This is a genomic window from Gemmatimonadales bacterium, assembly GCA_036265815.1.
In the GTDB taxonomy this organism is placed as follows: domain Bacteria; phylum Gemmatimonadota; class Gemmatimonadetes; order Gemmatimonadales; family GWC2-71-9; genus CAVVWJ01.
The window spans coordinates 171065-228379 of record DATAOI010000044.1 but is presented as its reverse complement, the minus strand read 5'-3'; the positions used below and the strand labels follow the sequence as shown (position 1 = coordinate 228379).

General features: G+C 69.6%; 50 protein-coding genes (2 of these 50 only partly in view). 28 read left to right on the top strand and 22 right to left on the bottom strand.

Annotated features, from left to right (window positions below):
* Nucleotides 1-828: the 3' portion of a serine/threonine-protein kinase gene (locus VHR41_09225; GenBank protein ID HEX3234369.1), read on the top strand. The gene continues 777 nt to the left of window position 1, outside the view; the window shows 828 of its 1605 coding nt (coding positions 778-1605); its start codon lies off the left edge, out of view; its stop codon occupies nucleotides 826-828.
* A gap of 1 nt (nucleotide 829) precedes the next feature.
* Nucleotides 830-2428, top strand: a complete 1599-nt coding sequence (locus VHR41_09220; protein HEX3234368.1) for a serine/threonine-protein kinase — start codon at nucleotides 830-832, stop codon at nucleotides 2426-2428.
* Between the two features lies 1 nt (nucleotide 2429).
* On the opposite strand, the gene VHR41_09215 is transcribed toward VHR41_09220, so the two are convergent.
* Nucleotides 2430-4052, bottom strand: a complete 1623-nt coding sequence (locus VHR41_09215) for a serine/threonine-protein kinase (protein HEX3234367.1) — start codon at nucleotides 4050-4052, stop codon at nucleotides 2430-2432.
* 125 nt (nucleotides 4053-4177) lie between these two features.
* On the opposite strand from VHR41_09215, the gene VHR41_09210 reads away from it, so the two are divergent.
* The 9 genes from VHR41_09210 (at nucleotide 4178) to bioD (ending at nucleotide 16511) form a co-directional block, all read left to right on the top strand.
* Nucleotides 4178-5245 carry a DUF4956 domain-containing protein gene (locus tag VHR41_09210; protein ID HEX3234366.1) on the top strand — a complete coding sequence of 356 codons (1068 nt, stop codon included), beginning with the start codon at nucleotides 4178-4180 and terminating at the stop codon, nucleotides 5243-5245.
* A gap of 7 nt (nucleotides 5246-5252) precedes the next feature.
* Nucleotides 5253-6269 carry a serine/threonine-protein kinase gene (locus VHR41_09205; GenBank protein ID HEX3234365.1) on the top strand — a complete coding sequence of 339 codons (1017 nt, stop codon included), beginning with the start codon at nucleotides 5253-5255 and terminating at the stop codon, nucleotides 6267-6269.
* A 5-nt stretch (nucleotides 6270-6274) separates the two neighbouring features.
* Entirely contained in the window at nucleotides 6275-9373 is a 3099-nt protein-coding gene (gene ppk1, locus VHR41_09200) for a polyphosphate kinase 1 (protein ID HEX3234364.1), read from the top strand.
* A 14-nt stretch (nucleotides 9374-9387) separates the two neighbouring features.
* Entirely contained in the window at nucleotides 9388-11949 is a 2562-nt protein-coding gene (locus VHR41_09195) for a hypothetical protein (protein HEX3234363.1), read from the top strand.
* A 17-nt stretch (nucleotides 11950-11966) separates the two neighbouring features.
* On the top strand, nucleotides 11967-12857 hold the full coding sequence (locus tag VHR41_09190; GenBank protein ID HEX3234362.1) for a hypothetical protein: 891 nt from the start codon (nucleotides 11967-11969) through the stop codon (nucleotides 12855-12857).
* On the top strand, nucleotides 12854-14164 hold the full coding sequence (locus tag VHR41_09185; GenBank protein ID HEX3234361.1) for a metallophosphoesterase: 1311 nt from the start codon (nucleotides 12854-12856) through the stop codon (nucleotides 14162-14164). Before VHR41_09190 ends, VHR41_09185 begins: the two co-directional genes overlap by 4 nt.
* Before the next feature lie 87 nt (nucleotides 14165-14251).
* Entirely contained in the window at nucleotides 14252-14635 is a 384-nt protein-coding gene (locus tag VHR41_09180) for a hypothetical protein (GenBank protein ID HEX3234360.1), read from the top strand.
* Nucleotides 14636-14652: 17 nt separating this feature from the next.
* Entirely contained in the window at nucleotides 14653-15849 is a 1197-nt protein-coding gene (locus VHR41_09175; protein HEX3234359.1) for a vanadium-dependent haloperoxidase, read from the top strand.
* Nucleotides 15846-16511 (top strand): dethiobiotin synthase, encoded by a 666-nt coding sequence (gene bioD, locus VHR41_09170; protein ID HEX3234358.1) that lies wholly within the window; start codon nucleotides 15846-15848, stop codon nucleotides 16509-16511. Before VHR41_09175 ends, bioD begins: the two co-directional genes overlap by 4 nt.
* Here bioD and VHR41_09165 read toward each other — a convergent pair.
* Nucleotides 16480-18903, bottom strand: a complete 2424-nt coding sequence (locus VHR41_09165) for a M1 family aminopeptidase (GenBank protein ID HEX3234357.1) — start codon at nucleotides 18901-18903, stop codon at nucleotides 16480-16482. The genes bioD and VHR41_09165 overlap by 32 nt on opposite strands.
* Before the next feature lie 158 nt (nucleotides 18904-19061).
* Between VHR41_09165 and VHR41_09160 the strand changes: the two genes are divergently transcribed.
* Nucleotides 19062-20246, top strand: coding sequence for a beta-ketoacyl synthase N-terminal-like domain-containing protein (locus VHR41_09160; GenBank protein HEX3234356.1), 1185 nt, complete (start codon nucleotides 19062-19064; stop codon nucleotides 20244-20246).
* A gap of 2 nt (nucleotides 20247-20248) precedes the next feature.
* On the opposite strand, the gene VHR41_09155 is transcribed toward VHR41_09160, so the two are convergent.
* The 6 genes from VHR41_09155 to ffh form a co-directional block, all read right to left on the bottom strand.
* Entirely contained in the window at nucleotides 20249-20884 is a 636-nt protein-coding gene (locus VHR41_09155; GenBank protein HEX3234355.1) for a ribonuclease HII, read from the bottom strand.
* 4 nt (nucleotides 20885-20888) lie between these two features.
* Nucleotides 20889-21236 carry a 50S ribosomal protein L19 gene (gene rplS, locus VHR41_09150; GenBank protein HEX3234354.1) on the bottom strand — a complete coding sequence of 116 codons (348 nt, stop codon included), beginning with the start codon at nucleotides 21234-21236 and terminating at the stop codon, nucleotides 20889-20891.
* Between the two features lie 55 nt (nucleotides 21237-21291).
* The gene (trmD, locus tag VHR41_09145) at nucleotides 21292-21990 is read right to left on the bottom strand and encodes a tRNA (guanosine(37)-N1)-methyltransferase TrmD (GenBank protein HEX3234353.1); all 699 of its coding nucleotides are present in this window, start codon (nucleotides 21988-21990) and stop codon (nucleotides 21292-21294) included.
* 120 nt (nucleotides 21991-22110) lie between these two features.
* Nucleotides 22111-22644 (bottom strand): ribosome maturation factor RimM, encoded by a 534-nt coding sequence (rimM, locus tag VHR41_09140; GenBank protein HEX3234352.1) that lies wholly within the window; start codon nucleotides 22642-22644, stop codon nucleotides 22111-22113.
* On the bottom strand, nucleotides 22644-22907 hold the full coding sequence (gene rpsP, locus VHR41_09135) for a 30S ribosomal protein S16 (protein ID HEX3234351.1): 264 nt from the start codon (nucleotides 22905-22907) through the stop codon (nucleotides 22644-22646). The genes rimM and rpsP overlap by 1 nt, the downstream gene beginning before the upstream one ends.
* 22 nt (nucleotides 22908-22929) lie before the next feature.
* On the bottom strand, nucleotides 22930-24273 hold the full coding sequence (gene ffh / locus VHR41_09130) for a signal recognition particle protein (GenBank protein HEX3234350.1): 1344 nt from the start codon (nucleotides 24271-24273) through the stop codon (nucleotides 22930-22932).
* Between the two features lie 592 nt (nucleotides 24274-24865).
* On the opposite strand from ffh, the gene VHR41_09125 reads away from it, so the two are divergent.
* On the top strand, nucleotides 24866-26143 hold the full coding sequence (locus VHR41_09125; GenBank protein ID HEX3234349.1) for a DUF445 domain-containing protein: 1278 nt from the start codon (nucleotides 24866-24868) through the stop codon (nucleotides 26141-26143).
* A 5-nt stretch (nucleotides 26144-26148) separates the two neighbouring features.
* Here VHR41_09125 and VHR41_09120 read toward each other — a convergent pair whose 3' ends face one another.
* From VHR41_09120 to VHR41_09110, 3 genes are read right to left on the bottom strand one after another with little or no spacing between them, the layout of a single operon-like run.
* Nucleotides 26149-27357, bottom strand: coding sequence for a hypothetical protein (locus VHR41_09120; protein HEX3234348.1), 1209 nt, complete (start codon nucleotides 27355-27357; stop codon nucleotides 26149-26151).
* Nucleotide 27358: 1 nt separating this feature from the next.
* The gene (locus VHR41_09115; protein ID HEX3234347.1) at nucleotides 27359-28306 is read right to left on the bottom strand and encodes a prepilin peptidase; all 948 of its coding nucleotides are present in this window, start codon (nucleotides 28304-28306) and stop codon (nucleotides 27359-27361) included.
* Nucleotides 28296-29072 carry an RNA methyltransferase gene (locus tag VHR41_09110; protein HEX3234346.1) on the bottom strand — a complete coding sequence of 259 codons (777 nt, stop codon included), beginning with the start codon at nucleotides 29070-29072 and terminating at the stop codon, nucleotides 28296-28298. The genes VHR41_09115 and VHR41_09110 overlap by 11 nt, the downstream gene beginning before the upstream one ends.
* 15 nt (nucleotides 29073-29087) lie before the next feature.
* On the opposite strand from VHR41_09110, the gene thiD reads away from it, so the two are divergent.
* The gene (thiD, locus tag VHR41_09105) at nucleotides 29088-29888 is read left to right on the top strand and encodes a bifunctional hydroxymethylpyrimidine kinase/phosphomethylpyrimidine kinase (protein HEX3234345.1); all 801 of its coding nucleotides are present in this window, start codon (nucleotides 29088-29090) and stop codon (nucleotides 29886-29888) included.
* Here thiD and VHR41_09100 read toward each other — a convergent pair.
* The 5 genes from VHR41_09100 to VHR41_09080 are packed head-to-tail and all read right to left on the bottom strand — an operon-like array spanning nucleotide 29860 to nucleotide 36519.
* Entirely contained in the window at nucleotides 29860-30696 is an 837-nt protein-coding gene (locus tag VHR41_09100) for a purine-nucleoside phosphorylase (protein ID HEX3234344.1), read from the bottom strand. The two genes, thiD and VHR41_09100, sit on opposite strands and share 29 nt — an antisense overlap.
* A complete protein-coding gene (locus tag VHR41_09095) occupies nucleotides 30693-32150 on the bottom strand; it encodes a nucleoside transporter C-terminal domain-containing protein (GenBank protein HEX3234343.1) in 1458 nt (485 codons plus the stop codon). The genes VHR41_09100 and VHR41_09095 overlap by 4 nt, the downstream gene beginning before the upstream one ends.
* 42 nt (nucleotides 32151-32192) lie before the next feature.
* Nucleotides 32193-33218, bottom strand: a complete 1026-nt coding sequence (add, locus tag VHR41_09090) for an adenosine deaminase (protein HEX3234342.1) — start codon at nucleotides 33216-33218, stop codon at nucleotides 32193-32195.
* Nucleotides 33205-33435 carry a hypothetical protein gene (locus VHR41_09085; GenBank protein ID HEX3234341.1) on the bottom strand — a complete coding sequence of 77 codons (231 nt, stop codon included), beginning with the start codon at nucleotides 33433-33435 and terminating at the stop codon, nucleotides 33205-33207. The genes add and VHR41_09085 overlap by 14 nt, the downstream gene beginning before the upstream one ends.
* 9 nt (nucleotides 33436-33444) lie before the next feature.
* The gene (locus VHR41_09080; GenBank protein ID HEX3234340.1) at nucleotides 33445-36519 is read right to left on the bottom strand and encodes a 5'-nucleotidase C-terminal domain-containing protein; all 3075 of its coding nucleotides are present in this window, start codon (nucleotides 36517-36519) and stop codon (nucleotides 33445-33447) included.
* A gap of 84 nt (nucleotides 36520-36603) precedes the next feature.
* Here VHR41_09080 and VHR41_09075 point away from each other — a divergent pair, with 84 nt between their 5' ends.
* From VHR41_09075 to VHR41_09065, 3 genes are read left to right on the top strand one after another with little or no spacing between them, the layout of a single operon-like run.
* The gene (locus VHR41_09075; GenBank protein HEX3234339.1) at nucleotides 36604-36996 is read left to right on the top strand and encodes a metalloregulator ArsR/SmtB family transcription factor; all 393 of its coding nucleotides are present in this window, start codon (nucleotides 36604-36606) and stop codon (nucleotides 36994-36996) included.
* Nucleotides 36996-37703, top strand: a complete 708-nt coding sequence (locus VHR41_09070) for a response regulator (protein HEX3234338.1) — start codon at nucleotides 36996-36998, stop codon at nucleotides 37701-37703. The genes VHR41_09075 and VHR41_09070 overlap by 1 nt, the downstream gene beginning before the upstream one ends.
* Nucleotides 37700-39442, top strand: coding sequence for an ATP-binding protein (locus VHR41_09065; protein ID HEX3234337.1), 1743 nt, complete (start codon nucleotides 37700-37702; stop codon nucleotides 39440-39442). Before VHR41_09070 ends, VHR41_09065 begins: the two co-directional genes overlap by 4 nt.
* A gap of 106 nt (nucleotides 39443-39548) precedes the next feature.
* On the opposite strand, the gene VHR41_09060 is transcribed toward VHR41_09065, so the two are convergent.
* Nucleotides 39549-40571, bottom strand: coding sequence for a glycosyltransferase family 1 protein (locus tag VHR41_09060; protein ID HEX3234336.1), 1023 nt, complete (start codon nucleotides 40569-40571; stop codon nucleotides 39549-39551).
* Between the two features lie 160 nt (nucleotides 40572-40731).
* Between VHR41_09060 and VHR41_09055 the strand changes: the two genes are divergently transcribed.
* The 10 genes from VHR41_09055 (at nucleotide 40732) to VHR41_09010 (ending at nucleotide 50663) form a co-directional block, all read left to right on the top strand.
* Complete coding sequence (locus VHR41_09055; GenBank protein ID HEX3234335.1) at nucleotides 40732-41256, top strand: phosphatase PAP2 family protein; 525 nt, start codon at nucleotides 40732-40734, stop codon at nucleotides 41254-41256.
* A 118-nt stretch (nucleotides 41257-41374) separates the two neighbouring features.
* Entirely contained in the window at nucleotides 41375-42559 is a 1185-nt protein-coding gene (locus VHR41_09050) for a porin (protein HEX3234334.1), read from the top strand.
* A 32-nt stretch (nucleotides 42560-42591) separates the two neighbouring features.
* The gene (gene pstS / locus VHR41_09045) at nucleotides 42592-43632 is read left to right on the top strand and encodes a phosphate ABC transporter substrate-binding protein PstS (GenBank protein ID HEX3234333.1); all 1041 of its coding nucleotides are present in this window, start codon (nucleotides 42592-42594) and stop codon (nucleotides 43630-43632) included.
* A 135-nt stretch (nucleotides 43633-43767) separates the two neighbouring features.
* Nucleotides 43768-44835, top strand: a complete 1068-nt coding sequence (gene pstS / locus VHR41_09040; protein HEX3234332.1) for a phosphate ABC transporter substrate-binding protein PstS — start codon at nucleotides 43768-43770, stop codon at nucleotides 44833-44835.
* A 56-nt stretch (nucleotides 44836-44891) separates the two neighbouring features.
* The gene (gene pstC, locus VHR41_09035) at nucleotides 44892-45881 is read left to right on the top strand and encodes a phosphate ABC transporter permease subunit PstC (GenBank protein HEX3234331.1); all 990 of its coding nucleotides are present in this window, start codon (nucleotides 44892-44894) and stop codon (nucleotides 45879-45881) included.
* Complete coding sequence (pstA, locus tag VHR41_09030; protein ID HEX3234330.1) at nucleotides 45878-46723, top strand: phosphate ABC transporter permease PstA; 846 nt, start codon at nucleotides 45878-45880, stop codon at nucleotides 46721-46723. Before pstC ends, pstA begins: the two co-directional genes overlap by 4 nt.
* A complete protein-coding gene (pstB, locus tag VHR41_09025) occupies nucleotides 46716-47525 on the top strand; it encodes a phosphate ABC transporter ATP-binding protein PstB (protein ID HEX3234329.1) in 810 nt (269 codons plus the stop codon). Before pstA ends, pstB (VHR41_09025) begins: the two co-directional genes overlap by 8 nt.
* Nucleotides 47522-48370: a phosphate ABC transporter ATP-binding protein PstB gene (gene pstB, locus VHR41_09020; GenBank protein HEX3234328.1), complete on the top strand. Its 849-nt coding sequence runs from the start codon at nucleotides 47522-47524 to the stop codon at nucleotides 48368-48370. Before pstB (VHR41_09025) ends, pstB (VHR41_09020) begins: the two co-directional genes overlap by 4 nt.
* A complete protein-coding gene (gene phoU, locus VHR41_09015; GenBank protein ID HEX3234327.1) occupies nucleotides 48367-49086 on the top strand; it encodes a phosphate signaling complex protein PhoU in 720 nt (239 codons plus the stop codon). Before pstB (VHR41_09020) ends, phoU begins: the two co-directional genes overlap by 4 nt.
* A complete protein-coding gene (locus tag VHR41_09010; protein ID HEX3234326.1) occupies nucleotides 49083-50663 on the top strand; it encodes a Ppx/GppA phosphatase family protein in 1581 nt (526 codons plus the stop codon). The genes phoU and VHR41_09010 overlap by 4 nt, the downstream gene beginning before the upstream one ends.
* Before the next feature lie 140 nt (nucleotides 50664-50803).
* Here the strand turns inward: VHR41_09010 and VHR41_09005 are convergent, their stop codons facing one another.
* From VHR41_09005 to VHR41_08985, 5 genes are all read right to left on the bottom strand, one after another.
* The gene (locus VHR41_09005) at nucleotides 50804-53245 is read right to left on the bottom strand and encodes an aldehyde dehydrogenase family protein (protein HEX3234325.1); all 2442 of its coding nucleotides are present in this window, start codon (nucleotides 53243-53245) and stop codon (nucleotides 50804-50806) included.
* A 25-nt stretch (nucleotides 53246-53270) separates the two neighbouring features.
* Nucleotides 53271-54221 carry a deoxyribose-phosphate aldolase gene (deoC, locus tag VHR41_09000; protein HEX3234324.1) on the bottom strand — a complete coding sequence of 317 codons (951 nt, stop codon included), beginning with the start codon at nucleotides 54219-54221 and terminating at the stop codon, nucleotides 53271-53273.
* Nucleotides 54222-54342: 121 nt separating this feature from the next.
* Nucleotides 54343-55077, bottom strand: coding sequence for a rhomboid family intramembrane serine protease (locus VHR41_08995; GenBank protein HEX3234323.1), 735 nt, complete (start codon nucleotides 55075-55077; stop codon nucleotides 54343-54345).
* Nucleotides 55078-55116: 39 nt separating this feature from the next.
* Nucleotides 55117-56013, bottom strand: a complete 897-nt coding sequence (ligD, locus tag VHR41_08990; GenBank protein ID HEX3234322.1) for a non-homologous end-joining DNA ligase — start codon at nucleotides 56011-56013, stop codon at nucleotides 55117-55119.
* Nucleotides 56014-56053: 40 nt separating this feature from the next.
* The gene (locus VHR41_08985; protein HEX3234321.1) at nucleotides 56054-56203 is read right to left on the bottom strand and encodes a lmo0937 family membrane protein; all 150 of its coding nucleotides are present in this window, start codon (nucleotides 56201-56203) and stop codon (nucleotides 56054-56056) included.
* 223 nt (nucleotides 56204-56426) lie between these two features.
* Here VHR41_08985 and dnaK point away from each other — a divergent pair, with 223 nt between their 5' ends.
* Nucleotides 56427-57315 carry the start of a molecular chaperone DnaK gene (gene dnaK, locus VHR41_08980; GenBank protein HEX3234320.1) on the top strand. 1028 nt of this gene lie beyond the right edge of the window, so the window shows 889 of its 1917 coding nt (coding positions 1-889); the start codon lies at nucleotides 56427-56429; its stop codon lies beyond the right edge, outside the window.

Below are 57315 nucleotides of genomic sequence, written 5' to 3'. Positions count from 1 at the left end.
AAGCTGATCCGCGCCGAGGTGCTCGCGGACGGCGACCGGGAGACGGGCCAGCTGGCCACCGCCCGGTTCCGCCGCGAGGCCCAGGCGGCCGCGAACCTGCGGTCGCCGCACACGGTCGAGCTCTACGACTTCGGGGTGACCCAGGACGAGCGGCTCTACTTCGTGATGGAGTTCCTGGAGGGGATGGACCTCGAGTCGCTGGTGAGTCAGCACGGTCCGGTGCCGGACCGGCGCGTCGTCCACATCCTGCGCCAGGTCTGCGAGTCGCTGGCGGAGGCTCACGCCGGCGGCCTGGTGCACCGGGACATCAAGCCCGCCAACATTCACCTCGGCCGAGTCGGGCTGCGCTACGACTTCGTCAAGGTGCTCGACTTCGGACTGGTCAAGTCGGTCGCAGGCGGCAGCGACGACCACTCCCTGGCCACCACCGGCGGGCACACGCCGGGCACGCCGGCGTACATGGCGCCGGAGATGGCGCTGGGCGAGTCGGTCGACGGGCGTGCCGACATCTACGCGCTGGGGTGTGTCGCCTACTACCTGCTCACCGGGCAGCGCGTCTTCGAGGCCGACACCGCCTTTCAACTGATCGCGAAGCACATGCAGCAGGAGCCGGTGCCCCCATCGCGACGAAGCGGAGTCTCGGTGGAGCCGCCGCTGGAGCGGCTGGTGCTCGCCTGCCTGGCCAAATCGCGGGAGGCACGCCCGCAGAGTGCCGGGGAGCTCGAGCGGATGCTCGGCGAGCTGGGGATGCCAGCCTGGACCGAGGAGGAGGCGAGGCAGTGGTGGGCCGGCGTGCAGCAACCGCTCCAGCACCAGGCGCAGGCCTGACATGCACGAGCACGTGACCCTGCTGCGTCCCGGCCCGCGCTCCGCCGACGGCCGCGGCCTTTCCTCGGGGCTCCCGGCGGACCTGCTGGACCAGGTCCGCGGACGGGTGCGGCTGCTGGCCGGATTCGTCTTCGTCGCCTCCAGTCTCGATCCGCTGCTCTTTCTGATCAGCGGGGCCGTGGGCCTCCTTCGGGGCGACACGCCTCCCCCCGAGTTCCTGGCGACGATCCCGTTTCGGCTGGTCGATGTGGCCATGGCCTCCGCCTCGGCCGGGCTCTGGTGGGTGGCGCGGAGCCGCCAGGTGTCCCCCTCCAGGCTCTACACGCTCGGCCTGGCGTACGAGATCACCATCTGCTTCACCCTCGCGCTCACTACCTACTGGCAGTTCTATCTGGGCAAGGGCGTCGTCGCCGGCCTCACCTGGGTGCCCGCGGTGGTGATCCTGTTTCCGCTGATCATCCCCGGCCCGCCGCGCCGCATGCTGATCGGCGCCATCCTCGCGGCCGCCATGGCACCGCTGGCGCTGCTGGTGCTCGATCTGTGGGGCAAGGTCCCGACCGATCCGGATGGCTATCTGCAGGCGGTGATCAGCTCCGGCTTCGCGGTCGGATTCGCCTTCATGGGCGCACGGGTGGTCTATCGGCTGGGACGCGAGGTGGCGGCCGCCCGCGAGCTGGGCAGCTACCGTCTGGAAGAGCAGCTGGGACAGGGTGGCATGGGCGAGGTGTGGCGGGCGCGCCATCGCATGCTGGCCCGACCCGCGGCCATCAAGCTGATCCGGCCCACGCTCACCCAGGACGGACGCGCCGGCGCATCGGACGAGGCCCGGCATCGCTTCGAGCGCGAAGCCCAGGCGATCGCCCGGCTGCGCTCGCCGCACACGGTGAATCTCTTCGACTTCGGCGTCGCGGACGATGGCGCCTTCTATTACGCGATGGAGCTGCTCGACGGCCTCGATGCCGATACGCTGGTGCGCCGCTTCGGGCCGCTGCCGGCCGAGCGTGTGGTGTACCTGTTGCGCCAGATCTGCCACTCGCTCTCGGAGGCGGACTCGTGCGGCCTGGTCCACCGCGACATCAAGCCGGCCAACATCTTCATCTGCCGCTACGGGGAGGACCACGACTTCGTGAAGGTCCTGGATTTCGGGCTGGTGAAAACGCTGGGGGATCTCTCGGAGCCCGCAGCGGCGCCGGGGCTCACCCGGGAGAATTTCGTTCACGGGACGCCGGCGTTCATCGCCCCGGAGCAGGCGCTCGGCGCCGGCGATCTCGATGGCCGAGTCGACGTCTACGCGACGGGATGCGTAGCCTACTGGCTGCTGACGGGACAGCTCGTCTTCACCGCCGACACGCCGATGGGACTGGTCCTTCACCATGCCCACACGGCGCCGGCTCCGCCTTCCTCGCGGGTGGAGCTGCCGATTCCGGCGTCGCTCGACCGCCTGGTGCTGGACTGCCTGGCAAAGGAGCGCTCGGAGCGGCCGCAGTCGGCCAAGGAGCTGCTGCGGAGGCTCGACCTGATCGAAGTCCCCGGCCCATGGACGGAGGAACGGGCCGGAAGTTGGTGGGCCACCCACGAGCCGAGCCCGGCGCCGCCTTAGATCAGGTCCGCACCGCCAGCACCGGAGACGAAGCGGCGGCCGGTACCGGCAGCGGCGCCGTCATATGCGCCTCCCACCACTCCCGCGCTCGCGGCTGATCCCAGGCCTCCTCCAGCTCCACCTGCTCGAGCTCGGCCACGATCTCGTCGGCCGTCGAGGGCCGACGGGCCGGATCCTTCTCCAGGCAGCGCAGGATCAGCCGCTCGAGGGCCGCCGGGACCGGGTGTCCGCTCCGCTGGCTGGGCGGCACCGGCTCGGCCTGGATGTGCTGAATCAGCATGCGGAGCGCGCTCTCCGCCTCGAAGACGAGGTGCCCCGTGAGCAGCCAGTAGCCCACGCAGCCGAGCGCGTAGAGGTCGGCGCGCCGGTCCACCCGGTCGCCGCTCGCCATCTCGGGGGCCATGTACGCGGGTGTGCCGGTGGTGAGCTCGGTCCTGGCCTTGATGGTGTCCATGATCGACTCGTCCTGGTCGAACGTCACCAGACCGAAGTCGAGCACCTTCACGAAGTCGTATTCCCGTCCCAGGCGGCACAGAAAGATGTTGGCCGGCTTCACGTCCCGGTGGATCATGCCGCGCTCGTGGGCCTCGGCCAGCGAATGGCAGAGCTGGCGGAGCACCGTGGTGACCCGCTCGGGGGGAATGGGGCCGTGCCGCCGCACCAGCGTCTCCAGGTCGAGTCCGTCCAGCAGCTCCATGACGAAGTAGAAGGTGCCGGCCCGGGTCTCGCCGAAGTCGTAGAGCCGAATCGTATGGGGCGACTGGAGAAACGACGCGGCCTCGGCCTCTCGCCGGAAGCGTTGAACGATGGCGGCCGCGCCGTCTTTGCCGGGAGTGCCCAGGATCTCCGGCTTGATCAACTTGATCGCCGCGGGGCGGGCCAGCATCCGGTGGGTGGCCCGCCAGACCTCTCCCATGCCGCCCCGGCCGATGAGCTCCACCAGCCGATAGCTCCCCAGCTCCCGCGCGCGCCGCACTTGCCGTCCGAGGTGCACCATGATCTTGGACGGAATGACGGCGATGAGGGCGCAGACGTAGTTCGGCAGGTAGTTCCACACAATGATCGTGAGGCTGGGCACCGTCAGCCCGCGCCAGTGGGCGATGAGGATCCCGAGGGGATCCATCGACGCCGCGATCATCGACGCGATCAGCGTCTTCCGCGGGGTGTTGGGCACGATCATGGGAAACAGCAGGACCAGCACGCAGATCCAGGAGAGCCGCCCGGCGAGCACCCGGTGTGGCTGCCACTGGTTGACCACGCCGATCCCGAACGCCAGGAGGACCTCGTATGCCAGCGCGAGATCGAGTGCCACACGCGGCCTGCAGGTCAGCCTTCGAGTGTACCAGCAGAGCCAGAGCGAAGCAGTGATGCTCAGGATCGCGACCACATCGGCCGGCCGACTCCAGGGGATCAGGTCCCGCATCTCCAGCTGGAGCCGCGGGGCTACGACATCGTTCATCACGATGCCGATGGCGAAGAGGCCCGCCCACACGGTCGCCAGGAGCCCCAGCCGGTGGGTGGCCTCGCGGAGCAGGTCGTCCGGCAGCTCCTCGACGCGCTCCGCCGCCGCCCGCGACGCGGGAGTGCTCGTGACCTGAGTCTCCAGCAGCTCCGAAGGGGTCATGCCGGGGCTCTCCGGTGTGGCGTAAATCTCTCTTTGAGCACAGTTTAGTTGTCAAACGCTAACACAAAGACCAGGGCCGTCAATGCGCCGCGGGACGGCTCTGAAACCGGCGCGGAGAGCTTCCAATGAATGTCAGCCGGACGACCGGCACACTGAACCGCCTGGCGGAGAGCCCGATCGCTCGGGTGATCGCTTATTACATCGTACTGTTCGCCGGGACGGCCGTGTTCGTCGAGCTGGTTCCCGGTGCGGAATACCTGGTGAGCGGGGGGGTGCAGCAGAGCGTTGCGGAGGTCGATGCGGGGGTGAGGGGCATGGTGACGGGCGGAGGACAGGTGCCGGTCATCAGCGGACCGAGCGGGTTCCCGATCTCGGAAGTCTTCGCCATGGCGTCCGCATTCGCCCTGATGCTTCCGGTGACCTGGATCTACATCATGACCCGCCGGCGGAAGGGCTTCCGCCAGTCGGTGGTGCAGACCCTGGTCATTTTGCCGGTGGTGGTGGCGGGGGTGGTGTTCCTGGTGAAGAACAGCCTGGCGCTGGCGTTCAGCCTGGGCGGCATCGTGGCCGCCGTGAGCTTCCGGAACACGCTCAGGGATACCAAGGACGCGGTCTACATCTTCCTGGCCACCGGCGTCGGACTCGCGGCCGGAATCCAATCGGTCCCCTTCGCCGCCGCGCTCTCGATCACCTTCAACATCGTGATCCTGCTGCTCTGGTGGACCGATTTCGGCCGCGCGCCGGCCCACTTGCAGGGCCCGCCGGCGCAGCGCAGGCTGCAGCGCGCGCTGGCGATGGCCAACCGCACCAGCGCGTTCGTGGCCCAGGTCGACGAGCAGATCCTCAAGTCGCTCACTCCCGAGCAGCTGGACGCCCTGGCCGAGCGAACCAAGCGTCGCCGCGCCCGATCGGCGGACGGAGCGGACGTGCTCGAGCCCGTCAAGCGACCGGTGGAGTTCCGCCGGCTCGAGCTCAAGGTGCTGGGTCCGGTCGATCCCGCCCGGCGTGCCGCCGAGTCGGTGCTGGAGAGCTCCGCCAAGCGCTGGGAGTTCGTGCGCGCGGCCCCGGCGCCGGGTGGGGGGGAGATACTGGAGTACAAGGTGCGTCTCAAGAAGAGCATCTCGTCCGACGCGCTGCTGCAGAGTCTCCGGACCGGCGCCGCCCCGCACGTCACCAGCGTCCAGCTCGGCTGATCGATTCATGAGCGAGCTGGTGGACGTTCTCCGAAGCGCGCTGCGCGACCGGTATGCGGTGGAGCGGGAGGTCGGCCGCGGCGGGATGGCCATCGTCTTCCTGGCCCGCGACCGCAAGCTGGGCCGCCAGGTCGCCATCAAGGTCCTGAGCCCGGACGTCGCCACGTCGGTTGCCACCGAGCGTTTCCTCCGCGAGGTCCGCATCACCGCCCAACTGCAGCACCCCAACATCCTGCCGCTCATCGACTCGGGCGAGGCCGCCGGCCTGCTCTACTCGGTGATGCCGTTCGTCGAAGGCGAGACGCTCCGGGAGCGGCTCCTGGCCGAGCAGCTCCCGGTCTCGGAGGCGCTCTATCTCGCGCGGGAGGTGACGGAGGCGCTGGACTATGCCCACCGCCGCGGCATCATCCATCGGGACGTGAAGCCGGAGAACATCCTGCTCTCCAACGGCCACGCCGTGATGTCCGATTTCGGCATCGCCCGCGCGATCGGGCTCGCCGGAGGGAACACGCTCACGGCGCGGGGCCTGCCGATCGGAACCGCGTCGTACATGAGCCCGGAGCAGGCGCTCGGCGCCACCACCGGCGATGCCCGGAGCGATATCTACAGCACCGGCTGCGTGCTCTACGAGATGCTCACCGGCCAGATGGCCTTCGGCGGTGCCAACCTCAAAGAGGTGTTGTCCAAACAGGCGTCCGCCGCGCCCAGGCCGGTGACCCAGCTCCGGCCCGAGGTCCCACCGGCGGTCGTGAACGTCGTGTCCCGAGCCCTGGCCAAGCGAGTCGAGGAGCGCTATCAGACCGCCGGTGAGCTCGCGGCCGACTTGCGCACCGCCATGGGAGAGCCGCTCCGGCTGCTCACCCCACCCGACGAGGTGCAGCCACTCTGGGATGCGCTGCCCGGGACAGAGGCTTCGACGGCCCCTGCCTGGGGCCGGTGGCTGGTGGCAGCCGCGCTGATCGCCCTGCTGGTACTCGCGGTCCTCCGCCTCTGGCCCGCCCTGGCCAACGGGCTGTCCCGCTGACCCTCATGCCTCGGCTTCCCGAGTTCCGCTGCGACCTGCCGACGGCCGAGTTGTTCGCCAGATTGGTGACCGGCCCGCTGCCCCACGGGCTGATCGTGCGGAAGACCGAATGGAGTCTCTACCGCGACGTGTACCTGGACACTCCCGACAACCAGCTTGCTCGCCGCGGGATCTCCTGCCGGATCCGCTCCGGCGGTGACGACCGGCGCAGCATCGCCCTGGGCATCGGGCAGCCCGACGTTCCGGTGTCCGCGCCAGGCGAGCTGCTCGAGGCGGAGGTTCGCGGTGACGATATCCCCGCCATTCTGAGCGGCGACAGCGAGCCGGCCTCTCGTCTCCGGGAGGTGGTCGATCCGGCGCGGCTCGAGTCCCGGCTGGAGCTGGGGATCGAGCGGGTGATCCGCACCGGCTCCCGCGCCTGGCGTCTGCCGGGGCGTTTCGGGTTCCTCTACGACCGGGTGACCGTGCGGAAGGGACGACTCACCCGCGAGTTCCGTGAGCTCAAGGTCCGGCGGCTCTCCCCCGGCGGCCCCAGCCTGGAGCAGGTGGCTCGCGAGCTCGAGCGGGTGGAAGGGCTCCGGCCGATCCTGCAGACCAAGCTGGCACGCGCACGGGGCCTGCTCCGCCAGATGGATCGTGAGACCGTGATCCGCGACCTGGACTCGGGCCGCTCAGTCGCGCTGATCGTGCTCGACGAGGGTCGGGTCGCGCTGGTGCGCGAGGGCGATGGTGAGCGGCTTCCCACCAGCGACGGCGCGGGCGAGCAGGCGGTTCGCCATGGCCTGGCCGAATGGTTCGGAACTCAGGTGGGTGAGATCAGCTCGCTCGGCGTCGTCCCGCCCTCGCTCGACCGGCCGAGCGTCGAGGTGTGGCTGGTGCGCCGCCTCCGCCGGGGGGCGAGGCCGGCGCGGGGAGAGACTCTCGAGTGGGTCCCAGTGGCCGATCTGGCTCAACGGGTGCGGACGTCCATGCTCCGTCATCCCGCGACGCTCGCGGCGCTGGCCGTCGCCGGCCGCTCGGCGCTGTTCCCGGAGTGGGACGCCGCCGATGGCGTCCAGGAGTCGCCCCCGGCGGAGGCGGAGCCGGCGCCGGACTCCAGGGATCTGCTCGACCCCCACCGGAGCCTCCTCGAATTCGACGCCCGGGTTCTGGCGCTCGCCGAGGATGTGCGCACTCCGCTGCTGGAGCGGCTGCGCTACCTCTCGATCCTGAGTGCGAACCTGGATGAGTTCTACATGGGAATCGGGCGCGAGGTGGACGCGGCCCGGGTAGCGGACCTGCTCCGCCGCCAGCAGCAGTGCATCGCGGATTGCCTCGCCCGGCTTGCCGGAGAGGGCTACCGGATCCGGCAGTTGGCCGACCTGGACGCGGGCGACCGGGAATCGCTCCGGCAGCGGTTCCGCCAGGACGTCTTCCCCATCCTCACGCCTCGCGCCATCACCGTCAGTCCGGGGCATCCGTTCCCGATCATTCCCGCGCTCACCCTCTCGCTCGCGATCATCCTCCAGGGCCAGGGGACCGGCCCGACCCATTTCGCCTACCTGAAGCTTCCCGCGGCACTGCCCCGGTTCCTGGCGCTGTCCACCGGGCGCGATCTGGTGCAGGTGGAGGAGATCGTCCGGGCCAATCTCTCGTTGCTGTATCCCGGCCGGATCGTGGAGGAGTCCGCGCTTTTCCGGGTGACCCGGAAGGGCGACTTCGGCCTGGATGAAGTCGGCGCCGGCGATCTGCTCCAGGCCATCGAGGAGGACCTCGCGCAGCGGGCGCTCAATCCGGTGGTGCGGCTGGAGATCCAGCGGGGCGCGTCGACCATGTTGCGGGAGATGCTGGCGCAGGAGCTCCGTTTCGAGGGGGGTCATGGCGCGGCGCCGCTCGGCGGGCTCGTGGTTCACGAGCTCGACGGGTTCATGGCGCCGGGCGACCTCCGCCAGCTCGCGGCACTGCCGGTGGCCGGCGGAAGCTTTCCTTCATTCGTGCCCGGCGATCCGCTGCGCTCCGAGGCCTCACTCTGGGGCCGGCTCCGCGAGCGCGACCTCCTGGTCCATCACCCCTACGAGGACTTCTCCGCCACCGTGCTTCGCGTCCTGGAGCAGGCCGCCGGGGACCCGGCGGTCCTGGCATTGAAGGTCACGCTCTATCGCGCGGGTGAGCGGTCGCCGGTGGTGGACGCGCTGGTGAGGGCGGCCCAGGCGGGCAAGGAAGTGGCGGTCTTCATCGAGCTCAAGGCGAGCTTCGAGGAGGCCCGCAACATCGGCTGGGTGAAACAGCTGGAGCAGGCCGGTGCGCAGGTGGTGTACGGTCTGGTGGGGCTCAAGAATCACGCGAAGGTGGCCCTCGTCGTCCGCCGGGAGGAGGACGGGATCCGGCGCTACGTCCACGTGGGCACCGGCAACTACAACCCGGCAACCGCCCGGGTCTACACCGACCTGGGGCTGCTGTCGGCCGACCCCGCGATGGCCGACGATCTCAATGATTTCTTCAATCAGCTCACCGGCACTTCCCGCGCGCCGACCGCACCGCTCCGCCGGCTCCTGGTGGCGCCGCAGCACCTGCTGCCGGGCCTGCTGGAGCGGATCACCCGTGAGGTGGGGCATGCCCGGAGCGGGAGCGGCGGGCGGATTCGGGCCAAGCTCAACGGCCTCGACGATCCCGAGATCATCCGCGCGCTGTATGCCGCCTCGGGGGCCGGGGTAGAGATCGACCTCGTGGTCCGCGGCATCTGCACCCTCAAGCCCGGCGCGCCGGGGCTCTCGGAGCGCATCCGGGTCCGTGCTCTCGTGGGACGGTTTCTCGAGCACGCCCGGATCTATCACTTCGGTAACGGTGGTGCGGACGAGTATCTGATCGGCTCCGCCGACTGGCGGTCCCGGAACCTCCGGCGGCGAGTCGAAGTCGTCACCTCGGTGCTCGACCCGGCCTGCCGGCAACGGCTCGACCGGATCCTGTCCCGCGAGCTGGCCGATCCCTCCGGCTGGGCGCTCGGCTCGGACGGGACATATCACCAACAGCAGAGCCTCCCTGTGGGCGACCCCGCCACGGCACAGGGATGGGCGCTCGCTCGAGCGCGGACGCCGGCGGAAGAGGAGACCGTATGGGTCGGGTAATGCGGACGCGAGGCGTGGCAGCGTTCATGGTCATGGCGCCCATCGTCATGACGTGGGCAACGGCGCTGGCCGGCCAGGATGCGGCAGCCGGGGGGCCGGGCTCGTCGGACACGGTGGTGGTCACGCCGAACGCGCGGTATCGCGCGGGCGGGCTTCACACGCTGCTCTTCGGCCGGCACTACCGCGATCTCTGGGCGACGCCGCTCCGGGTGGAAGTGCTCGATCTGGAGCGATTCGGGGGCGGGCTCCATCCCACCAGGCGCGGGGGCGGGAAGCAGACCCGATCGCTCCGCTTCAAGGGCGGCGACGGACGGGAGTACCAGTTCCGCTCCGTGGACAAGGACCCGTCTCCACTCCTCCCGCCGGAGCTCCGCAAGACGCTGGCGCAACGGATCTTTCAGGATCAGATCAGCGCCGGCCACCCGGCCGCGCCGCTGGTGGTGAGTCCGATCCTCGACGCGGCAGGCGTGCTCCATTCCGAGCCCAGGCTGGTCCTCCTTCCCGATGACCCGGCGCTGGGCGAGTTCCGGCCGGAGTTCGCCCGGATGCTGGGGATGATCGAGGAGCGGCAGACCGGTGAGAAGGACGACGAGCCGGGCTTCGCGGGAGCGTCGAAGATCGTGAGCACCGAGGAGTTCTTCCACCGGCTGGAGAACGATCAGGACGAGCGAGTCGACCAGCGGGCCTATCTCCAGGCCAGGCTGGTCGATCTCTTCGTGGGCGACTGGGACCGGCACCAGGACCAGTGGCGCTGGGCCCGGCTGGGCCACGGGGGCAGTCTGCCGTGGACCCCGATTCCCCGCGACCGGGACCAGGCGTTCGCCAAGTTCGATGGCCTGCTGCTGAGTCTGGCCCGGCTCTCCTACCCGCAGCTGGTGGAGTTCTCGCCCACCTACCCCAGCATGGTCGGGCTCTCGTGGAACGCGAGAGCGGTCGATCGCCGCCTGCTCACCGGCCTCGAATGGCCGGCGTGGGACTCGATCGCCGCCGGGCTGCAGAGCCGGCTCACCGACCCCGTGATCGATCAGGCCGTCGAGCGGCTGCCGCCGGAGCTCCGCGCCAAGAATCAGCAATGGCTGGCGGGGGCCCTCAAGAGCAGGCGGGACCGGCTGCGCGATGCGGCGCACCGATTCTACCGACTGCTGGCGTCCGACGTGGAGGTGCATGGGAGCGACAAGGCGGAGCGAGTGGAGGTGACCCATCCGGCTGACGGGGTCCTGGACGTGAACGTGTACGCCGCCAAGGACCAGGGTGGCGCTCCGCTCTATCACCGCCGCTTCAACCGGGCCGACACCAAGGAGGTCCGCCTCTATCTGCAAGGCGGAGACGACACCGTGCTGATCGGCGGTGCGGCGGGGGGAGCGCCGCTCCTCAGAGTGATGGGCGGCGGCGGCGATGACCGGGTCGTCGACTCCTCCCGCGCCGGGCGCACCCGGTTCTACGACTCGCGGGGCGCAAACCAAGTGGCCGGGAGCCGCCACGTGCCGCTCGACCGGCGGCCCTACCGCGACTTCGAGCTCAGCGACTCGACACCGTATCCGCCGAGGGACTGGGGCGGCTTCTGGCGGTTCAGGCCCTGGGTGAGCTCGGGACCCGAGGTGGGCTTCTTCTTCGGCGGCGGACTGGTCCGCTACGACTTCGGCTTCCGCAAGAGTCCCTACCGCTCCAAGATCGGCGCGCGGGTGGGCTACGCCACCGGCGCGCAGGCGTTCCGCGCCGAGCTCAACGGCGAGTTCCGCCGGGTGAACTCGCGGGTGCGCAGCAACCTGTTCCTCCGGGCCTCAGGGATCGAGGTGGTCCGCTTCTTCGGATTCGGGAACGAGACGCCGCGAGTCGGTGCCGACTCATTCTACCGCATCCCGCAGCAGCAGTACCTGGTCGAGCCGTCGGTCAGCTTCCCGGTGGGCAGTCAGGGGACATTCACCGTCGGACCGCGGCTCAAGTACGTCCACACCGAGCTGGGGAGCGGCCGGTTCATCAGTCTGCTTCAACCGTACGGCGTCGGTAGGTTCGGAGAGCTCGGTGCCGCGGCGGGGCTGGAGTGGGACAGCCGGGACCGCGACGCCGCTGCCACGCGCGGGGTCCAGGTCGCGGCCGGCGGCAGCATCTATCCCGCCATCTGGGACGTGGAGGAGACGTTCGGCGAGGTGCACGGCGAGGTGGGGACCTACCTCACGCCGCACACCAGCTTCGGCCCGACGCTGGCGCTGCGCGCGGGAGGCAAGAAGGTCTGGGGCACCTTTCCGTTCTTCGAGTCGGCCTTCGTGGGCGGGGCCGCGACGGTGCGGGGGCTGCGGGAGCAGCGCTACGCGGGTGACGCGGCGCTGTACGGCAATGCGGAGCTGCGGCTCCGGCTGGCCCGCTTCTTCTTCGTGCTTCCCGGCGACTTCGGCGTCTTCGGCCTGGCCGATGTGGGGCGGGTCTATCTCGAGGGCGAGTCGTCGGACACCTGGCACAGCGGAGTGGGAGGAGGTCTCTGGTTCGCCTTTCTGGATCCGGCCAACACCATCACCGTCGCGGTGGCCCGGGGCGACGATCGCACCGCGCTCTACCTGAGAGCGGGGTTCGGCTACTGACCCGGATGGCAGCAACGATGCGCGCCTGGCGCGGGATTCTGGCTCGATGGGCGGTCTGCGCGCTGGTCATCGCCCCGCGTCCGGTGGCCGAGCCGACCCTCGCGCACTACCGCTTCGACGAGCCGCCCGCGTGGCGGGTCGACCTGCCGCGCGAGCTGGCAGAGATCTCCGGGCTCGCGTTCAGTCCCGATGGCCGTCTCTTCGCGCACGGTGACGAGAGAGGCGTCATCTGGCAGCTGGATCCCCGGACCGGGAAGATCCTCAAGCGCTTCGGCCTGGCCTCCGGACCCGGCATCCCGCCGTACATGGGAAAGCGGCCCAAGCCCGGGGTGGTGACGGGGGACTTCGAGGACATTCAGATCGTCGGCGAGCGATTCTTCCTGCTCTCGAGCAACGGGATCCTGCTCGAGTTTCGCGAGGGCAAGGATGGCGAGCTGGTCGCGTTCCGGGCCTTCGATACCGGGCTGGCCCGCGCCTGTGAGCTCGAGGGACTCACCCACGACGCCTCGTCCCGCTCGCTGCTCCTGCTGTGTAAGCATCCGTATCGGGCAGCCTGGCACCGTCAGGTCGTGGTGCTCGCCTGGTCGCTCGAAAGCGGACGACTCGACCCGGCCCCCCGGCTCCTGCTGCCGGAGCGCCGGATCGCGCGGCTGACGGACGTCGATGAGTTTCACGGGTCGGCCATCGCCATAGCACCGGAATCGGGCGACCTGGTCCTGGTGGCTGGGCCGCAGCGGAGGATCATCGAGATCTCGCCGGCCGGCGAGCTGCTCGCGGGGCGCACGCTCAGACCGAGGCTTCACCGGCAGCCGGAGGGCCTGGCGTTCGATGCGGACCGCACCCTGCTGATCAGCGACGAAGCGGCGGGCGGGCGGCCCACGCTGACGGCGTACGCCTACCGGCCATGAGGAGCCTGCTGGCGGTCGTCTCGTCGTTGTGCGTGCTGAGCTGCGCCACCCAGGTACGCCCGGTCGAGCAACCGGTCTCCCCACGCACGCCGCAGAAGCTGGAGACCCGGCTCTTCCTGATCGGCGACGCCGGCAAGCCGGCTCCCGGCGGCGAGCCAGTGCTCGCCGCGCTGGCGCGGGAGATCGCGGTGGATCCCGCCAGGAGCTTCGTGGTCTTCCTGGGCGACAACGTGTACCCCCGCGGCATGGCGCCCACCGGCTCGCCAAGGCGGCGCCAGGACGAGCGGCGGCTGCGCGACCAGCTGGACGTGCTCCTCCGACGGCAGATCCCCGGCATCTTCCTCCCCGGCAACCATGATTGGGCCAAGCACACCAGCGGCGGTGAGGCGTCGATCATCGCGCAGGAGGAGTTCATCCGCGCCCAGGTCGACAGCTTCTCGCGCGCCGCGGGGTATTCCCAGGCATATGCCGACTCGGGGGTCGAGCTCCTTCCCCGACGGGCGTGTCCCGGGCCCGCGGTCCGTGACCTCGGGCGCCACCTCCGGCTCCTGGTGCTGGATACGCAATGGTGGCTGCATCCGCGGCAGCACCCGCGGCCGGGCCAGCGCGAGTGTCCCCGGGCCGGCACCGAGAAGGAGGTGGAGGACTCGATCGCGGCCGCGCTCAATACGGCGGGTGATCGCGACGTGGTGGTCATGGCGCATCACCCGATGCTCAGCGGAGGCGAGCACGGCGGGTTCTTCGACTGGAAGCAGCACCTGTTCCCGCTCACCGCCGTGCGGCGGTGGCTGCTGATTCCCTTTCCGGGTCTCGGATCGCTGGTTCCGCGGAGCCGGGACGCCGGGTATTCGCCGCAGGATCTCTCCAGCATCGTCAACTGCCGGATGCGAGCGAGCTTCGACAGCGCATTCGCGGCACACCGTCCCCTGCTGTTTGCGGCGGGACACGACCATGGCCTGCAGGTCTTTCGAGGCGGAGGCGGGCGCTATTCCGTGGTCAGCGGGGGCGGCGTCTACGGGCACACGGGTCCGGTCACCCGCCGTCCCAGCACCGTGCTGGCGATGCGCGCAAGCGGCTTCATGCGGCTCGACATCGCGGCCGACACCGGGCGGCCGCGCCTGAGCGTCTTTACCGTGGACCGACTGGGTGCGGCGCGCGAGGTGTATGGGCTCTGGCTCGACCGGAAGGCGCAACTGCCGGACTCGGAACCGCTGGGCTGCACCGCCCCACCAGCGTACGGCCCGAGCGGAGAGCGGGCGCTGATGGGACAGGACCCGGGTGTCCCGCCGGCGGGAGCCAGGCCGTAGTCGAGGGCGGCGGTGTCCCGCCGGCCAGTATATTACCTGCACTCCCGACCTGCCCCTGACGGCTGGCAGCCACGCAGGAGTTCCCTCATGACCCGTGTACCGCTCTGGTCCCTCGCATTTCTGCTCGCCACCGCGCCGCGTCTCGCCGGGCAGAGCGCACCCGATGAGCGCTGGCAGGTGACGCTCGACGACGGCCGCTATGTCTGGGATATCCGCCTGGTGAAGCTCGAGGGCGATTCACTGGTGGTCAGGCAGTCGGATAGTCTGCTGGGGGTGCCGGTCGCTCATATCACCGAGGTCCGGCTCATCCGGAAGTCGGAGGTACAGATGGGCGGCGGTGGCGACATGGCGGGCGCGATGAGCGCTCTCATGGGCGGGGACGATGAGGTCTACGACCTCTCGCCGCTCGAGTTCGCCGAGCGGATGCGGACGATTCAGAAGATCCTGCTCAATCACCCGGCCGCGCCATAGCCTCCACGGGAGACCGCATGGCGGAGTGCCCCCGGCGGTGGGCCGTGCCGCTCGTCCTGCTGGTCCTCCTGCTGGGACATCGCGCGGCGGCGCAGGACGGCTCGTCCGCGGACAGCTCGTCCCCCGACTTCCGCTTCCGCCACGCGGGGCCGGCGCTCCGCTGGAACGTGATCGCCCGCGAGCTCATCACCGAGGATCTCCAGACACGCGGCGCAGTGCCGGGCCGAGCGACCTTCTACGCCGGGAACAACAACAGCCGGCTGTACGCGCTGGTGGCCGGCGCGCAGTACGACGCGCTCCGGGCCGAGCGGCCGAGCCGGACCGCCGGCGCGGCGTCCGCCGCCGCGGCCGAGGCGGTGCTCCGGACGGTGTTTCCAGCCGGTCGCGCCGTTCTCACCGCCGACCTGGCGCAGGAACGGGCGCGTCTCCGCCGGGCCGGCACCGGGGCGGCCGCCATCTCCGCGGCCGAGGGCCGCGGCCGCCGTGCCGCGCGCCGCTGGGTTCGTCTGGCGGCCGCCGAGCTCAAGGCAAAGGAGTGGGCCGGCTCGGTGCCTCCGGGCCCCGGGCGCTGGCGGGCGGACAGCCAGCCGCCCGCGCTGGCGATCTCGCTCTCGCTTCGCCCCTGGTTCCTCACCGCGGCCGACCAGCTCCGCCCTCCGCCACCGCCCGGCTACGACACCCCCCCGTTTCGGGCCGCACTGGACGAGGTACGCCAGGTCACCCAGGCACGGACCCGCGAACAGACCAAGGCGACCTGGCGGTGGGCCCGGAACGCCGCCACCCTCTGGAGTGAGATCGCCGGGGACCTGATCCTGCGCCATCATCTGTCCGAGCCCGAGGCCGCCCGCCTCGAGATGTATCTCAACATGACGCTGTCCGACGCCACCATCGCGTGCTGGGACGCCAAGCTCACCTACTGGCTGCTCCGGCCCTCCCAGGCCGACTCGACGATCGACCTCTCGGTGCCGCTGCCTCACTTCCCGTCCTATCCGTCCGCCCATGCCACGCTCTTCACGGCCGGCGCGACCGTGCTAGGACACCTGGTTCCGTCCGCGCGCGCAGCCCTCGACTCCATCGCCCGGGAGGCCACGATATCTCGGCTCTGGGCCGGCGTGCATTATCGTTTCGACAACGAGGCAGGCGCCAAGCTGGGCCGTTCCGTAGGCGAGCTCGCCGCCGCGGCCATCGACCGCGAGACGGAGCCACGTCCATGAGGTCTCTGCTCATTACCGGCACCGATGCCGGCGTCGGAAAGACTCGGATCGCCTGCGCGCTCGCGCGCGCGCTGACCGCCGCGAGCGTGCGGGTAGTCGCCATCAAGCCGGTAGAGACGGGCTGCGCGGCCAAGACCCAGGCGGACGAGGACGGCGCGCGGCTCGCCGCGGCCACCGGACAGGCGGCGCCGCTGGCCGCGCTTCACCGACTCTCCGCCCGGCTGGCTCCGGCGCTCGCCGCGGACTCCGAAGCCGTTGAGATCGATCTCGACGCACTGCTGCTTCGGATCGAGGAGCTGTCCGAGGGATCGGAGGTGCTCCTGCTGGAAGGCGCCGGAGGCCTGCTGTCTCCGATCAGTTGGGAATGGTCGGTGGTCGAGCTCGCCCGCTCGCTCGGCGCCACGGTTCTGGTGGTCGGCAGCGACCGGCTCGGCGTGATCAACCATGCCCTGTTGACGCTGAGCGCACTGGAGCTCGCGGGAGTGACACTGACGGGGGTGGTACTGACCGCGCCTGCCGCGCCGGACCGATCCACCGGTCTCAACGCTCCGGCGATCGCTCGGCTGGCGGGGATCGATCGGGTGATCGCGGAGCCGCAGGCGGCCGACGCACTCGTCTCCTGGCTCGACCTCACCCCGCCGGGCGGCGCTCGAGCCGGGTGATCGCCTCACTCACGGCCGCGCGCGCCTCGGGCCGGCGAATCCCGGGAAGGAGGGCGCGGAGCTGGCTCAGTGCGTCCGCCCGGCCGAGCTGCTCCTCAACTGCCGCGATGGCCCAGCCACGCACCCAGGCCCGTGCATCGTCGATGCTTCCGATCAGCGCAGTCCGCGCGGTGGTGTCGCCCCGCGCGGCAAGCACGGCCAGGGCAGTGGTGGGCAGTGGCTGTGCCCCCGCCAGGCGCGCCACCGCCCGCACCAGACCGGGATCCGGGTGATGCACCACGGCGACGATCGCGGCGTTCTGAATGACGTCACGGTAGGATGAGGTCCCCAGCCCGGCGAGCACGGCCTGCCGGGCCCCGCCGGGCGAGAGCCGCGCCAGCGCCGTGAGGGCCGCGGCGCGCACCGCGTAACTCGGATCGCCGCTCCACGCCGCCCGCGCCAGGGCAAACGCCCGATCTCCACCTACACCAGCCAGCGCGCCGACCGCGGCCTCGCGCACCTGCGCGGAGGTATCACGGGCGGCGTCCGCCAGCGCGGGCAGCGCAACCGCCGCCGGAAAACTCGCGAGGGCCGCGGCCGCCTGCGCCCGGGTGCGGAAGTAGTCCGCACCTCGCGCGGCCCTGGCCAGGGCAACGCCAGCCGCAGTGTCGGCGGTCCGGCGGGAGAGCTGCTCGATAGCCCAGAACCGGCTCCACAAGCGGTCCGTGCGCGCCAGCTGATTGGTCAGCCAGGGGGTGGGCTGGTCGAAGGTGAGACCCTTCACCACGGCATTCTCATCGTCGAAGATCACCATGGTCGGCGCGCCGCGGAGTCCCTCGATCCGAATGGTCTGCTCCTGGCGGTCGATCGTGGTTCGAGCCACGACGTCGCCATTCGCAGTGCCGACCCGGATGGCCACTGGTGCCCGGAACACCTCCGGCGTGGTGAATCGGAAGCCGCTGCTATCCGCCGCCGCGGTGTCCCGCTGAGTCTGCCTGACCGTGAGACTGAGCGCGCCGGCGGCCGAGTCGAATGCGGCGGTCACGGCGAACTCGGGATAGCCCGCCCGATAGATCCATTGCGACCAGAACCACTCGAGGCTCTGACCGGTGGCGTCGAGCACGGCCTGGCGGAGATCGTCGCCGGTGGCGGTGCCATAGGCGTGGCGCGTGAGATACAGATGGATCGCCGCCCAGAACGGCTCGGCCCCCAGCTGCTGCTTCAGCATCTCCAGCACCAGCGCGCCCTTGGGATAGACGTTGTTGGAGTTCCAGCTGGCGAGCGGGGTGCGGCGCCGGGCGTCCCGGGTGATGAACTCTCCATACTCCGCCAGGTAATAGTCCTCCTCCGCCCGTGCCCCCATCTTGGCGCCCCAGTACTGTCCCGGCATGAACTCCGCCATTCCTTCGTTGAGCCAGTAGTTGGCCCAGTTCTCGGCGGTGACCAGATTGCCGAACCACTGGTGCGCCAGCTCGTGGGGGATCAGCGACTGGAGGTACCAGGGCCGATCCTGGTACGCCCGCGCATCAGGCAGCCAGTCCACCAGGGTAGTGGCGCCGACGTTCTCCATGCCGCCGATGAAGTCGGCCACGGTGGTCTGGGCGTATCTGGGCCAGGGGAAGGGCACGCCGGTGAGGCGGCTGAAGGTCTCCATCATGTCTGGCGTCACCCCGAAGACCTGGCGCGCGCGGGTGCTGTCCTCCCGGTAGACGTAGTACTCGACCGGACGGCCCCGCCAGCGATCCGTGATCTTGGCCAGTGGGGCCGCCACCAGTGAGATGAGATAGGTCGAAGCCGGCTGCTCCTGCTGCCAATGCACGGTATGCATGCCGCCGGGCGCGGGGCGGTCGCGCACCAGCCGACCATTGGAGACGACGGTGAGACGCCTGGGAACCGTGGCCAGAAGCTCCCAGGTCTCCTTGTCGTTTGGCGCTCCCCAGGTCGGAATCCATCGCGGGTTTCCGTCGGTGCCGCCCCCGCTGTAGACCTGCTCCGGGCGGTGGTCCAGCCCCGGCTCCTGCTTGAAGAAGTAGAGTCCCCGTCCCTGCTCGATCCGTCCGAGATAGTCGATGGCGAACCGCACGGTGTCCCCGAAGCCCGCCGGCCGTGGGAGCAGAACGGCGAGGGTATCGCCCGGACGCTCGAAGCGAAGCCCCGCCCCGCCCGAGGCGGTGACGGAGCGGACCTCGAGCTGCCGATCCATGTCGAGCCGAACGGTGTCCAGGCCAGGACGCAGGGACACCAGAGTGGTCACCACCCGGCCGGTGAAGCTGGTCGAGTCCCAGTCGAAGTCGCGGACCTCGATCCGCTGGTGCAGCAGATCGAAGTCATGGGAGGGCGTGTACCAGCCGTTGAGCACCCGCTCCTCGTTGGACTGGGCCGCGAGACCCGGCGTGGCGCCGAGGAGTGCCACCAGTAGACATGCTGTGCGGGAAGGCATGGGCGGAAACTAATGCCGGCCCCTCTTCGGGCGCTTGACTTCTGCTTGACTGCTCCAGGCAGAGTTGCCGGGGCTGGAGATATCGGCGGCGGCGGATGGGCCGCCCCGAAAAGAGACCGGAGGTGAGCGCCATGGGAGAGATCTGGATCACCGGCGTGGGTGCCGTGAGTGCCGCGGGAAACGGCACGTCCGCCCTCCGAAGGCTGCTGAGGGAGCAGCGCAGCGCGGTGGCCGCCCTGCCTTTTTCCTATTGGAGTGTGGGGCGGTGTCCCACGCCCACGCGGGTGCGCGCCGCGCGCCTGTTGGATCGAAGCGCCCGCCTCTTCGCCGCCGCGGCCGAGGAAGCGTGGCGGGGTGCCGGCTTCAGCGCCGCGCTACCCGACCCTTCCCGCTGCGATGTGATCGAAGGCAGCTCGCTGGGTGCTCTGGGCGAAGTGCTTCCCCACGAGCGCGACCGCTCGAGCGCGGGATCCAGCCGCCCCTTCGGGCTACGCTTCATGCCTGGCGCCGGCGGGGCCGACTTCGCCGAGTCGCACGGCGTCGAGGGAGCGGTCTTTCACATCTCGGCCGGGAGCGTCTCCTCCGCCATGGCCATCATCGAGGCCGTGGCGCGCCTGGAGACCGGGCGGGCCGATGTGGTCGTGACCGGTGGCGGCGAGTGTCCCCTGGACGAGACCGTGCTGGCGAGCTTCGCGGCGGGTGGCATCCTGACTCCCAGCCGGGAGTTGGGCGGCGTGTGCCGGCCGTTCGATCTGGATCGCGGCGGCACCGTACTCGGAGAGGGGGCCGGAGCCCTGGTACTGGAGCGCGCCGAACATGCCTCCCGCAGAGGCGCCGCGCCGCTGGCCGTGATCCTCGGCACCGGCTGGAGCCGGGAATCCTATCGGATGACCGGGCCGGATCCCACCGGTCGCGGCGTGACCCAGGCCGCGCGACAAGCCGTCGGCGGGCTCTGCAGACGCGAGATCGGATGGATCAAGACTCATGGGGCCGGCACCCGGCTCCACGACGCCGCCGAGTGCGCCGGACTGGCTGCCTTGATGGGCGGGGATTTGCCGGAGATGCCGCTCACCTCTCTCAAGCCCGCGCTGGGTCACTCGCTGGGCGCCAGCGCGGCGGTCGAGTCGGTGGCCGCCGTGCTCGCGCTACAGGACGGGATGGTGCCCCCCACGCTCAACACCCGGCAACCGGATCCGTCGTTGCCGGCATGCACGGTCGCGCTGGAGCCGCTGGTGCCCAGGGCACCCGTGGCGCTGCTGCTGGCGGAGAGCTTCGATGGGAGGTGCGCGGCCTGGACGATGGCGTCGGCGGCCTGAGCTCAGAACAGGTGGAGCTGGGTCACCGGTGCGAAGCTCTGGCGATGGTGGCGGCAGGGCCCCTGGAGGCGGAGCGCCTCCTGGTGCTCCGGGGTGCCGTACCCCACGTTGGTATCCCAGCCGTAGCCGGGATAATGGGTGGCGAGACGCTGCATGAGACAGTCGCGGACCGTCTTGGCCAGGATCGATGCGGCGGCGATCGAGTGGCAGAGCGCGTCCCCATCGATCAGGGCTTCATGCGCGTAGCCGATCTCGGGCAACGGCAGACCATCGATCACGATGCGGTGGGGGCGGGCGTCGAGCGAAGGGCGGCGGAGCAACCGACGGAGGGCCCGCTGCATGGCGAGCGCGGTGGCGACCCGGATGTTGAACCGGTCGATCTCCCGGGCCGATGCCGCACCGACACCGAAGCCGAGGGCCCGGCTCTGGATCCGGACCGCGAGACGGGCGCGAATGCCGGCCGGCAGCAGCTTGCTGTCGCGAATGCCCCGGATGATCCGGCACTCGGGCGCAAAGACGACGGCCGCGGCCACCACCGGCCCGGCCAGTGGGCCGCGGCCCGCTTCATCGACACCAACCAAGAGGATCTGCTCCGCCCAGGCCGCCCGCTCCCGGCGAAGCGACGGGGGCGCCGCCATCGGCTCAGCTCTCGCGCTTTTCCTTGATGCGTGCGGCCTTGCCGCTCAGGGCGCGGAGATAGTACAGCTTGGCCCGGCGGACCTGCCCCCGGCGCACCAGCTCGACCGAGGCGATGGTGGGGCTGTGCAGCGGGAAGAGCCGCTCCACCCCGACCCCGGCAGAAATCTTCCGGACGGTGAAGTTCTCGCTGATGCCGCCACCGCGCTTGGCGATGACCAGCCCCTCGAACGCCTGCAGCCGCTCCTTGTCGCCCTCTCGAACGCGAACCATCACCTTGACGGTGTCTCCCGGGTCGAATGCAGGAATGTCCGTGCGCAAGCCCTCACGGGCCACCTCTGCCAATCGTTCCATCGTCAGATCCTCCGCGCCGTCCGGCGCCTGGTGAATGATTCCCGCCATACTGCCCCTACAATATGTCACCGTCGGCCCCGGCGTACCTGTCCCAGAGGTCGGGCCGCCGCTCGCGGGTGAGGCGTTCCGCCGCGGCCTGCCGCCAGGCCGCGATGCCGGCGTGATCGCCCGAGCGGAGGACCTCGGGCACCGCGAGCCCGCGGAACACCGGCGGCCTGGTGTAGCTCGGCGGGCTCAGGAGCCCGTCGTAGTGCGAATCGGTGCTGGCCGACTCGTGGTCTCCCAGCGCGCCTGGCAGGAGCCGCACCACGGCGTCGAGCACCGAGAGCGCCGCCGACTCGCCGCCGGACAGGACGAAGTCGCCGATGGAGAGCTCGTCGGTGGCCAGCGCGTCCGCTACCCGCTGGTCCACGTCCTTGTAATGTCCCGCCAGGAGCGTCAGCCGCTGACCCAGCGAGAAGCGGACGGCGTCATCGTGCCGGAACGGACGGCCGCGTGCCGAGAGCAGCACGATCGGTCCGGTGGCCCCGAGGCTCTCGACCGCCTCGAAGAACGGCTCCGGCTTGAGCACCATCCCTGCCCCGCCGCCGTAGGCGTAGTCATCCACGGTGCCGTGGCGATCGTGGGTGAAATCGCGGAGCTGGACCAGGTTGAACCGCACCAGCCCAGCGGCGGCCGCGCGCCCCGGGATGCTCGCCTTCACGAAGGGGGCGATGACTTCCGGGAAGAGGGTGACGACGTCGATGGTTAGCAAGGACGGGGGCGGCGGTAAGGGCGGGAAGGACGGAAAGGGCGGGAAGGTCCCCGCCACATCCCCCTTACACGCCGGGATTTAAGCTCACGCACACCTTACCGTCCTTCCCGCCCTTACCGCCTACCGCCCTTCCACCAAGCCCTCCGGCGGCGTCACCACCAGCCGGCGCGCTGGCCGGTCCACCTGCCGCACGAACTCCTTCTTATACGGCAGCAGGAACTCGCGCTTGGGCCCCTGGACCTCGATCATGATGCCGGCCGGCATCTCGTAGACCGCCGTGACCAGCCCCAGGGGCGTCTCGTCGGGCAGCCGGACCGAGAATCCCTCCAGCTCGTGGAGGTACACCTCGTCCCCTTGCGGCGGGGTCAGCTGATCCGCCGGCACTGCCAGGAACAGTCCCCGCCAGGGATCCAGCGCCTCCCGCCCGTCGGCGCCGGCGAATTTGACCAGCCATTCGCGGTGATAGGGCCGGCTCCGCTCGATGGTGACCGGCCCCGCGACCGTCTCGCCGTCGAGTCCCACCAGCCACACCGTTCGTCCCGCCGCGAACACCGTTTCGGGATCGTCGGTGAGCGGGAAGAGGGTGGTATCGCCCTTCAGTCCGTGCGGCTTTCTGAGCCGGCCCACCACCAGGTGGCGGGCATCCGCGGACATCAGACCGTGGTCGGCTTCAGCACCCCGGCCTGCTTGAGCAGCGACTGCACCGTGTCGGACGGGGTGGCCCCCTTGGAGATCCACTGGCGCGCCTTCTCGCCGTCGACCTGGATCTTGTCGGCCGCCGTCTCCCCCTTGGGGTTGTAGGTGCCGATGATCTCGATGAAGCGCCCGTCGCGGGGCGCTTCCTGATCGGCGACGACGATCCGGTACAGCGGGAGCTTCTTGCGGCCGACACGACGCAGCCGAATGCGAGTTGCCATGGCTCTTCCTGGTGGAGACGGGTTAGCCGGGGAAACCGCCGCGCCCGAAGGGCAGCTTCAAGCCGGCGCCCCCGGTCTTCCCCGCGATCTTCATGAACTTCTGCATCTGCTTGAACTGCGACAGCAAGGTGTTGACTTCCTGCACCGTGCGCCCGGCGCCCTTGGCGATCCGGAGCCGCCGCTGCCCGTTGATGACGTCCGGGTTGGACCGCTCCTTGGGCGTCATCGAGAGCACGATGGCCTCGACGTGCTTGAGCTTCTTGTCGTCGATCTTGGCCGCCTGCAGCATGGCCGGATTCATCCCCGGCAACATCCCCAGCACGTTCTTGAGCGGTCCCATCTTCTGCATCTGCCGCATGGCGCCGAGGAAGTCCTCCAGGTCCATCCCCTTCTTGGAGGTGACCTTCTTGGCCAGCCGCTCGGCTTCCTTCTCGTCGACCGTGACCTGGGCCTTCTCCACTAGGGAGAGAATGTCGCCCTGCTGGAGGATCCGTCCGGCCAGCCGGTCGGGATGGAACGGCTCGAGCGCGTCGAGCTTCTCGCCCACGCCGATGTACTTGATCGGTGCGTGCGTGACGCCGTAGATCGAGAGTGCCGCACCGCCGCGGGCATCGCCGTCCATCTTGGTCAGGATGACGCCGGTGATCCCCAGGGCGTCATGGAACCCCTTGGCGATGCGCACCGCGTCCTGGCCGGTCATCCCGTCCGCGACCAGCAGAATCTCGTGGGGCGAGACCGCGGCCTTGAGCCGCTTGAGCTCGTCCATCATCTCGTCGTCGATCTGCAGCCGGCCGGCGGTGTCGACCAGGACGGTCCGGGCCCGGGCTTTCCCCGCTTCGGCGACGCCCTGGCGGACGATCTTGACGACGTCCTGCGACGCGGGATCGCCGTAGACTCCGACCTCGACCTGGCGCCCCAGCGTGTGCAGCTGCTCGATGGCGGCGGGCCGGTACACGTCGGCGGCCACCAGGAACGGCGCCTTCTGCTCCAGCTTGAGCCGCCTGGCGAGCTTGCCCGCGGTGGTGGTCTTGCCCGAGCCCTGCAGTCCGACCAGCAGGATGATCGTGGGCGGCACTGTCGCGTGGGCGATCGGCGCCTGTTTTTCTCCCAGCAGCGCCACCAGCTCGTCGTACACGATCTTGACCAGCTGGTGCCCGGCTCGGACTTCCTTCAGCGCGGTGACACCGACGGCCTTGGCCTGGACCCGCTCGAGAAATTCGCGGGTGAGGTCGAAGCTGACATCGGCCTCGAGAAGGATCCGCCGGATCTCGCGGAGGCCTTCCCTTACCGCGTCTTCGGTCAGAACGCCGCGCCCGGTGAGCTTCTGGAGCGTGGCGTTCAGCTTACTGGAAAGCTCGTCGAACATAAGCCCGTAAGGTTAGTCGGGAGTTCGGGTTTGGGCAAGGAGGACGGTAAGGGCGGGAACGACGGTAAAGGCGGTAAGGTGGTGGCCTGAGCGTGCATTCGATGTGTAGATGTCCTGGCCTGGAGTCAAGATTGTTGTCATGGTCCCGTATGAAAGGCTCAAGGCCTGGCAATCCTGCCATCGACTTGCGCTGTCGGTCTACGCCGCAAGGGACAGGTGGCCGCGTGAGGAGCTATTTGGTCTCACGTCCCAATCGAGAAGAGCTGCCTTTTCAACCGCGGCCAACATCGCGGAGGGCTCCGCCAAGCGGGGCTCACGTGAGTTCCGGCGTTACCTGGACATCTCGATCGGCTCGCTCTCAGAATTATCGTACACCCTCCTCCTCGCCCGCGACCGGACCCTCCTCTCCACTGAGCAGTGGACCGACCTGAACCGGCTGCGCGAAAGCGCCGGCGGGTTGGTGTGGCTCCTCTATCGATCGCTCCGCTGCTAACCCGCCACCCTCCCCGTCCTTACCGCCCTTACCGCCTTTACCGCCCTTCCCGCCGTCTTTCCGTCTTTCCCGTCCTTCCCGCCGCACTAACTTCCCCTCATGGAGAACCCCTCCCCGCCGCCGGTGGCGGACGCCGAGACCAAGCAGCAGCGCCTCGACCAGATGAAGCGGCGGGCCACCGGGCTGCTGGTCGTCATGGCGGTGGTCTTCGCGGTGGCGCGCGCGCTGGAGGCAGCGTACCCCTGGATGGGATACCTGCGCGCCACCGCCGAAGCCGCGATGGTCGGCGGGGTGGCCGATTGGTTTGCCATCACCGCGCTCTTCCGCCATCCGCTCGACATTCCCATTCCCCATACGGCCATCATCCCCCAGCGGAAGGACCGCATCGGTCGGAGCCTGGGGAACTTCGTGCAGAACAACTTCCTCTCCCACGAGGTGCTCGGCGCGAAGCTTCGCGCGGCGCAGTTGAGCCGCCGCGGTGCCGAATGGCTGAGCAGTCCGGAGCATGGCCAGGCCGTAGCCCGGCACGCCGTGGGCGCGCTGCAGGGCGCCAGTGCGGTGGTGCGGGACGAGGACGTGCACGCCTTTCTCGATCGCAGCGTGATCGAGCCGATCCGCCGCCGGCCGATCGCGCCGGTGCTGGCCAAGGGCCTCGAGCTGCTCACGGTCGACGACCGCCACCAGCAGTTGCTCGACCGCATGATCCGCGGCCTGGGTGGGTTGGTGGCGGCCAACGCCGAGCTCATCCGCCAGCGGATTCGGGAGGAGAGCCCCTGGTGGGTGCCCGACTTCATCGACGACCGGGTGCACGACAAGGTGGTCGCCGCGATCGGTCATACGCTGCGCGAGGTGAGCGAAGATTCCCAGCATCCGCTGCGCCACCAGTTCGACGACCTGCTGCTGGATTGGATCGTCCAGCTGCAGGAGTCTCCCGCCGTCCGGGACCGCGCGGAGGCCATCAAGCAGCAGCTCCTCGACAGCCCTACCAGCCGGGACCTGAGCGCCACCCTGTGGGAGGAGCTCAAGCGGGGGATCGAGCGCCAGGTCGATGCGCCCAGCGATGGCGCGCCCGGGGGGCTGGCCCGCGCCCTGAGCGCCCTGGCGCAGGCCGCGCTGGCGGACGAGGCGCTGCTCACGAAGATCGACGGCTGGATCATCGAGGCGGTGCTCCGGGTGGTGGAGCAGCACCGCCACGAGGTGGGCCAGCTCATCGCACAGACGGTGAGCCGGTGGGACCCGGACGAGACCTCCCGCCGGATCGAGCTGCAGATCGGGCGGGACCTGCAGTTCATTCGGATCAACGGGACGTTGGTCGGCGGGCTGGTCGGACTGATCCTCTACAGTATGAGCCGGCTGCTCCAGCGCGGCGGGCTCTGAATTCCCTACCGCCCCACCGTCACCCCGGGAAGCGAGCCCCACCGGCCCCACCGCTCCGGCGCCAGCACGTAGCGCGTCGCCGGCCAGCCGCTCACACCCAGGCTGTCGAGCTGGGCGCGGTAGCCGGGCCGGCCAGTCCGCCGCAGCGCGGGGCCGCTGCCGCTCAGGAACTTCCCGGCCGATCGCGCGTCATCCCACACCACGTACCACAGCAGGGCCGGACCACCCGGCGCGTCGTAGACCCGGAAACGATCGCCACCCCAGCCGAGCGGCACCACGGTCTGCACGTCGTCCGCGCCATCCAGCGTCGCGATCAGCACGCGGATCTCGTCCTCGCCCAGCACATCCTCATAGATCGACCCGGAGTCCGTCGCGAACGCGACCGGCAGCGGTATGTCCCGCCGTGCGTAGCGCTCCGGATGCAGGATCTGCTCAGTGGAGACCGGCATCCTTGGACCGTAGGGCATCGTGTCACGGTGGCCCCCGACCGTGGCCCACCAGTGCATGAACTCGGCGCCGTCGAGATAGGGGAAAATGAGCGCCTCGCGGACCACCAGCGGGGCCTTGGCGAAGATCGGCATCCGGGCCTGCTGCTGCTGCACCTGGTCGCGATACATCTCCCAGAACTCCGGCTCGCTGGTGACCTCCCGACCTGGTGCCAGCACCTCGATCGACGCCAGCGTGGCCTGGCCCTCGAGAATCGCCTGCGCGGCGGAGAGCCGGTCGTTGTCCCCCGTCGCCTTGAGAATCGAGTCGAGCGGCAGGTACTGCCCCTGCAGCGCGTGCACCATCTCGTGCGCCAGCACCAGGCGGAGCTCGGAACGGTCCGCGCCGGCCACCCCGAACAGCGTGGTGGAGTCGGGATCGTAGTAGCCCGCCACCTGCTCGGTGTAGAGCTCCAGCAGGAGCGCGCGAAGGCTGAGCGTGTCGGGCAGCATGCCGAACAGCCGGTAGGCCGCCTCCATCCCGCGCATGCGGGCCGGGGGCAGCTCGTCGTCGAGCTTGCCGAGCAGGTAGCTCCGGACCTGCTCCCGAGTGCGCATCGCGGACCTCGGTCGGGCCTTGAATCGGAGCCCGGCGGCGCGCTCCACCGGGAGCCGGAGACTGTCGACCAGTCGCGCGAGCGTCGCGTCCTCAGCGGTGTGCCGCGCCTCGCCGCGACAGGAGGCGAGCAGCACGACCATGAGCGCGATGCGGATGGCCTGACGACCCATGCTACAGCCCCAGCGAGTCGGCGTAGGTCGCGAACCAGGCGACGATCGGTCCGCGGGCGTCGAGCAGCACGATCAACACCGCGGCGATGGCCAGCGATACCCCGAACGGGAGATAGCCCTCCGCGTGAAGCTCTTCCTTGGTCTTGAACTCGGGATCTGTGGCCGGCGTGGGTGCCGGGACGGTGGCCGAGGCAGCCGCCCCGGCAACCGACGCCGCGGCAGGTTCGACCGTTGCCGCCGGCAGCGGGTGCCGCTGCCGCACAAGGACCAGGCTCACCCCGTGCAGCACCACGCCGACGCACGCGCCGCCGAAGATGGTGGCGAGCACGCTCTGCCATCCCAGGAAGCCTCCCACCATCGCCATCATGGCGACGTCGCCGCCTCCCATCGCATCTCTGCCCGCGACGAAGCTGCCCACGGCGCCGATCAGGTACAGGAAGCCGGCGCCGAAGATGATTCCCTGCAGGGAATCCACCACCTCGCGTGGCCCGCCGGCGATGCTGAGCAGCAGGGCGAGCGCCATCCCGCCGTAGGTGAACTCGTTGGGGATGATGTATTCCCGTGCGTCGGTCATGGCGATCCCCAGGAGCAGCGTCCCGAACACGGCATCCCGCGCCGTCTCGATCGAGAGCCCGTGCCGCCAGGCGAAGTAGCCCCAGATGAGGGCAGTGGCCAGCTCCACCAGCGGATACTGGATCGAGATCGGCTCGCCGCATATCCGGCAGCGCCCTCGCAAGACCAGCCAGGAGACGACCGGGATGTTCTCGTACCATGAGAGCCCGCGTCCGCACCTGGGGCAGCGCGAGGGTGGGCGCACGACCGACTGCTTCGGCTCCGCGCCCCAGCGGAGGATGCACACATTGAGGAAGCTGCCCAGGGCGGCGCCCAGCAGGGCCGCGTACCCGGTCAGCACGACGCCGGGATCGAGGAGTGACAGCTTAATCGACACGGGTGACCTCGTGCAGAAGGATGCCGGCGGCGACCGCCACGTTGAGCGACTCGGCCCCCGCCGCGAGCGGGACAGCCACCCGGCGATGGGCGGCGGCCTGGAGCCGGGGGCTCACGCCCGCGCCTTCGTTGCCGACCACCAGCGCGAGGCCCGAGTGGCGGGGGGAGTCATCCGGGCGCCGGAGCGGTTCCCCGTCGGCGGCGGCCACCCAGAGCTCGAGGCCGTGCTCCGCGATCCAGGCCAGGAGCTCCTCCGCCGTCGTAGCCACGGCGGCCAGGCGGAACAGCGCGCCCATGCTCCCGCGCAGAACCTTGGGGTTGGCCAGCTCCGCCGTGCCCTTGAGTGCCACCACGCCCGCCGCACCCAAGGCGTGCGCGGTACGAAGCATGGTGCCGACGTTCCCCGGATCCTGCACCGCATCGAGCACCAGCACCACCGACCCCGGCCCGGCCGGCACCTGGTCGAGGCTCCACTGCCTCGGCTCGATCACGGCCACGATTCCCTGCGGCTGCTCGGTATCGCTGAGCTTCTCCAGCTCCGCGGCGTCCACCTCCACCAGGGGGATGCCCCGTCCCGCCAGCGCGGTCTTGAGGGTCTTCCCGCGAGGGGTACCTTCAAGCGCGGGTGAGACAACGGCGCCCCGGACGGGTACCCCCGCGGCGAGCGCCTCCTCCACCAGCCGAACCCCTTCGGCGAGCGCCAGACCGCGGCGCTCGCGGCCCTTGCGGCGGCGGAGATCGCGGATCGTCGTCTGCAGGCTACCCATGGAGGTGCTCACCGCATGAAGATCGCGCTCACCATCGCCGGCTCCGACTCTGGCGGCGGGGCCGGCGTCCAGGCCGACCTCAAGACGTTCCAGCAGTTCGGCGTCTTCGGGACCTCGGTCATCGTGGCGATCACGGCGCAGAACACCCGCGGGATCCGCGCGGTCGAGGCGGTGCCCGTCGCGATGGTGGAGGCGCAGCTCATCGCGCTGGCGGAGGACCTGCCGCCGGCGGCGCTCAAGACCGGGATGCTCGCGGAGGCGGTGCTGGTCCGTCGCGTGGCGCGGGCGGTCCGGGAGAACGGCTGGGGGCCGCTGGTGGTGGATCCGGTCATGATCTCGACCTCCGGCCAGCGCCTGTTGAGCACCGAGGCGGAGGACGTGGTCCGCGAGAGCCTGCTCCCGCTCGCCGCGCTGGTGACCCCCAATCTGGACGAGGCCGCGATCCTCACTGGCCGCGCGGTCCACGACGTGCCCACCATGGAACGCGCCGGCGAGACCCTGCTCCGCTTCGGCGCGCAGGCGGTGCTGGTCAAGGGCGGGCATCTGGCCGGCGAGCAGATCACCGACGTCCTGGTCACCCACTCGGGTATCATCCAGCTCCACCGCCAGCGGCTGGGCACCACCTCGACCCATGGCACCGGCTGCACCCTCTCGGCCGCGATCACGGCGGGGCTCGCGCTGGGACGGCCGCTGGAGATCGCGGTGACCGACGGGCTCGATTTCGTGCACCGCGCGATCGCCGCCGCGCCCGGGCTCGGTGCGGGGCACGGGCCGCTCGACCATACCGTCACAGCTCCGCCACCACCCCCTCGATGACCGCCGCGAGGTCCCCCGCCACCCGCTTGGCGACTTCCATGACCTCCAGGTGGTGGAGCTTCTCGACGGTGGTCCCGGCGGCCGGGTTGGTGATGGCCGACAGCCCCAGGCAGCGAATCCCCCGCGCCCTGGCGGAGATCACCTCCAGCACCGTGGACATCCCCACGGCGTCGGCGCCCAGCCGCTCCAGCATCCGGATCTCCGACGCCGTCTCGTAGCTCGGACCCAGGAGTCCGGCATAGACACCCTCGCCCAGCGGCACCTGGCGCTCCCGTGCCACTCGGCGGGCGATGGCCCGCAACCCCGCATCATACGGGTCCGACATGTCGGGGAAGCGCTCCTCGCCCTCGAGCACCGGACCGAGCAGCGGGTTCCGGAAGGTGAGGTTGATCTGGTCGGCGATCAGCATCACCGTGCCGGAGGCGAAGCCCCGCCGGATTCCGCCGGCGGCGTTCGTCAGGATCAGCGTGGTGATCCCGAGCGAGGCCCAGACCCGAACCGGAAGCACGCAGATTGCCGCCGAGTGGCCCTCGTAGGCGTGAAACCGTCCGCACTGCGCGAGCACCGTCTTCCCCGCGACCGTTCCCACCACCAGCTCGCCCGCGTGGCCGATCACCGTCGGCGGCGGGAAGTGGGGCACCTCTCCATAGGGGATCCGCACGGCGCGCTCCAGGCGCTCCGCGAACGGACCGAGGCCCGAGCCCAGCACGATCGCCACCGAGGGCGCCCGCCCCTCGAGCCGCCGGCGCACGGCGTCCGCCGCCGCCGCGATCATGCCGCCGTACTCGGCCGCCTCGGGTGCGATCACAGGAGAATGCCGGCGATCGTGGCGGAGAGAAAGTTGGCCAGCGTGCCGGCCAGCATCGCCCGGATGCCGAGCCGGGCCAGGTCGCCCTTCCGGTTGGGGGCCAGCGCGCCGATCCCGCCGAGCTGGATGCCGACCGAGCTGAAGTTGGCGAATCCGGCCAGGGCGAAGGAGGCGATGGTGAACGAGCGCGGTTCCAGCACCGGCTTGAGCGGACCGAGCTGCGCGAAGGCGATGAACTCATTCAACACCATGCGGGTGCCGAGCAGGCTTCCGATGGTGCCGCTGTCGTGCCAGGGCACGCCCATCGCCCAGGCGATCGGCCGGAACACCCAGCCGAAGATGGTCTGCAGGTCACCGGGAAACCAGCCGGCCCACTGGTGCACGGCCGCGAAGCCGCCGTTGATCAGCGCCACCAGTGCCACGAACGACACCAGCATCGCGATCACGTTGAGCATCAGCGTGAGGCCCTCGCTGGTGCCCCGCGCGGCGGCGTCCAGCAGGTTCACGTCGGTCTTCGGCAGATCGAGCTTCAGCCGGCCGTAGGTCTCGGGGACCCCGGTCTCCGGCTCGAAGATCTTGGCCATCATGATGGTGCCCGGGGCGGTCATGATCACCGCGGTCAGCAGGTGCCGCGCCTCGATGCCGAACGCGATGTATGCCACCATGATCGAGCCGGAGATGTGGGCCATCCCGGCGGTCATGACGGTCATCAGCTCGGACATGGTCATCTTGGGCAGGAACGGGCGGATGGTGAGCGGCGCCTCGGTCTGTCCCATGAAGATCGACGCGGCCACGTCGAGGCTCTCCGCGCCGCTGGCTCCCATCACCCGGCTCATCACCAGCGCGAAGGCCCGGACGATGATCTGCATGATGCCGAGATAATAGAGAATGGCGAACAGCGAGGAGACGAAGATGATCGCCGGCAGGAGCTGAAACGCGAAGATGACGCCGAGGCTCGAGTGCTGTTTGCCCAGCTCGCCGAAGACGAATTGGGAGCCGATGTAGGAGTAGCTCAGGATCCCGGTCACCAGCGCGCCCAGCCAGCGGAACAGCGCCTGTCCCGCGGGCACCCGCAGCACGAAGATGGCGAACAGCACCTGCAGGCCGAGCCCCCAGGCCACCACCCGCCAGCGGATCGCCCGGCGATCGCGGGACAGCGCGATCCCGATGCCGAGGATCAGGGCGATCCCCAGCAGGCCGGTGAGGCGCCAGAGTGGGGAGGCCGGAGGCGCGGGTTGTCCCGAGGGCGCCGGTACCGGGATCGGCGGTGCCGGCGCTCTCACCTGGGAGTCCGCCTGGGCGGTGATGGGGTGGCTCGGCGGCTCCATCGCCAGGAGCCCGCGCCACGCCAGCCCGGGCAACAGCCACGAGCCCGCGACCGCCGCGGCCAGCAGGAGACCTGCAACGACGATGCCCCGAAGACGTACCCTGCCCCCAGCAACGCGCATCGGCATGCGTGCTACCCTCCGGTCACGATCGCGGGTGATGGCGCGGGATCAGCGAAGAGCGCTCAGCTCGTCCTGGACCTGACTCACCAACGCCTCCCGCATGGGCCACGGGAGGAAACCGTTGGCGAACCCCGCGAGAATGAGTCGGTCGATCTCCTCGCGGGTGAATCCGAGCTCGGTGTGGGCGCGCCAGTATTCGTCGCTGAGGGAGACGCCGCACATGAGCCATCCGTCGGTGCAGAGGGTGACCTCGAGCCCGGCGTCGGCGTAGCCCCGTACCGGGTGCTCGGCCAGGCTGGGCACGGCCCGGGTCTGCACGTTGCTGGTGATGTTGATCTCGATGAGGATCCGCCGGTCGCGAATATAGTCGCGCAGCACCGGGTCCTCGTAGAGCCGGGTGCCGTGCCCGATCCGGTCGGCGTGACAGCGATGCACTGCCTCCGCGATCGACGCCGCCCCCGCCGCCTCGCCCGCGTGCACCGTGATGCCGAGGCAGCCCTCGGCGGCCAGGTCGAACGCCTGCTGGTGCTTCCCCGGCGGCCGGCCGGCCTCGCCCCCGGCCAGGTCGAACGCCACCACGCCGCGATCGCGGTACGCCACCGACAGCTTGGCGATCTCCAGGGAGACAGCCGGGTCGTAATGCCGGAGCGAGCAGTTGATCACCCGGGTGATGACCCCGAAGTCCCGCTCGCCCCGCTCGAGCCCCCGAAGCTCGGCCTCCAGCGCCGCTTCCATGGTCAGCCCCTGCTTCCGGCTGAGCCAGGGGCAGTAGCGCACCTCGAGGTAGCGCACGTTGTCGCCGGCCGCGTCCTCCACCGCCTCGTAGGCCACCCGCTCGATCGCCTCCGGCGTCTGCAGCAGCGGGATGGTCAGCTCGAAGCGGCGGAGATAGTCCTCCAGGCTGGTGGCGTCGGCCACCACCATGAACCGGCGCAGCGCGTCGGGATCGGTGGTGGGCAGGGTGAACCTGGCCGCACGGCCAAGCTCGATCATCGTATCGGGACGAAGGCAGGCGTCCAGGTGGGTGTGCAGCTCGGCCTTGGGCAGACGGCCCAGGAGCTCACGCGTCAGCATCGTCTCCACCGCTACGAGGCGCCCGTGAGACCACCCGGAGGATGGCGCCCTCCATGAGGCCCGAGTCGGGCGCGACCTCGATGGCGCGCGCGTCGGTGACATAGGCCGACCCGGCTGCCAGCCGAAGCTCGAGCGCGGGATCGTGGGCCCGGACGGCTCCGCGGACGGTGGTTCCGGGATCGATCTCGACCGGCGTGGCGTTGACGAAGACACGCATCGGATCGTCTCAGTGCCTGGTGGAGAGGAAGCCGGCCGCGTCCGACACCGCGACCGGCTGCGGCAGCCGGCGAAGGAACGCCGCGAGCGCTTCGACATCGAGATAGCCGTCCCGCTCGGCGGGGATTCCGGCGAGCATGGCGTACCCGCCGGCGTCGCTCGCGGTGGCCTCATCGGTGGCGAGCGTGTACCGCTCCTCCGGCCGGAGCTTCCGGCCGCCTTGAAAGGTCACCTGCTGGACCCGGTGATCCGCTGGCCGCTTCGGATCATAGCGGACCTGGACACCGGCCACGTGCGCCACCGGTCCAGCACCGCCGGCGAGCACCTGCTCGAGCAGAGTCCGGAGCTGCATCCCGGTGAGGGTGAGTCGCACCAGGTTGCGGCGGTCGGGCTCGACGGCCGAGAGACGGGTGTAGCTCGCCGGTCCCGCGGGCAGATCCGCCATGATGTCGCGGTTGAGCACCAGGCCCACATCGGCGCGCAGCAGGTTGCGCCGCGCCTCCGCCAGCAGTCCGCCCAGCGGAAACTGATTGCCGGTGCGCACCAGCGGCTGTTTGATTGCGGCGATCGGCCGGGCGTCGAGTGAGTCGCTCAGCCGACGGTAGGTCTCCAGCGCGGCGACCAGACCGGGCTCGCGGCTCGTCCTGCCACGCTCCACCGGCACGATCCGGGTGCGCATCTCCAGTCCTCCCGCGGGAGTCTTCACCAGGTCCGCCACCCCGACTGCCGCGCCGCGGCTCCCGGCCTCGAGAATGGGAATGCCGGACACCCGGCTGGTCCACACCTGGTGCGTATGCCCCGCCACGATCAGATCGACACCCTTGCCGCGCAGCTCGTCGGCCAGGCGGACGATCTCGCCGCTGCAGATCACCGAGTCGCAGGCGCCGCCCGCGTGCGCCAGCAGGATGGTGAGCGCCGGCTTCCGGGCCGCGACGTCGCCCAGCACATCGTGAATGGTGAGCTCCCCCTCCCCGAATCGAAGGCCGGCGGTCCGCTCCGGCGCCAGGGTGCTCTTGGTGTCGGCCGTAATGTAGCCGATGATGGCCACCGACATGCCGCCGACCGGCAGGATCCGGTAGGGCATGGCCCACTCGGGCCGCCGCCCGGTGGCCGAGTCGAAGAGGTTGGCCGCGAGCCAGGGATAGTGTGACTCTCCGGCGCGGCGGCGCAGCATCTCGATCGACCAGTCGAAGTCATGGTCGCCGAGCGCCGCCGCCGCATAGCCCAGATGATTGAGCACGGCGACCGCGGCCCGGCCCGCGGTCGCGTCGGCGGACGGCGTGCCCTGCATCGCGTCTCCCGCATCCACCCGCAGCGTCTCGCAGCCGCACGCCGCGGTCAGGCTGTCCATCGCCGCGCCCAGCTCGCCGGCGCCGGGCAGGATCGACCCGTGGAGATCCCCGGTGGTCAGCACCCGGATCACCACAGTGTCCCTGGCGCCGACCGGCGCGGGCTTCTCCGCCACGCCGAACAGCGCGCGCACGGCCCTGGCCGGCGCCTCCGGCACAATCTCCCAATCCTGGGCGGCGTACCGGACGGGGTCGATGGGGCTCTGCCGCTTGATCTCCGCGATGAGGAGGTCGGGTATGCTCTCGCCTTTGTCGTAGACTACCGGCGCGCCGCGGAGCATGTCATAGCCGCCGGCCCCGGTCTGGCGGTGGCTGTTGAGCGCGAGGGTGAAGCTGTCGCCCGGCTGCACCGCGCGACCCCGCACGGTCAGCCGCTGAATCCGCTCGCCGACCGGACGGCGCAGATCGATCTGGTAGCGCGCGCCGGAGACCACGTCGTAGTCGTAGCCGGGCACCGAGTCGTTCACCGAGGCGCGGCCCACGGCGTCGACCGCGAAGTAGCGCGCGCTCCATTCGAGGTAGGACTTGAGCTGGGCCCCGCTCACCCGCACGGCCATGAGGGTGTTGTCGAAGGGGTAGAGCGCGAGGACGTGAGCCACCCGGATGGTGTCGGGATCGAACCCCGCGCCCAGGTCGAATGCCGACGCGGCCGAGAGGTCGGCGCCGGTGTGGCGCCGCTGGAGCTGGTTCACCAGCTCCAGGATGGGCGTCGGTTGCGCCCGCGCGGCGCCCGCACGCATCGGCCCCAGGGCCAGTCCGATCGGCGTGTTCACCCAGGCGGCGACGGAGTCGTGGGCGCCGCGGAGCCGGCCGGCGAGGAGCGCCGAGGGCGCGACATTCCCGGTGGGCACCAGGTCAGCCCGGATGCGGGTGATCCGCCATCGCCCGCCGTCGCGGACCAGGTCCAGGTGCACCACCGACACGCTCGCGCCGAAGGGTCGGGGCTGCACGAAATGGACGCCGGCGATCACCGAGTCGCGCATCTCGCGATGAGAGTGTCCCACCACCACGATGTCCGGCTTGCGGTCCAGGCTCGCCAGCGCGGCCGCGTCGTGCTCGGGGCCAACCGCGGTGGTGTCGTAGGAGCTGGGACCATCCATTCCGCTGTGGACCAGCGCGATGGCCACGTCCGCGTCGCGGCGCATCGCCTCGAGCGTCCGGGCCGCGGTGGCCCGCACCGGGCCGACCCGGATCTTGTCCGCCAGCTGCCGCCGGTCCCAGACCATCACGCCGGGCGTGGTGAAGCCAGTGATGGCGATCCGCACGCCTTGACGCTGCAGCACTCGATAGGGGGGATAGAGCAGCGCGTCGGCGGCCGGGAGAAAGATGTTCCCGCTCACGTAGGGAAACCGCGCGTCGGCCACCGCCTGTCGCAGCCGATCGAGTCCCCAGTCGAAATCGTGATTGCCTGGCGTGGCGACGTCGTAGCCCGCGAGGTTCATCGCCTCGATCACGGGGCTGGGCTCCCGCGGCGCAATCCGCGCGAAATAGGTGGCGAACGGATCGCCCTCGAGCAGGTCGCCGGCATCCGCCACCAGCACCTGGCCGGGATAGCGGGAGCGGAGCGAGTCGATCACCGTCGCCACCCGCGCCAGCCCGCCGCCGAAGGGCCGGTGTCCCACATAGTCCCAGGCCGTCGCGTGGCCATGCACGTCGGTGGTGGCCACGAGCACGACATGAGCCGAGTCCTGAAGCGGAGCGACCCCGAGGACCAGCGCACTGATGAGGGAGAGCATCGCGCCAAATATACGAGGGCGTCCGGCGGGCGGCGGACCGCCTCTTGCGCATATTCGCCTGGCGGTATATTCGTTGACCCGCATATGAACACTCCGCCCTCCACCACCGAGCTCCTGCTCACGGTCGCGGAGCCCACCCGGCTCCGGATCCTCAACTGCCTCGCGGCCGCGCCGCTGTTCGTCTCCGATCTGCAGGTGGTGCTCGATCTCCCCCAGCCCACCGTCTCGCGCCACCTCCAGGTGCTGCGGCGGGCCGACCTGGTGCGGGATACGCCGATCGCGCAGTTCGTGCTCTACCGCCTGCGCCGGGACGTGGGCTCGCAGGGACGCCTGCTATCCGCGATCCTCGACGCGGTGCTCCATGACGGTCCGATGCGCTCGGAGCGGGACCGCGCCGCCGATCGCAGCCGCTCACATACCCGCACCCGCGTGCAGGAACCCGCCGAGAAGCCGCTGGCCCGTCCCAAGAGGGTCTGATGACACACCGCATCCTGGTCGTCGACGACGAAGCGGATATCACGGCACTGGTGGCCTACCACTTGGCCAAAGCGGGGTTTCGCGTGTCCACGGCCAACAACGGACCCGACGCGCTCAAGGCGGCCCGGGAAGAGCGGCCCGACATCGTGATCCTCGACCTCATGCTGCCCGGCGTCTCCGGATACGACGTACTGGAGGAGCTGCGCCGCCGGGACGAGACCCGGGACGTCGGCGTCATTCTGCTCACCGCCCGGCGGGAAGAGACCGACCGCATCCGCGGCTTGACCCTCGGGGCCGACGACTATCTTACCAAGCCGTTCTCGCCCCAGGAGCTCTCGCTCAGGGTGCGCGGGCTGCTCCGCCGACTCGCCTCGCCGCCGGTCACCGCCGGGTCCACCCTCGCCGCCGGTCCGATCTCGATCGACCGCTCGGCCCACCGTGCGAGCGTCGGCGGCGAGGAGCTCAATCTCACGGCGACCGAGTACAAGCTGCTGCTGACGCTGGTGGAGCGGCGGGGCCGGGTGCAGACCCGTCCGCAGCTGCTGGAGACCGTGTGGGAGGCGCAGCCGGACATTCAGACCCGCACGGTGGACATGCACGTCCAGCGGCTGCGTACCAAGCTGGGCGACTCCGGCAAGCTGATCGAGACCGTGCGCGGCTTCGGCTACCGCTTCCGGGGCACCGAGCGGGGAGCCCGGAACCGGTGAGCTTTGCCAAGCGGCTGGTCCTCGGAACCATCCTCAACCTGATCATCGTCCTTGCGGCCCTGCTGGGCTGGGCGGGACGCTCGCTTCGGCAGGACCTGGAGGGCGACATCGCACGCTCGCTGGAGAACGAGGCCCGGCTGGTACGGGAGGCCCTTCCGGCCGATTCGCTCGCCTGGGGCACCTTGGTCCACCAGCTCTTTCATCAGATCAATCATCGGATCACGCTCATCGACCTGTCCGGCCGGGTGCGGGCCGACAGCGACTTCCCTCCTGGCCCGCTGCCGGCCATCGAGAACCACGGGAGCCGCCCCGAGGTACGGGCGGCGCTCAGGAGTGGGCGGGGCGTTGCCAGCCGGCAGAGCACGACGGTGGGCCGCCAGCTCCTCTACGTGGCGATCCCGGGCGGGCCGGGCGTCATCCGAGTGGCCGCCAACCTGGATCAGGTAGACGACGCGATCCGCCGGGCGCAGCGAGCCGTCAGTGGCGCCGCGGTACTGGCGCTGGTGCTGGGCATCGTGCTCGCGCTCGTGCTGGCTCGCTCCATCGCGCAGCCGCTGACCGAGATCTCGACCGCCGCCCGCGCCATCGCCGCGGGGTCCCCGCCCCGTTTCCCCCGCTCGGGCGTCCCCGAGGTCGACGCGCTGGTGCAGGCGTTGCGCCAGATGCATCGCCAGCTGGCCGACCGTTTCGAGGAGCTCCGCCGGGAGCAGGCCGAGTCCGCGGCGCTGGTCGAGTCGATGATGGAAGGCGTGATCGCGGCCGACGGCCGGGGACGCATCGTCACCGCCAATCCCGCCGCCCGGCGGCTGCTGGGCTATGGCCCGGCGGACCCGCTCCCCGATCTGGCGGAGCTCTTTCGGGTGAAGGCCGCGCGCGAGGTGGTGGATGCGGTGCTCGGCGGCCAAGTGGTCCAGGACCGGCAGGTGGAGACCGACGGTCATGCCTTCATGGTCAACGCCCGGCCGCTGCCCGCGGCCGGCGCGGTGCTGGTACTGCACGACCTGACCGAGCTGCGCCGGCTGGAGGTCGTCCGCCGTGACTTCGTGGCCAACGTCTCCCACGAGCTCAAGACCCCGCTCACCTCCATCTCCGGCTACGCCGAGACGCTGCTGGCAGACGCGCCGGACAAGCCAACGACGCAGCGCTTTCTCAGCACCATTCTCGACAACGCCCGGCGGATGCAGCGCCTGGTGGATGACCTGCTCGACCTCTCGCGGATCGAGGCCGGGCGGTGGCGCCCCAATCCGGAGGAGGTGGATGCGAGCGCCATCGCCGAGGAGGCCTGGACCGCGCTGGGGGACCGGGCCGCCAACTCCGGCATCGGGTTCTCGGCGGAGAGCGATCCGGACGCGCGTACGGTCACCGTGGACCCCGACGCTCTGCGGCAGATCCTCACTAACCTGATCGACAATGGCTTGCGCTATACGCCGGCGGGGGGGCACATCACCTGTCGGATCACGGCGACGGCGGGCGGCACCAGCATCGCGGTGCGGGACACCGGCTCGGGCATCAGCCGGGAGCATCTCCCGAGAATCTTCGAGCGATTCTACCGAGCGGACCCTTCACGCTCCCGGGCGGATGGCGGATCGGGTCTGGGGCTGGCCATCGTGAAGCATCTGGTGGAGGCGCACGGCGGCCGGGTCACGGCGGTGAGCGAGCGAGGTCAGGGCACCACGGTGACCGTCTGGTTTCCGGCAGCCACGCCGGCGGTGGTTCCGCCGGCGCAGATCTCCAGGTAGCTCAGGTCCAGCCGCTCCATCTCGCGAGTCCAGCTCAGTCGCTCCGCCGTGCGGCGAGCACCTAAAGCCAGGCGCCGGGTAAGCGCCCAGTCGCCGGTCACCCGGATCATCGCCCGCGCCATCTCCGACGCGTCGCCATCGGGGCAGGAGATGCGTTCTCCCCGTCCAGCAGGTGATCGCGCACCCCGCCGGCGGGGGTCGCGATGACCGGAACCCCGCTCGACATCGCCTCGAGCACCACCAGTCCGAGGGTCTCGGTCACCGAGGCGAACACGAACGCGTCGGCGTTGGCATAGAGGTCGGGGAGCTGGCCCTGCCGGTCGAGGAGGCCGAGGAAGCTCACGCCCGGCGGCGCGGCGGCCCGCAGCTCGGCCTCACGCGGACCCGTCCCCGCGACGATCAGGTGGATCACGCCGCGGGGCAGGATCTCGCTGGCCAGGCGGAACGCTTCCAGCACCTGTTCCGGCCACTTCTCGGGTGCCAGGCGCCCGACGTACAGAAAAGTGAAGCGGCTTCCCATGCCCAGCGCCGCCCGCATCGCCTGGCTCCGGCGACCCGGGTGAAACAGCTCGGTACCCACTCCCCGGCCCCACACCTCCACATCTGACGCACCCAATCGCTGCACCTCTTCCCGGGAGGCAGTGGACGGGGTGTACACCCGCCGGCTCCGCCGGTGAAACCGGCCGAGGTGGGCGGACACCTGCCCTCGGAGCCAGGGGACGCCGTAGGCCACGGTGTAGCGACCGAAATCGGTATGAAACGAGGAGACCACCGGGATGCCGGCACGCGCCGCTGCGAGCTGGCCCATCCGGCCCACGGTGAACTCGGTCTCACAGTGGATCAGGTCGGGCCGGAACCTCTCCACCATGCGGTGCACCCGCGGGGCTCGCGGCAGTGCCAGACGGATCTCCGGATAGCGCGGCAGCGGCAGGCTCGGCAGGCTCATGATCTCAACGCCGGCCGGATTGGGCTCGCCCTGCCATTCCGCGCGAGCCGCCTCGGGGTAGTCCGGAGCCACCACGGCGCACTCCCAGCCCAGCCGGGTGAGCCCGGCGACGGAGAGTGCCGTCACGATCGATACGCCGTTGACCTGCGGAGGGTACGTGTCTGTACAGAACAGCACGCGCATCGAGTCTCCGGCGGGTTCTGGATGCGCCAAGCTGTCCAACCACCGTCACGGTCCGGTGACGGCCTGGTTTCGATCGCCGTCTTGAGGCGTGCCAAGGCGTTACTCGAGCGTGGCCTCCTCGCTCCACGACGGTGGCGCTGGATTCTTAGAGTGCGGAGACATGACCATAGCCGTGCTGGGACGGCTCGGCGCCCATGACCGGGCGCTCATGCTCCGCTGCGCGATCGCGCCGTCGGCCTCCCGGCGCGCGCGCGCGACCTGGACCGCGGTGACTCACCTCGGAGGCACCGGCCCGAGTGTTGTCGCGGCCGGGCTGCCCTGGTTCGCCTGCTGTGCCGCCCACCGAGCGTCCGCCACCGCGCTGGTCACGCTCGCGGTCTCCCACCTGATCGTGCAGCTGGTCAAGCGGACGGTGGTGCGGCTCCGGCCCTCGATCACCTGCCGGCATTCCGGCCTGGTGCGGGATCCCGATCGCTTCTCCTTCCCGTCGGGCCACGCTACGGCTTCCATGGCGGTGGCGTTGGCCTACGGTGGCGTCTTCCCGGACTGGTCGATTCCCCTGGCCACTCTTGCCGCCCTCGTGGGATTCTCCCGCATCCGGCTGGGCGTGCACTACCCCAGCGACGTGCTGGTCGGACAACTCATCGCCGGCGCGACGGCAGTGGGCGTGCGCGCGGCATTCTGAAGCGTCAGGGCTCCCATTTACGCGGCTGTTACAATGTCACGTGGCATCCGTGACCGGCCGCCGGCTTCTTATCACCCGAAGCTGGCAGGCGGGTTCCCCCAAATTTGAAAGGCTGCGCATGCGACCGCTGGCTCGGAGGACTCTTGGTGGTGTCTCGCTCCTGCTCGTGGCAGCATTCGGCACCACCCGCGCCCAGACGACGTACCCCAACGTGAAGGTGACCGGCCGTCTGCAGGAGCAGTTTTACTACTTCGATAACAAAGACTACACAGCCATCACCGGGTCCCAGGCGAACTTCTTCACCCGCCGGGCGCGCATCGAGGCGCGGGGAAACATCTCTGAGAACGTCGTCGTCTATATCCAGCCCTCCTTCGAGGGTGGCCGGAACCTGTCCGGCGTCACCACCACCTGCACCTCGACCGATGTGCCGGCCGGCGGCGGGACTCCGATCATCACCTGCAAAACCAACGGGCGGAGCGGTCTCCGGCTGCGCGACGCGTGGATCGACGTGCGCTTCGCTAAAGAGGGGTCGAAGGGCACCTTTTTCATCCGCGGTGGCCAGGAGAAGCGTCCCTTCAGCCGCTACGAGCTGACGTCCTCCAACAACCTCCCGTCCATCGAGCGGGGTGGCGGCCAGGGAATCCTGCCGCGGGCGTCGAACGACCTGTTCGCCGGCAACGGCTTTCTCTCGCACGACGTCGGAGCCAGCGCGCGCTACGAGTACAAGATCAACGACCAGCAGCTGGTCACGGCCAAGTTCGGGGTCTACAACGGGCAGGGTGAGAGCCTCAACGACGTGAACGACAAGAAGAGCTTCGGCGCCCGGGTCACGGCGGCCGTCACACCGAAGATCGAGATCGGCGGCTCCTGGTTCTCCCACGACGGCATCACCACCGTGAGCGGCCTGCCCGATTCGAGCTTCACCAACAGTGCCTGGGATGTGGACGCGCAGTATGGCAAGCCCGGCGACGAAGGGCTCCTCGTCATCGGGGAGTTCCTCCACGGGAAGGATGCCACGGCCCTCAAGAGCAAGATTCAGGGCATCCAGGGGATCGCGGCGTACAACTACCGTCTCACCAGCCCGACTTCCTGGCTGTACGCCATCGAGCCTGCGTTCCGCATCGACGTCGCCGATCCGAACACCGACCTGGACAACGACCGGTCGACGCTCATCACCGCCGTTCTGGGCTTCTACATGTCCAGCAAGGCGCAGTTCCGCGTGGCCTACGAGCGCCAGAGCTTCCAGGGCGCCAACGTGCCGAGCATCAGCGGGGTGCGTAGCGCGCTGACGGTGAGCTTCTGACCCGACCTACGACCCAACCCAAGGACCGACCCATGACAGGACGCCATCTGCTCGTCGCCTTCACCGCGCTGACCGCGGCGGTGCCTGCGGCCGGCCAGACCCTCACCGGAGCCGGGGCGACCTTCCCCAATCCGATCTACACCAAGTGGTTCGACGCCTATAACAAGAAGACCGGCGTCCAGATCAACTATCAGTCGATCGGGTCCGGCGGTGGTATCCGCCAGTTCACCGAGGGGACGGTCGACTTCGGCGCCAGCGACGGACCGATGAACGAGTCGCAGATCTCGGCCGTCAACGGCAACGTGCTCCACGTCCCCACCGTGCTCGGGGCCGTGGTGGTCACCTACAATCTGCCGTCACTGGGAGCCACCAAGCTCAAGCTGGATGGCAACGTGCTGGTCGACATCTTCATGGGCCGGATCACCACCTGGAACGACAAGCGGATCGCCGCGCTCAACCCCGGGGTCAAGCTGCCCGATACCGATCTCATCGTGGTCCACCGGTCCGACGGCTCGGGCACCAGCTACATCTTCACCGATTACCTGAACAAGTTCTCCCGCGAGTGGAAGGACAAGGTGGGGTACGCGACCTCGGTGAACTGGCCGGTGGGGCTGGGCGGCAAGGGCAACGAAGGGGTGACCCAGCAGATCAAGCAGACCGAGGGCGCGCTCGGCTATGTCGAGCTGATCTACGCGCTGAGCAACAATCTTCCGTACGCGAGCATCAAGAACGCGGCGGGCCAGTTCGTCGAGCCGACCCTGGAGAGCGTGACCGCCGCCGCGGCCGGGACCAAGCTGCCCAAGGACACCGATTTCCGGGTGTCGATCACCAACGCGGAAGGCGCCACCGCGTACCCGATCTCCTCGTTCACCTGGCTCCTGGTGCACAAGGACGCGAAGGATGCCGCCAAGGCGAAACTGCTCAAGGATTTCCTGACCTGGATGATCACCCCTGACGCGCAGAAGATGGCGGCGGAGCTCAAGTATGCCCCGCTTCCGGCGGAGGTGGTGTCGCTGATCCAGGCGCGGCTCCCCACCCTCAAGGCCGCCGGCAAGGCGATCGCGCTCAACTGAGCTCCGACGGCTGATAAGCAGGCCCCAGTGGGCCGGAGCGGCCGGTGCCTTTGGGCGCCGGCCGCTCGCTTTGGCGAGGCTCGCGGCAGTAGCTTGGGGTCCGCCATGAGGTGCCAGGCGGAAAGGGAGGACTCGATGCGGAGACACACGCTCGCGATGGCCGCCGGATGGGCCGCCATGGCACTGGCCTGCTCAGGCGGCGATAGTGGATCGAAGGACCGTGCCGGGGGACAGCCGGCAGGCGGCGCGGCCGGCGCGATGCTGACCGGCGCCGGGGCCACCTTCCCCAACCCGATCTACACCAAATGGTTCGACGCCTACGCCCGGGAGACCGGGGTGCGGATCAACTATCAGTCGATCGGCTCGGGCGGGGGCATCCGCCAGTTCAGCCAGGGGACGGTGGATTTCGGGGCGACCGATGGCCCGATGACCGACGCACAGATCGCGGCGGTGAAGGGAAACGTCCGGCATGTCCCCACCGTGCTCGGTGCGGTGGCGATCACGTACAACTTGCCCTCGGTCGGCCGTACCCGGCTTCGCTTCGACGGGACCACGCTGGCGGACATCTTCCTGGGGCGAATCACCCGGTGGAACGACCGGCGGATCGCCGCCTTGAATCCCGGGGCGGCCCTGCCGGCGCAGGACATCATCGTGGCCCATCGGTCCGACGGGTCGGGCACCACCTACATCTTCAGCGACTACCTCGCCAAGATTTCTCCGGACTGGAAGGAGAAGGTCGGGCGTGCCACGTCGGTCGAGTGGCCGACCGGTCTGGGCGGCAAGGGGAACGAGGGTGTGACCCAGCAGGTGAAGCAGTCGGAAGGAGCCGTGGGCTACGTGGAGCTGATCTATGCCATCTCCAACGGCCTGCCATCGGCCGTGCTGCAGAACGCGGCCGGCCGCTTCGTCGAGCCGACGCTGGAGAGTGTCACGGCCGCCGCCGCTTCCGCCGAGCTCGGGCCCGATACCGACTTCCGGGTCTCCATCACCAACGCGCTGGGTGACGCGGCGTATCCGATCTCGTCGTTCACCTGGCTGCTGGTGCCGAAGGTCCCGCGCGACGCCGGCAAGTCCAAGGCGTTGGAGAACTTTCTCCGCTGGATGCTGACACCGGCCGCTCAACGGATGGCGTCCGAGCTGCACTACGCACCGTTGCCCGGTCCGGTGGTGGAGTTGGTCCGCACCAGCCTCGGTCCCTCGTGACCGATCCGTTACAATGCCGTGACGGTCCGTCCGGACGCGCAGGGTAGACTCCCGGCATGACGGCACTGACCGAGCGCGAGCCGCCCCGAGCATCGGCAGCGGCCCCGGCCTCCCTGGAAGTCCGCAGTTACGGGGACCGGCTGTTCAAGCTGCTCCTCACAATCGGTGCCGTGAGTGTGCCCGTGCTGCTCGGCTTCCTGGTCTTCGAGTTGTGGCAGGGCGCCAGGTTGGCGATCGCGAAGTTCGGATTGGGCTTCGCGACCAGCAGCGTGTGGGATCCGGTCACCGAGGAGTTCGGGGCTTTCCCGCTGATCTTCGGGACCCTGGTCTCCTCCCTCATCGCCCTGGTGATCGCGGTGCCGCTGTCGCTCGGCGTCGCCATCTACCTCACCGAGTTCGCTCCCAAGTCGGTGCGCCAGCCGGTCGCCTTCCTGATCAGCCTGCTGGCAGCCATCCCCAGCGTGGTCTACGGACTCTGGGGCATCTTCGTCCTCATCCCGCTGCTCCGGCACAGCGTCTTCCCCCTGCTCCGCTCCGGGCTGGGGTTCCTGCCCTTGTTCCACGGGCCGATCTACGGACCGTCGATGCTGGCGGCGGGGATCATCCTGGCCATCATGGTGATGCCCTACGTCATGTCGGTCTCGCGCGAGGTCCTCATGGCAGTCCCCAACACCCAGCGGGAGGCCTCCCTCGCCCTGGGCGCCACCCGCTGGGAAGCCGTGATCACGACCGTGGTGCCCTACGCCCGGTCGGGAATCATCGGGGCCGTGATCCTCGGCCTCGGGCGCGCGCTGGGGGAGACGATGGCAGTGACGATGCTGATCGGCAACCGGCACGAGATCGCGTCCTCGCTCTTCGCGCCAGGATATACCATGGCCGCGGCGATCGCCAACGAGTTCTCCGAGGCGGTGGGAGACATGCACCTCTCGGCGCTGGCCTACGTCGCCTTCCTGCTCTTCCTGGTCACGGTGATCGTCAACGCCGGCGCGCGGCTGCTGATCTGGCGGGTGGCCCGCGGGTCGGGCGCCGGGAGCAAGGCGCTGTGAACCGTCGACTGCTCCGCCGCGGCTTCAGCAATGTGATGGTGGGGCTCATGGTGGGCGCCGTGATCGTGGCCCTGCTGCCCCTCTTCTTCATCCTGGTGAACCTGCTGCTCAAGGGCGCCGGCAGTCTCTCGCTCGACTTCTTCACCAAGACACCCGCGCCGGCGGGAGAGCACGGCGGCGGCGTGGTGCACGCCATCATCGGGACCCTGCTCATCGTCGGGGTCGCGAGCCTCATCGGGCTTCCCATCGGGATCGCGGCCGGGATCTACTGCGCCGAGTACCCCACCAGCCGGATCACCTGGGTCACCCGCTTCGTCGCCGACGTCATGAACGGCACGCCGTCCATCGTCGTGGGAGTCTTCGCCTGGACCTGGATCGTCGCGAAGCAGAAGCACTTCTCCGCTTTCGCCGGGAGCGCCGCGCTGGCCATGCTGATGGTGCCGATGGTGCTCCGGACCAGCGAGGAGATGATCAAGCTGGTGCCCAACTCGCTGCGCGAAGCCGCCCTGGCGCTGGGCTATCCGCGCTGGCGGACCAGCCTCAGCATCGTGGTCCGGACCACCTTGCCGGGAATCGTCACCGGGAGCCTGCTGGCCGTGGCACGCATCGCAGGGGAAACCGCGCCCCTGCTGTTCACCGCCCTGGGCAGCCAGTATCTCAGCTTCAACCTGAACCAGCCGATGGCGGCGCTGCCGCTGACCGTGTTCACCTATGCCACCGGCCCGTACGAGGAATGGCATCAGAACGCCTGGGCTGCCGCCCTGGTCTTGATCCTCGTGGTGTTCATCCTGAGCATCGGTGCGCGGCTGGCGATCCGGCGGAGGTTCGACCTCAATGGCTGAGGCCGCCCTCCGAGCCGCGCCGGCCCAGCGGCCGCCCCAGGCCCCGACGGTCCGGGTCGAGACCGACAAGCTCACGGCCATGTACGGCAAGTTCACGGCGGTGAAGGGCGTCTCACTCACGTTCGACACCAACCGGGTGCACGCGCTGATCGGTCCGTCGGGCTGCGGCAAGTCGACCTTCCTGCGCACGATCAACCGGATGCACGAGCTCTCCGAGCTGGGATGGATCACCGGACGCGTGCTGCTGGACGGGGACGACATCTACGCACCCAAGGTGAACGCGATGCAGCTCCGGCGGCGGATCGGCATGGTGTTCCAGCGGCCCACCCCGTTTCCGACCATGTCGATCTACGACAACGTGGCGGCCGGCCTCCGGGTAGGTATGCGGCTGTCGCGGGCGGAGACCGACGCGGTTGTCGAGCGGTCGCTTCGCCAGGCGGCGCTGTGGGAGGAAGTGAAGGACCGGCTCCGGGCCAGCGCCATGGCGCTGTCCGGCGGCCAGCAGCAGCGGCTCTGCCTGGCGCGCACCATTGCCCCCTCGCCCCAGGTGATTCTGCTCGACGAGCCGACCGCCTCGCTCGATCCGCAGGGCACCCAGCGGATCGAGGAGCTCCTGTTCGAGCTCAAGCAGCACTTCACCATCATCATCGTGACCCACAACATGCAGCAGGCGGCGCGAGTGTCGGACACCACGACGTTCTTTTATCTCGGGACCATGGTCGAGACCGGCGCCACCCGCCAGATCTTCACCGCACCCCGGAACGAGCAGACCGAGGCCTATATCACTGGGAGGTTTGGATGAGCACCACGGCGCACGCGCCGCAGCCGTTCATCGGGACGCCCCGGGCCACCCTGGCGCCTCGTCCGCCCGCCGCGAGCCCGGGCCCGCGCGGCACGCCAGCGGTGGACGTCAAGGATTTCAGCTTCGCCTACGGCAACCGCCAGGTGTTGAAGCACCTGAGCTTCTCGATCCCGCGCAAGTCGGTGACCGCCATCATCGGCCCCTCCGGCTGCGGCAAGTCGACCTTCCTCCGGTCGATCAACCGGCTCAATGATCTGATCCCGGCGGTGCGGCACGAGGGCGACATCCTGGTCGAGGGCACCTCGGTGTTTTCCCCGGCCACCGACCTGGTGGCACTCCGGCAGCGGGTGGGCATGGTGTTCCAGCGGCCCAACCCGTTCCCCAAATCGATCTACGACAACGTGTCCTACGGCCCGGCGTTGAACCGGCTCGCCACCCGCCGGGATCTGCCCGACCTGGTGGAGCGCTGCCTCCGCCAGGCGGCGCTCTGGGACGAGGTGAAGGACCGGCTGGATGAATCGGGGGCGGGGCTCTCGGGCGGGCAGCAGCAGCGGCTCTGCATCGCGCGCGCGCTGGGGAACCAGCCCGAGGTCCTGCTGATGGATGAGCCCTGCTCGGCGCTGGACCCGATCGCCACTCAGCGGGTGGAAGAGCTCATCTTCGAGCTCAAGAAGGACTACACGATCGTGATCGTCACGCATAACATGCAACAGGCGGCGCGGGTGTCCGATTACACCGGCTTCTTCGATCGCGGCGAGCTGCTCGAGTTCGACGAGACCGAGCGCATCTTCACCAAGCCGGCGAACGAGCGCACCGAAGCCTACATTACGGGGAGATTCGGATGAGCGTCGACGTCCATCGGCACTTTCACGATGAGCTGAGCCACGTCAAGGTCCGCCTCCTCACCATGTCCGGCGAGGCGGAGGCGGCGCTCGGCCTGGCGGTCGAGGCCCTGCTGGAGCGGGACGGGGACAAGGCCCAGCGGGTGATCAGCGGCGACCGGATCATCGACAGCATGGAAGTCGAGATCGAGGAGATGTGCATCAACCTCCTCGCCTTGCAGCAGCCGATGGCGCGCGACCTGCGCATGCTCACCTCCGCGCTCAAGATCGCCAACGACCTGGAGCGGGTGGGCGATCATGCCGTGAACATCGCCCAGTCGGCCGAGCGGCTGACGCAGGCCCGGCCGATCGCGCCGGAGCCCGAGATCGTGGAGATGGCGCGACTCGCGCGCGACATGCTCTCCGACGCGCTGGAGGCCTTCATCCGGGGCGATGCCGCGTCGGGCCGGGAGGTCTGCCTCAGGGACGACAAGGTCGACGCGCTGCACCGCTCGGTCTTCCGGATCCTGCTGACCCACATGATGGAGGATCCCCACATGATCGGCGTCGGCATGGAGCTCTTCCTGGTCAGCCGGAACCTCGAGCGAGTTGCCGACCTGGCCACCAACATCGGGGAGGACGTGGTGTTCCTGGTGGAGGGCAAGTCGATCAAGCACCACGCGGAGGACCGGGGCGAGGCTCGAACCACCGGCAGCTTCCCGGCGGCCTCGATCAAATGAGCGCCCAGCCGGTGCCCGCGCCGGCATCGCTCCCACCGGCGCCCGCGCCCCGCGAGCGCATCGCCGCCATCGATGTGGGCTCCAACTCGGTGCGGCTGCTCGTCGCCGAATACGATCCCGCCTCCGGTCTCTCCATCATCGACGAGCTGCGCGACCAGCCCCGCCTCGCCGCCGGGCTGGCGGCCACCGGCTGCCTCGACGAGGCCGCCATCGAGCGCGCCATGCAATCACTCGCCCGCATGCGCGAGGTGTGCCAGCGGCGCGGCGTGCGCCGGATCGCCGCGGTGGCTACCGCCGCGGTCCGCGAGGCGGAGAACGGCCCCTGGTTCGTCCGCCGGGTGCGCCAGGAGCTCGACATCCCGCTCCGCATCATCGACGCCGAGACCGAGGCCGCGCTCTCCTATCGCTCCGTAGCGCACCACTTCCGCCTGGCCGGCGAGCGCACCCTGGTGGCCGACATCGGTGGCGGAAGCCTGGAGCTGATCGGCGCGGTGGATGGACTGGTGGAGCTCTCCGTGTCACTTCCCCTCGGGGCGGTGCGGCTCACCGAGCTCCACCTGCCGGGAGACCGGGCCGCGTACAAGGAAGTGGCGGCGCTTCGCGTTCAGATCCGGAAGCAGGTCAAGCGCGGCATCTCCGGCCGGGAATGGTCCGCCGCAACGGTCATCGGGTCTGGTGGCACGTTCACCAGCCTTGGCCGCATGGTCCAGGCACGCCGAGGACTGCCGCCGGGCGAGACGGTGCACGGCGTCGAGGTGACCGCGGCCGAGCTCGAGCAGTTGCTGGACTGGCTGGGTACCCGGACTCCGGAGCAGCGCCGACAGGTGCCCGGCCTGAATCCGGAGCGGGCCGACATCATCCTGGCCGGCCTCGCGGTTACGGCCGAGCTGCTCGATTGGGTGCGCGCCCGGAGCATCACGGTGAGCGCGTTCGGCCTGCGGGAAGGGCTGCTGCTCGATATGGCCGGCGCCAAGGAGATCAGCGCGCCGGATCCGCTGCGGCTGTTTCGCGAGTTCGCGGAGCGATGCCAGTCCGATCGCCGGCACGTGGAGCAGGTGCGCTACCTGGCGCTCCTGCTGTTCGATCAGCTCGCCGGCGAGCTGGGGTGCCAGCCGGAGGAGCGCGGACTGCTGGAGGCCGCCGGCCTGCTGCACGATGTCGGCCAGCTGGTCAGCTACCGCAAGCACCACAAGCACAGCTATCAGCTCCTCACCCACGCGGAGCGGCTCGGCCTGCCCGCGCGGGACCGGATGCTGGTCGCGCTGATCAGCCGCTACCACCGGCGCACCGGCCCCCGCCGCAAGCACCCGGAGTTCGCCGCTCTGCCCCCTGCCGATCAGGACGTGGTGCGGCGGGTGAGCGCGCTCCTCCGGGTGGCGGACGGGCTCGATCGGGGGCACACGGCGGCGGTCGAGACCCTTCGGGTCGAGCTCACTCCCGAGGCGCTGCGGATTCTCATCGTGCCCCGCATGGCCGAGGCCGATCTAGGGTTGGAGTGCTGGGGCGCCTCGCGGAAGGCGGACGTGATGGGGAAGCTGCTGGGGCGGGATGTGGAGATTACGACCGCGGCAAGGTGAGGGGAGGTGAGGCAAGGTGAGGCAGGGTGGGGCAAGGTGGGGCAAGGTCAGGACACACAGCAGGCCCCACCGCGCGCGAACCCTGGCCTCACCCTGCCCCACCCTGCCCCACCCTGCCTCACCTTGCCCCACCTTCCCCCTCACGCCCCGTAGGGAACCCAGATGTTCTTCACCTGGGTGGCCTGTTCCAGAAACTCCTCGCCTTCGCCCTGCAGTGCGTCGGTCCAGTCCCGCCCCCTGCCGTAATCCACCCAGGTGCGCTTCATGTTGCCGGCGGAGAGCCGCTCCACTTCGGCCGAGCCGTCGGCGCTTCCGAAGTACCAGATGCCGTCGACGTCGTCGTGCGCGGCGAGGACCGGCGCCAGCTCGTCACGTAGCCCGGTGACGATGTTCACCACACCGGCCGGCACGTCGGAGGTATCCAGCACCTGATAGAAATCGGTGGCGAGCAACGGCGCGGGAGTCGAGGGCACCGCCACCACGGTATTGCCCATCGCGATGGCGGGCAGCACGGTCGAGAGGAACCCCAGGAGCGGCGGGGCCTCGGGGCAGACGATGCCGAGCACCCCGATCGGCTCCGGCATCGCGAGGGTCACGTTCCGGTAGGGCGTGTGGTGCACCAGGCCGTCGTACTTATCGGCCCAGGCCGCGGAGGCGTAGATCCGCTCGATGGCGATCCCGATCTCCCGCTCGGCCCCGGCCTGATCGCCGGTGAGTGCCGCGATCCGACGGCCGAGCTCGTCCCCGCGCGCCGCCAGGTTCTCGGCCAGATAGAAGAGCACCTGCGCCCGGTGGTGCGCGGTCAGACGCCCCCACCCCGCCGCCTTCCGCGCCGCTTCGACCGCGTTCCGAATGTCCTTCCGGTTGCCGTGCCCCACCTCGCCGATCCGCCGCCCGGCCGCGTCGACCACGGGCAGGCTATACCCCGAGTCCGGCCGCGCCTGCTTGCCGGCGATGTAGAGCTTGGGGGTGCGGTCGATGGACGGTAAGGACGGGAAGGACGGTAAGGTTACCGATCCACGATGCGTGTTCGCATCGCCCCGCCGAGCGACAACCTTCCCGCCCTTACCGTCCTTCCCGCCCTTACCGTCCTGTCCGCCCTTCCCGCCCTTCCCACCACCACCCCACCGCACGTACTCCCTCAGCCCCTCCCGTCCCCCTTCCCGCCCGAAGCCGCTCTCCCGGTAGCCCCCGAACCCGCTGGCTGCGTCGAACACGTTCGTGCAGTTGATCCAGACCGTCCCGGCCTGGAGCTCCGGCGCCACGTCCAGTGCAACATTGATGTTCTCGGTCCAGAGGCTCGCCGCGAGCCCGTAGCGGGTGTTGTTGGCCAGCTCGACCGCCTCGGCCGGCGTGCGAAACGTCATGAGCACCACCACCGGTCCGAAGATCTCCACCTGCGCGATGGTCGCGGCCGGGGCGACTTCGGTGAAGAGTGTCGGCGGGTAGAACCACCCGTCCGTGGGGCAGCTCCAGGGCGGCTGCCAGATCTGGGCGCCCTCGTCCTGCCCGCGGCGCACCAGCTCCTCGATCTTCTGCAGCTGGACCGGCGCGATGATCGCGCCCATGTCCACTGCCTTGTCGAGCGGGTTTCCTACCCGCAGCGTCTCCATCCGGGCCTTGAGCTTGACCACCAGCCGATCCGCGATCCCCTCCTGCACCAGGATACGCGAGCCGGCGCAGCACACCTGCCCCTGGTTGAACCAGATCGCGTCCACCACGCCCTCGACCACGCTGTCGAGATCGGCGTCGGGGAACACGATGAATGGCGACTTCCCACCGAGCTCCAGCGAGAGTTTCTTGCCGCTCCCCGCGGTCGCGGTGCGAATGATGCGCCCAACTTCGGTCGAGCCGGTGAACGCGATCTTGTCGACGTCCGGGTGAGCCACGATCGCCTCGCCGGTCCGGCCGTCGCCGGTGACGATGTTCACCACGCCGGGCGGCAGTCCCACCTCCTGGCAGAGCTCCGCGAATCGGAGCGCGGTCAAGGAGGTGAACTCGGCCGGCTTGAGCACCACCGTGTTCCCCATGGCCAGCGCGGGCGCAATCTTCCAGGAGAGCATGAGGAGGGGAAAGTTCCAGGGGATGATCTGCCCGATCACGCCCACCGGCTCCCGACCCGGCAGCTCGCGCGCCATGAGCTGGGCCCATCCGGCGTGATGATAGAAGTGCCGCGCCACCAGCGGCACGTCGATATCGCGCGACTCGCGGATCGGCTTGCCGTTGTCCAGCGTTTCGATCACCGCAAAGAGCCGGCTGTGTTTCTGGATGCCACGTGCGAGGGCGTAGAGGTAGCGCGCCCGCGCGTGCCCGCCGAGCGCCCACCAGCCGGGCTGCGCGGCACGGGCCGCGCTCACCGCACGATCGACGTCGGCCGGGCCGGCCTGGGTGAGCCGGGCCAGCGGTCGGGCCGTTGCCGGGTTGAGGGTCTCGAACGTCTCGGCGCCCACCGCCGTCCACGCTCCGCCGATGAACAGTCCGAACTGCTGGCCGTGCTGCTCCAGCCAGGCCTGCGCCGGCGCCCCCGCCTCGGGGGCGGGCCCGTAGGCCATCGTCCCGAAGATGTCGGGAATGGACGTCATGGGACCTCGAGCGTGAAGGGTGGCCTCACCCGGTGGGGTGCCGGTGGACCGCCGAGTACCGGCCGGTGACGAAGTGCTCCAGCTGGCGCTCGATGTCGGTCAGGAGCGAGCTCGCGCCGAACCTGAACAGGTGGGGGCGCAACCAGCGGTCGCCCAGCTCGTCCTTCATCAGTGCCAGCCAGTCCAGCGCGTCTCTCGCCGAGCGGATGCCGCCCGCGGGCTTGAGCCCCACGAGCATGCCGGTCCGCTCCCGGTACTCGCGGATCGCCCGTGCCATGACCAGGCCCACCGGGAGGGTGGCGTTGACGCTCTCCTTTCCGGTGGAGGTCTTGATGAAGTCGGCGCCCGCCATCATGCAGACGAGACTCGCCCGACCCACCGTGCGCAGCGTGCCGAGCTCACCGGTGGCGAGGATGGTCTTGATGTGCGCGTCACCGCAGGCCTCCCGCATGGCGCGCACCTCGTCGTAGAGGGCGCGCCAGTTTTCCGTCAGTGCGTGCGCCCGGGTGATCACCACGTCGATCTCCTCGGCGCCCGCGGCCACCGAGGCCCGGATCTCTCCCAGCCGCTGCGCGAGCGGCGAGAGCCCAGCCGGAAACCCGGTGGACACGGCCGCCACCGGAATTCCCGAGCCATCGAGCGCCTCGACAGCGGTCTCGACGAAGCTGTGATACACGCACACCGCCCCGACCCGGATGGGGAGCTCCGCGGCACCCATCGCCTGGAGCAGGTCCTCCCGGACGGGCCGGCGCGCCTTGGCGCAGAGCCGGCGGACCCGGCCGGGCGTATCGTCGCCCGAGAGTGTCGTGAGATCCATCAGGGTGATGGCCCGGAGCAGCCACGCCGCCTGCCATTCCTTCTTTACCGTCCGCCGGCTCCGGAGGGTGGCCGCCCGGCGCTCGACGGCGCTGCGGTTGACCCGCACCTCCTCGACCCAGTCGAGCTCCAGCGCGGTGCCCGGGTTGCGGAGCGCCACGGGGACCTCGAGCGAGGCGGTCGACCGAGCAAGCACGCGATGTGGGGCGGGATCGAGCATAGGTGAGAACATACTGCCCGGGACGACTCGCGCGCCATGAACCCCCCGCCCCGGGGAAGCTTCAGACGTAGCGCGCCAGTGCTCGGTGCTTCGCCACCAGGTCAGGGTCCTTGAACAGCGAGATGAGCAGCGCGCCGGCCAGAAAGCCGCCGACGTGGGCCCAGAAGGCAACGCCCCCATTCCCCGTCGCGGCGCTGCCGCCCAGCAACTGCAGGAGGAACCAGTAGCCCAGCATCAGGTAGGCCGGCACCACGATCCGGGTGACGAAGATGACCAGGACCACCAGCATGTGCACCCGAACCCGGGGATAGAGCACGACGTAGGCTCCCATGACCCCGCTGATCGCTCCGGAGGCACCCACCATCGGAATGACGCTGGACGGATTCATGTAGGTCTGCACGGCGGCCGCCGCGATCCCGGCCAGCAGGTAGAACGCGAGGTAGCGGACGTGGCCCATGCTGTCCTCTACGTTGTTCCCGAAGAGCCAGAGGAACCACATGTTGCCGATGAGGTGGAGCCAGCCGCCGTGGAGGAACATCGAGGTGAGCGGGGTGTACAGATGGCGCTCCACCCCCAGCACGCAGGCAGCCGTCGGGCTGAGCGGGATGCTGGTCCCTTCGGCCACTCGCCCAAGGAACTCCCCCGGAATCAGCCCCAGCTCGCAGACTGACTTGGAAAGCCCTGGCTCCATCCCCGCGCCCTGCACCAACACCCACACCGCCGCGTTCGCCACGATGATGAGTAGCGTCACGAACGGCGTGCCGATGGTCGGGTTGTCGTCCCGGTAGGGGAACATTGGATCAATATACGGAGGCGAGGCCGCTCGGCCACGGCGCTAGCGCGCGACGGACAGCTCCTCCAGCCGCCGGCGAGCCGGGGCGAGCGAGCGGGGGCGGCGCCGGAGGTCGCGCCACGGGTCGGGGTCGTCCCGGAGACGGGCCGGCAGGCTCCGGAGCGTGAACCGGGCAGGGTGCATGGCCCGGACCTCCAGCTCATCCCATCCGATCGGGGTCGCGACCGGCGCCTTAGGCCGTGCCCGAACCGCATACGCAGGGACGGCGGTGTGGGCGTATGCGTTCCGCAGGGTATCCAGGTAGATCCGGTTCCCCCGTTTGGCCTTCCGGCCCTCCACGGTGAGCAGCTTGGGGTGCCGGTGCACCAGCAGCGCTGCCACGGCCTGCGCGAACTCCCGCACCGCGGAGAAGTCCTCCCGCCGGTCGAGCGGCACCAGGACGTGGTACCCGCGGGAACCCGTCGTCTTGAGAAAAGGCACCAGCTCCAGCTCGCGCAGAAGCTCGCCCAGGAGGAGCGCCGCCTCCCGGACACGCGGGGGATCCTGGGCAGGGGGGTCGAGATCGAAGATCAGCTGGTCGGGGGAGTCCAGGCGGTCGCGCCGGCTGAGCCAGGCATGGGGAGTGATGCAGCCCTGGTTCGCCAGGTACACCAGCGTGGCGGCGGTCTGGACCACGACATGCCGCACTCGGCCCTCGGCTTTCTCGACGGTGACGCCCTCGATCCAGTCCGGGAAGGACTCCGGCATGGCCTGCTGAAAGAACCCGGCCCGATCGATACCGCCGGGAAACCGCTCCAGGTTGATGGGGCGGTCCTTGAGGTGGGGGAGCATGTGGGTGGCGACCGTGCCGTAGTACTCGATCAGCTCTCCCTTGGTGATGCCATCCTGCGGGAAGAGCACCTTGTCGAGGCTCGAGACTGCGACCGCTCGCCCGCCCACACGGACACGGGAGTCCGCCGTGGTGCCGGCGCCCACCGGGCTACAGCGCCCGTCGTCCCTGGATCAGCTGCATCACGGCGAGAATGACCGCCACGATCAGCAGCACGTGGATGAAGCCACCCAGCGTGTACGACGTGACCACTCCCAGCAGCCACAACACCAGTAGGATCACGAAGATGGTCCACAGCATGGTTCCCTCCTCATGTTTACCATCAGCCAGCAGCACGGCCCACGCACGAGTCTAGAGCTTAGCGCCGTCCCCTGGCGGGGGTCGTGATACGTGTCACGGGTGGCGTCCGGCTACCCCTGGGGGGGCGGCATGTACTGCCAATTCGGCAGGGAAATAGGGTATGGCGCTTGCTTCTCCCCCCGCCCGAACGTGTACCCAACATTCGCACTCAACCGGAGTCGACATGGCTTCCAAGATTATTGGCATCGACCTGGGCACGACCAACTCGGTCGTGGCGGTGATGGAGGGTGGCGACCCGGTCGTCATTCCCAACGCCGAAGGTGGGCGGACCACCCCCTCGGTCGTGGCCTTCACCAAGGACGGTGAGCGGCTGGTCGGGCAAGTGGCCAAGCGCCAGGCCGTCACCAACCCCAAGCAAACCATTTTCTCGATCAAGCGGTTCATGGGCCGCCGGATCAACGAGATCACCGAGGAGACCAAGCGGGTCCCCTACAAGGTGGTCGAGGGTCAGAACGGACTCGCCTCCGTGGAGATCGGGGGGAAGCGCTACACCCCGCCCGAGATCTCGGCGATGATCCTGCAGAAGATGAAGCAGACCGCCGAGGATTACCTGGGCCACACGGTGGACAAGGCGGTCATTACCGTGCCGGCCTACTTCAATGACGCCCAGCGGCAGGCCACCAAGGACGCCGGCAAGATCGCCGGCCTGGACGTCCTGCGCATCATCAACGAGCCCACCGCGGCGGCGCTGGCCTACGGCCTCGACAAGAAGAAGGAAGAGAAGATCGCCGTTTTCGACCTGGGCGGCGGGACCTATGACATCTCGGTGCTCGAGCTGGCCGAAGGCGTCTTCGAGGTCAAGAGCACCAACGGCGACACCCACCTGGGCGGCGACGACTTCGACCAGCGGCTGATCGACTGGCTGATCACCGAGTTCAAGCGCGATCAGGGCATCGACCTCTCCAAGGATCCGATGGCGCTCCAGCGGCTCAAGGAAGCCGCCGAGAAGGCCAAGATGGAGCTGTCGAGCACTACCCAGACCGACATCAACCTGCCGTTCATCACGGCGGACCAGAGCGGCCCCAAACACCTGAATCTTTCGCTCACCCGCG

Coding starts and splice junctions, on each gene's coding strand:
- VHR41_09220 (HEX3234368.1), top strand. CDS start 830: ATGCACGAGCACGTGACCCTGCTGCGTCCCGGCCCGCGCTCCGCCGAC.
- VHR41_09215 (HEX3234367.1), bottom strand. CDS start 4,052: ATGACCCCTTCGGAGCTGCTGGAGACTCAGGTCACGAGCACTCCCGCG.
- VHR41_09210 (HEX3234366.1), top strand. CDS start 4,178: ATGAATGTCAGCCGGACGACCGGCACACTGAACCGCCTGGCGGAGAGC.
- VHR41_09205 (HEX3234365.1), top strand. CDS start 5,253: ATGAGCGAGCTGGTGGACGTTCTCCGAAGCGCGCTGCGCGACCGGTAT.
- ppk1 (HEX3234364.1), top strand. CDS start 6,275: ATGCCTCGGCTTCCCGAGTTCCGCTGCGACCTGCCGACGGCCGAGTTG.
- VHR41_09190 (HEX3234362.1), top strand. CDS start 11,967: ATGCGCGCCTGGCGCGGGATTCTGGCTCGATGGGCGGTCTGCGCGCTG.
- VHR41_09185 (HEX3234361.1), top strand. CDS start 12,854: ATGAGGAGCCTGCTGGCGGTCGTCTCGTCGTTGTGCGTGCTGAGCTGC.
- VHR41_09180 (HEX3234360.1), top strand. CDS start 14,252: ATGACCCGTGTACCGCTCTGGTCCCTCGCATTTCTGCTCGCCACCGCG.
- VHR41_09175 (HEX3234359.1), top strand. CDS start 14,653: ATGGCGGAGTGCCCCCGGCGGTGGGCCGTGCCGCTCGTCCTGCTGGTC.
- bioD (HEX3234358.1), top strand. CDS start 15,846: ATGAGGTCTCTGCTCATTACCGGCACCGATGCCGGCGTCGGAAAGACT.
- VHR41_09160 (HEX3234356.1), top strand. CDS start 19,062: ATGGGAGAGATCTGGATCACCGGCGTGGGTGCCGTGAGTGCCGCGGGA.
- VHR41_09155 (HEX3234355.1), bottom strand. CDS start 20,884: ATGGCGGCGCCCCCGTCGCTTCGCCGGGAGCGGGCGGCCTGGGCGGAG.
- rplS (HEX3234354.1), bottom strand. CDS start 21,236: ATGGAACGATTGGCAGAGGTGGCCCGTGAGGGCTTGCGCACGGACATT.
- rimM (HEX3234352.1), bottom strand. CDS start 22,644: ATGTCCGCGGATGCCCGCCACCTGGTGGTGGGCCGGCTCAGAAAGCCG.
- rpsP (HEX3234351.1), bottom strand. CDS start 22,907: ATGGCAACTCGCATTCGGCTGCGTCGTGTCGGCCGCAAGAAGCTCCCG.
- ffh (HEX3234350.1), bottom strand. CDS start 24,273: ATGTTCGACGAGCTTTCCAGTAAGCTGAACGCCACGCTCCAGAAGCTC.
- VHR41_09125 (HEX3234349.1), top strand. CDS start 24,866: ATGGAGAACCCCTCCCCGCCGCCGGTGGCGGACGCCGAGACCAAGCAG.
- VHR41_09120 (HEX3234348.1), bottom strand. CDS start 27,357: ATGGGTCGTCAGGCCATCCGCATCGCGCTCATGGTCGTGCTGCTCGCC.
- VHR41_09110 (HEX3234346.1), bottom strand. CDS start 29,072: ATGGGTAGCCTGCAGACGACGATCCGCGATCTCCGCCGCCGCAAGGGC.
- thiD (HEX3234345.1), top strand. CDS start 29,088: ATGAAGATCGCGCTCACCATCGCCGGCTCCGACTCTGGCGGCGGGGCC.
- VHR41_09095 (HEX3234343.1), bottom strand. CDS start 32,150: ATGCCGATGCGCGTTGCTGGGGGCAGGGTACGTCTTCGGGGCATCGTC.
- add (HEX3234342.1), bottom strand. CDS start 33,218: ATGCTGACGCGTGAGCTCCTGGGCCGTCTGCCCAAGGCCGAGCTGCAC.
- VHR41_09085 (HEX3234341.1), bottom strand. CDS start 33,435: ATGCGTGTCTTCGTCAACGCCACGCCGGTCGAGATCGATCCCGGAACC.
- VHR41_09080 (HEX3234340.1), bottom strand. CDS start 36,519: ATGCTCTCCCTCATCAGTGCGCTGGTCCTCGGGGTCGCTCCGCTTCAG.
- VHR41_09075 (HEX3234339.1), top strand. CDS start 36,604: ATGAACACTCCGCCCTCCACCACCGAGCTCCTGCTCACGGTCGCGGAG.
- VHR41_09070 (HEX3234338.1), top strand. CDS start 36,996: ATGACACACCGCATCCTGGTCGTCGACGACGAAGCGGATATCACGGCA.
- VHR41_09060 (HEX3234336.1), bottom strand. CDS start 40,571: ATGCGCGTGCTGTTCTGTACAGACACGTACCCTCCGCAGGTCAACGGC.
- VHR41_09055 (HEX3234335.1), top strand. CDS start 40,732: ATGACCATAGCCGTGCTGGGACGGCTCGGCGCCCATGACCGGGCGCTC.
- VHR41_09050 (HEX3234334.1), top strand. CDS start 41,375: ATGCGACCGCTGGCTCGGAGGACTCTTGGTGGTGTCTCGCTCCTGCTC.
- pstS (HEX3234333.1), top strand. CDS start 42,592: ATGACAGGACGCCATCTGCTCGTCGCCTTCACCGCGCTGACCGCGGCG.
- pstS (HEX3234332.1), top strand. CDS start 43,768: ATGCGGAGACACACGCTCGCGATGGCCGCCGGATGGGCCGCCATGGCA.
- pstC (HEX3234331.1), top strand. CDS start 44,892: ATGACGGCACTGACCGAGCGCGAGCCGCCCCGAGCATCGGCAGCGGCC.
- pstB (HEX3234329.1), top strand. CDS start 46,716: ATGGCTGAGGCCGCCCTCCGAGCCGCGCCGGCCCAGCGGCCGCCCCAG.
- pstB (HEX3234328.1), top strand. CDS start 47,522: ATGAGCACCACGGCGCACGCGCCGCAGCCGTTCATCGGGACGCCCCGG.
- phoU (HEX3234327.1), top strand. CDS start 48,367: ATGAGCGTCGACGTCCATCGGCACTTTCACGATGAGCTGAGCCACGTC.
- VHR41_09010 (HEX3234326.1), top strand. CDS start 49,083: ATGAGCGCCCAGCCGGTGCCCGCGCCGGCATCGCTCCCACCGGCGCCC.
- VHR41_09005 (HEX3234325.1), bottom strand. CDS start 53,245: ATGACGTCCATTCCCGACATCTTCGGGACGATGGCCTACGGGCCCGCC.
- VHR41_08995 (HEX3234323.1), bottom strand. CDS start 55,077: ATGTTCCCCTACCGGGACGACAACCCGACCATCGGCACGCCGTTCGTG.
- VHR41_08985 (HEX3234321.1), bottom strand. CDS start 56,203: ATGCTGTGGACCATCTTCGTGATCCTACTGGTGTTGTGGCTGCTGGGA.